Source organism: Kitasatospora sp. NPDC050463, assembly GCF_040655255.1.
Classification (GTDB): domain Bacteria; phylum Actinomycetota; class Actinomycetes; order Streptomycetales; family Streptomycetaceae; genus Kitasatospora.
Map to the genome: position 1 here is coordinate 1 of NZ_JBFAJO010000065.1, position 49,445 is coordinate 49,445.

Genomic DNA, 49,445 nt, shown 5'->3' on the forward strand with positions numbered 1-49,445 from the left:
TGGCACGCTGTTGAGTTCTCAAGGAACGGACACTTCCTTCGGACCGCCTTCCAGCGGGCCCTCCGGGCGCTTCGTTCTTTCGTGTTCCCAGCTTATCAGATGTTTTCCGCCCCGTTTCCGGCGCTTCGTTCATCCGACTTGCTTTCCTTCGGCCTTTCAGCGCTTCCGACTCTAGCAGATCGCTCTGCTGTGTCTTTCTGCACCTGCGGGCCTCGGAGGCTTTGTCGAATTATCGGTCCGGAGACCTCTTCGACGAGTTGAACTCTAGCCGAACCGCGCTTCACAAAGCGAATCCGACCGCAACCGACTTAAACCCGCACAACAATTCGAGCGGAGGCGCGCCGAAGCACGACTCAGCGAGAAGAGAAGTGGTGTTTCAAGAGGGTTGGCCGCCCCGGGACCGTCCGCGCGATTGCGTGTCCGGTGCTCCCTGCCGAGCGACCAGATAACACTACCCGCCCTCGGCGGCGGGGGCAAACGCCCAGGGCCGGCCCGGTTCAGGGTGGTGTTCCACGTCCGAGACCGCTCTTGGGCACACGGGGTCCGCCCGGTGGCCGGATGTGACAGATCGCCGTCATTGCGGTCGTCCAGGCGCTGCCGTGACGATGGATGCATGCCCACTCCACACCGTGTCGTCATCGCGGTCTTCCCCGATGTCGACCTGCTCGACGTCACCGGCCCGGCCGAGGTGTTCGCCCTGGCCAACCGGGAGTCCGACGGCCGGGCGGGCTACGAGGTCCGCCTGGCCGGCCCCGAGCCCGGCCCGGTCGTCACGTCGGCCGGGGTGCGCCTGGTGGCGGACCTCTCCTTCGCCGAGGTGGGTGCCGCGGTGGACACACTGCTGGTGCCCGGCGCGGTGGACCTGCGCCCGGACGGTCCGGTGGCCCGGGTCGACGACACCGTCGTGGAGTGGGTGAGGGCGACGGCCCCGCACGCACGACGGATCGCGTCGGTGTGCGTGGGAGCGCACCTGCTCGCGGCCGCCGGACTGCTGGACGGCCGGCGGGCGACCACCCACTGGTCGACCGCGGCCCAACTCGCGGCCGAGCACCCGCAGGTGAGAGTCGACGCCGACCCGATCTTCGTCCGCTCCGGCCGGGTGTGGACCGGCGCGGGGATCAGCACCTGCATGGATCTGGCGCTCGCCCTGGTCGCCGAGGACCACGGCGAGGACCTGGCCCTGGCCGTGGCCCGGCAACTGGTGATGTACCTGCGGCGGCAGGGCGGTCAGAGCCAGTTCAGCGTGCCGCTGAGCCGGCCCGCCCCGGCCCGCAGGGACATCGACGCGTTGCGCGTGTTCATCAACGAGCACCTCGACGAGGACCTGTCGGCGTCCGTACTGGCCGGGCGGATGCGCCTGAGCGAGCGCCATTTCGCCCGGGTCTTCCGCCAGGAGACCGGCACCAGCCCGGCCGCCTATGTGGAGGCCGCCCGGGTCGAGGCGGCGCGCCGCCTGTTGGAGACCACCGACCAGCCACTGGAGCAGATCGCGGCAGCCGCCGGGGTGGGCTCGGTGGAGACCCTGCACCGAGCCTTCCGCAAGCAGATCAACACCACCCCGGCCTCCTACCGCCGCCGCTTCCGCACGACGTCCTGACCGACCGACCCGGATCTCGGAGGTAAGAGCCGCCACCACCGCGGCCTCGCCATGCCCGTTTTCCGGGACCCGCCCCCTCGGATATCCGGCCCCGCGGATATCCGCCTCCTCACCTCGCTCCCTCCGATATCTCCGCCACCTGACCGAATCCGTCTCCCGCCCGAAAGGACACCTCTCACCCATGCCCGCCTCCACGACCCTGCGTGATGTCATCGGCCTCGACACCACGCCGCCCCGCCTCGGCGAGAGCACCCTGATCATGATCGACTTCCAGAACACCTACCGCCACGGCGTCATGGCCCTCGAAGGCGTCGAGCCCGCCCTGGCCGCCGGGGCCCGCCTGCTCGCGGCCGCCCGCTCGGCCGGCACGCGGGTCGTCCACGTCGTCAACGACGGCGGCGAGGGCACCCCCTACGACATCCGCGCCGAGATCGGAGCGATCAGCCCCGAGGTCGCGCCGATCGATGGCGAACCGGTGGTCGTCAAGCAGTCCCCCCGACGCCTTCCACCGCACCGACCTGGAGAAGACGCTGCGCGACCTGGGTGCCGGGCTCGATCTGGTACTGGCCGGGTTCATGACCCACATGTGCGTCACCTTCACCGCTCAGGGGGCCTTCCAGCTCGGCTACCGGCCCACCGTCGTCGCCGAGGCGACCGCCACCCGGTCCCTGACCGCGCCCGACGGCGGCCTCGTGCCGGCCGCCGACCTGCAGCGGGCGAGCCTGACCACCGTCACCGATCTCTTCGGCACCGTGGTCCCCACGGTCGACCGCCTCACCGTCTGACCCCTCAGGGGCCTCCCTCTCAAGGGCTTCTTCGACGCTCAAGGGCTTCTTCGACGACCCGGGCCCCGCCCGGCTCCGCTCGTCGACCGGTGACCGCGCGCACCGGAGGCCGACCCGGGACAGATGTCCCGGGTCGGCCGTGACAAACGTCGTGGGCACCGCCGGCCCCGGGCGGGCACGCTGAACCCGACGTTGGGGAAGCTGTACCGCTTGAGAGGAGCGCGAGATGTCGGAGTCGAAGCCCGATCCCGTGTCGGGAACGGGAACGGACGGGGTCGAGGCCGAGGCCGGGTCGACGCCGACAGTGGAAGCGGCGCCCGCGAAGGAGGAGGTCGAGCTCCCCCGGTTCTTCTGGCTCGGCATCGCCGGCCTGGGCATGGGAATGTTCCTCGCCATGCTGGACAGCCTGATCGTGGCCACCGCGCTGCCGACCATCGCGGGCGACCTGGGCGGACTGGACAAGCTCTCCTGGGTGATCACCGCCTATCTGCTGCCCACCGCGGTCGGCACCCCGATCTGGGGCAAGCTCGGCGACCTGCTCGGCCGCAAGCGGATCTTCATGGTGTCGATCGTGGTCTTCCTGATCGGCTCCGCTCTCTGCGGCACCGCCCAGGACATGACGCAGCTGATCATCTACCGGGCGGTCCAGGGCATCGGCGGCGGCGGTCTGATCGCCGGCGCGCTGGCGATCATCGGCGAGGTGGTGCCGTTCGAGAAGAGCGGCCGGATCCAGACCATGATGGCCATCCTGATGCCGTCCTCCTTCGTCGGCGGCCCGCTGATCGGTGGCCTGTTCACCGAGCACATCAGCTGGCACTGGGTCTTCTACGTCAACCTGCCGCTCGGCATCGCGGCGCTGGTCGTCATCGCCCTCTTCGTCCACACCTCGGCGCCCACCACGCGGGCCAGGATCGACGTCCCGGGCGCCCTGCTGCTGACCGCCACCATCGTCAGCCTCACCCTGCTCACCAGCTGGGCCGGCACCGAGTACGCGTGGTCCTCGCCGCAGATCATCGGCCTGGCCGTGCTCGCCGTGCTCTCGCTCATCGCGTTCGTCCGGGTCGAGGCCCGGGTGGCGGAGCCGATCCTGCCGCCGCGGATGTTCCGCAGCCGCAACTTCACCCTCGCCCTGGTGCTCACCTTCACCTCGGGCGGCGCCATGTTCGCCGGGACCAGCTTCCTCCCGCAGTACACCCAGTTCGCCCGGGGCGTCTCGCCGACCACCGGCGGCCTGCTGCTGGTGCCGATGATGACCGCGATGTTCCTCACCATGGTGATCGGCGGCAAGAAGACCGCCAAGACCCAGCGCTACCGCCCCTGGGCGCTCGCCAGCGGTCCGCTGATCAGCGCCGGCATGCTCTGCCTGCTGGTGCTGGAGTCCGACACCAACACCTTCCTCGGGTCGCTCGTCCCGATCGCGATCGGCGCGGGCGTCGGCTGCCTGACCCAGAACACCGTCATGATCACCATGAACAACGTCGAGTCCCGCGACCTCGGCGCCGGCATGGCGAGCAACACCCTCGGCCGGATCGTCGGCGGCTCCCTGGTGGTGGCACTGCTCGGCGCCGTCTTCGGCACCGTCATGAAGGACACCATCAGTGACCGGCTCGGCGACGCCGTGCAGGCCGGCGGCGGCAAGAAGCTCTCGCCGGAGCTGGTCCAGCAGCTGCCCGCACCCGTGCAGTCCGCGTTCGCCGACGGGGTGACGGACGGTCTGCACGCCATCGCCATCGGCGGTGTGGTGCTGGGTCTGCTCACCTTCGCCGCCGCCTGGTTCATCCGCGAGCCCAACCCGCAGGCCGTCGTGCCGGCGCCGGCCCCGGCTCCGGACGCGGGCGCCACGGACGCCGAGAACGCCCCGCTGCCGCAGTGACCGGGGCCCAGTGACACCGGTGGGCTGCGCGGCGGGAACCGCACAGCCCACCGGGTGAAGCAGAAGAGGGTGCGCCACCCCCGTGCGCACCCTCTTCTGCCGTTTCCGCGCGCACCCCCTTCCGCCGTTCCGCTCCGCCGTTTCCGCGGCCACGGCGCCCCGGCCGGACAGCCGCCGACCCCCTTGCCCGGCGGCCCCCTGCCGGGGGTGGCGGAAGGGGGCCCGTGGGGCCGCCCGCACGGCTCTGACCGGCCGCTCCAGGGGTGCTGGTTAGGGGGCGTTAGGGGTACCGGCGTTCCGCCTCCTCGCAAATACTGAGACAGCCTTTCCGGGGTCCACCGCGAGGAGTGTTTTCAGCATGGCAGCGAGTTTCGCGAACGGTCAGTGCCGCTCGTTCCGTGGAGACGGAAGGCTCGACCTCCTGGTACGGAACGTCGAAACGGGCGAGTTGCTGGTCTATCCGCACAGCGGCACGTTCGACGGCGAGAAGACTTTCGACGAACCCGTCAGCATCGGCCCCGACTTCGGCTGGCAGCGCTTCTTCTTCCTCCGCGCGCTGGACTGCACCGGCGACGGCCGCGCCGACATCTGCGCGTTCAGCGTCGAGGAACACGGGCTCAACCCGGGCGAGAACGGCGAGCACGGGTTCTTCCTGCTGCAGAACCTCGGCGGGCCCGGTGAGATCGGCCCCTGGTCCGAGCCGCTGCGGGTCTCCGGCAAGCGCGACGACGGCCGGCGCTGGGAGACCATCGGCTTCGCCGACGTCATGGGCACCGGAGCCGACGACTCGTTCAGCAAGGGCGAGAACGCCGACAACGTCGACGTCTTCCCCAACCGCGGCCTCGGCGCGATCAGGAACGACACCTACGACAAGGACCCGGTACGGCTCACCGAGATCGGCGTCGACGACTTCCCCGTCGCGATGGCCGACTTCACCGGCAACGGCCACCTCGACCTGATCGTCCGCCGCGCCAACGGCGACCTCGACCTCTACGAGTTCGCCGCCCGCCCCGGCACCCCGGAGGCCGCCACCGTCCCCGGCACCTGGTACACCGTCGCCCACGGGTGGCAGCAGATGGTGCTGATGACGCTCACCGACATCGACCTGGACGGGAAGCCCGACCTGCTCGCGCTGCGCCCCGACGGCACCCTCGCCGCCTACCAACACGCCGGTGCCTTCGATCCGGCCGACCCGCTGAGCCTGTTCCGCGAGCCGGTCGTCGTCGCCACCGAATTCGGAAAGTACGACGTCATCAGCTGAACCGGCCACTCCCGGCCTCCCGAAGTCCCCGAATTCCCGGACGGTCTCCGGTAATCCCCGCAGCGCCGCCCGGCGCCGTTCGGACCGCAATCCCGCACAGTCGGCGAACCGAACGCAGCCGGCGCGGTCCCGCGCAATCCCCGAAATTCACCCTGCCGCCGCCCGGCCCGTCGGAATCTGGATTGGCTCCAATGCCCTTCGCACTCCCTTCTCCCGATTCTTCCGGCGGCGCAGTGGCGATCGTCGGCCTGTCCTGCCGGCTCCCGCAGGCACCCGACCCGGAATCCTTCTGGCGCCTGCTGAGCGACGGCCGGGACGCCGTCACGCCCGTCCCCGAGGGGCGGTGGGACGCCCCCGAGACGCGTGAGCTGCGCGGCGGCTTCCTGGACTCCATCGCCGAGTTCGACGCCGGCTTCTTCGGCATCGCGCCGAACGAGGCCGCGATGATGGACCCGCAGCAGCGGCTCGTCCTGGAACTGAGCTGGGAGGCGCTGGAGCACGCCGGCATCCTCCCCGCCGACCTGCGCGGCAGCGGCGCCGGCGTCTTCGTTGGCGCCATGGCGTGCGACTACGCCGCCCTGCTGCAGGGCGGCGGCGCGACCGCGCTGACCCGGCACAGCCTGGCCGGCGTCAGCCGCGCCCTGCTCGCCAACCGGGTCTCCTACGCGCTCGGTCTGCACGGCCCCAGCCTCACCGTCGACTCGGCGCAGTCCGCCTCGCTCACCGCCGTCCACCTGGCCTGCGAGAGCCTGCGCCGGGGCGAGTCCGACCTCGCCCTGGTCGGCGGCGTGAACCTCAACCTGACGCCGGAGAGCACGATCGCCGCCGCCCGGTTCGGCGCGCTGTCACCGGACGGCAGGTGCTTCACCTTCGACGCCCGCGCCAACGGGTACGTCCGCGGCGAGGGCGGCGGCATGGTCGTCCTCAAGCCGCTCGACCGCGCGCTGGCCGACGGCGACCGGATCCACGCGGTGATCGCCGGCAGTGCCGTCAACAGCGACGGCGCCGCCGAGGGGCTGACCGTCCCCGACCAGCACGCCCAGGAGGAGGTCGTCCGGCTCGCCCACCGGCGCGCCGGCGTCGACCCGGCGGACATCCAGTTCGTCGAGCTGCACGGCACCGGCACCAAGGTCGGCGACCCGATCGAGGCCCGCGCGCTCGGCACCGCCATCGGCGCGGCCAAGGAGCCCGGCCAGCCGCTGCTGGTCGGCTCGGCGAAGACCAACGTCGGCCACCTGGAGGGCGCGGCCGGCATCGTCGGCCTGCTGAAGACCGTGCTGGCCATCAGCCACCGGCAGCTGCCCGCCTCGCTCAACTTCGAGACGCCCAGCCCGCTCATCCCCTTCGACGAGCTGAACCTGCGGGTCGCCACCGAGCTGGGCCCCTGGCCGCGGGCCGACGTCCCGCTGGTCGCCGGCGTCAGCTCGTTCGGCATGGGCGGCACCAACTGCCACGTCGTCCTCGCCGAGTACCCGCGGGAGACGCCGGCGGACGAGCCGCTCCGGCACGCCGCCGGACCGCTGATCGTCCCGCTGGCAGCGCACAGCGAGGCCGCCCTGCGCGGCCAGGCCGGCCGGCTGCGGGACCACCTCGCCGCCGCGCCCGGCACCGACCCGGTCGCCCTCGCGCACGCCCTGGCCACCACCCGCACCGCGTTCGCCCACCGGGCGGCCGTCGTCCTGGACGGCGCGGACGAACCGGCCGCCGCCCTCGCCGGCGCGCTGGCGCGGCTCGCCGGGGGCGAGCCCGCCGCCGAGCTGGTGACCGGCCGGGCCGGCTCCGGCCGGATCGCCTTCCTCTACTCCGGCCAGGGCAGCCAGCGCCCCGGCATGGGCCGCGAACTCTACGACGCCCACCCGGAGTTCGCCCGGGCGCTGGACGAGATCGCGGCCGCCTTCGCGCCCCGGCTCGACCGTCCGCTACTGGACGTGATGTTCGCCGCCGAGGGCTCCCCCGACGCCGAGCTGCTCGACCGCACCGACTACACCCAGCCCGCGCTGTTCGCCTTCGAGGTCGCGCTCACCCGGCTGCTGGCGCACTGGGGCGTGCGCCCCGACCGGCTGGTCGGCCACTCCATCGGCGAGCTCGCCGCCGCCCACGTCGCCGGGGTGCTCACCCTCGCCGACGCCTGCGCGCTGGTCGCCGCCCGCGGCCGGCTGATGCAGGCCCTGCCGGCCGGCGGGGCGATGGTCGCCGTCGAGGCGACCGAGGACGAAGTCCTGCTGCTGCTCGCCGACCGCGCGCACGCCGTCGGCATCGCCGCCCTCAACGCCCCGGACTCGGTGGTGCTCTCCGGCGACGAGGCGCAGGTCGCCGCCGTCGCCGAGGAGTTCCGTGCCCTCGGCCGCAAGACCCACCGGCTGCGGGTCTCGCACGCCTTCCACTCCCCGCTGATGGAGCCGATGCTGGCGGAGTTCCGGCAGGTCGCGGAGAGCCTGGAGTACCGCGAACCGACCGTGCCGGTCGTCTCCAACCTGACCGGCACCCTGGTCACCGGCCGGGAGCTGTGCTCGCCCGAGCACTGGGTCCGCCACGTCCGCGACGCCGTCCGCTTCGCCGACGGCATCCGCGCGCTGGCCGAGGACGGCGTCACCACCTTCGCCGAGATCGGCCCGGGCTCGGTCCTGACCGCGCTCGGCGGCCGCTGCCTGCCGCAGGACGACGCGGGCGCCGCCGCGGCGGCCGATGCCGGCGTCACGTTCGTCGCGGCGCTGCGCGACAACCGCCCCGAGGTCGCCACCCTCGCCCGCGCGCTCGCCACGCTCCACGTCCGGGGCGCCCGGACGGACTGGGACACCCTCTACCCCGGCGCCACGGCCGACCGGCTCCCGCTGCCCACCTACGCCTTCCAGCGGGAGTACCACTGGCTCCCGGCCGGACCGGCCGGGCACGGCGAGTCGGCGCCCGCACTGCCGTCCGCGCCGCTGCCGGCCGTGCCGACGGTCCCGGTGCTGGGCTCCGATGCGGCCCGGTCCTGGGCCGGGCGGCTGGCCGGCCGCGCGCCGCACGAGCAGGACCGGACGCTGCTGGAACTGATCCGCGACAGCATCGCGCTCATCCTCGGCCACACCTCCTCGGCCGGTGTCAACACCGGCGCCTCGTTCAAGGAGCTCGGCTTCGACTCGCTGAGCGGCGTCGAACTGCGCAACCGGCTCTCCACCGCGCTCGGCCTGGCCCTGCCGAGCTCGCTGGTCTACGACTACCCGTCCCCGGCCGGCCTGGCCGGCTTCCTGCGCGACGAACTGCTCGGTGGCGCCGAGGCGGCCGCCGTCGCCGTCCGCGCCCCGGCCGCGCCCGACGAGCCGATCGCGATCGTCTCGATGGCCTGCCGCTTCCCCGGCGGCGTCGGCTCGCCCGAGGACCTCTGGCACCTGGTCGCCACCGCCACCGACGCGGTCGGCGAGTTCCCCGCCGACCGCGGCTGGGACCTCGCCCGGCTGTACAACCCGGACCCGGAGCACAGCGGCACCACCTACACCCGGCACGGCGGTTTCCTGACCGGCGCCACCGAGTTCGACGCCGCCTTCTTCGGGATCTCGCCGCGTGAGGCGCTGGCCATGGACCCGCAGCAGCGCCTGCTGCTGGAGACCTCCTGGGAGGCGATGGAGCGGGCCGGTATCGACCCGGCCACCCTGCGCGGCAGCCGCACCGGCGTCTTCGCCGGCGCGATGGCGCCCGACTACGGCCCCCGCCTGCACGAGGCCGCCGGCGTCGCCGAGGGCTACGTCCTCACCGGCACCTCCGGCAGCGTGACCTCGGGCCGGGTGTCCTACACCTTCGGCTTCGAGGGCCCCGCCGTCACCGTCGACACCGCCTGCTCGTCCTCCCTGGTCGCCCTGCACCTCGCGGCGCAGGCGCTGCGCTCCGGGGACTGCGACCTGGCACTGGCCGGCGGTGTCACCGTGATGTCGACGCCCGGCATGTTCGTCGAGTTCTCCCGCCAGCGCGGCGTCTCGGTGGACGGCCGCTGCCGCGCCTTCTCCGACTCCGCCGACGGGACCGGCTGGGCCGAGGGCGCGGGCGTGCTGCTCGTCGAGCGGCTCTCCGACGCCCGCCGCAACGGGCACCAGGTGCTCGCGGTCCTCAGGGGCTCCGCCGTCAACCAGGACGGCGCCTCCAACGGCCTGACCGCCCCCAACGGCCCCTCGCAGCAGCGCGTCATCCGGCAGGCCCTCGCCAACGCCGGCCTCACGGCCGCCGACGTGGACGCGGTCGAGGCGCACGGCACCGGCACGGTCCTGGGCGACCCGATCGAGGCCCAGGCCCTGCTCGCCACCTACGGCCAGGACCGTGCCGAGGACCGACCGGTCTGGCTCGGCTCCCTGAAGTCCAACATCGGCCACAGCCAGGCCGCGGCCGGTGTCGGCGGCATCATCAAGATGGTCATGGCGATGCGCAACGGCATGCTGCCGCAGACCCTCCACGTGGACGCACCGTCGCCGCACGTCGACTGGGAGGCCGGCGCCGTCGAGCTGCTGCGCGAGGCGCGCGAGTGGCCCGAGGACGGACGTCCGCGCCGGGCGGCCGTCTCCTCCTTCGGGATCAGCGGCACCAACGCCCACGTGATCATCGAGCAGGGCGAACCCGTCGAGGAGACTTCGGCGGATTCAGCTGAACTCCCGCTGGTGCCTTGGCTGGTGTCCGCCAAGGACGCCGCCTCGCTGGCCGCGCAGGCTGAGCGGTTGGCGGACTGGGCGGAGCTGGACGACGTTTCGCCGACTGTGGTCGGTGCTGCGCTGGCCGGTGGCCGTGCGGTGCTGGAGCGGCGTGCGGTGGTCGTGGGTGCGGACCGGGAGGAACTGGTCGCGGGGCTGCGGGCGTTGGCAGCGGACGGCGGGATCTCGGGTCCCGGTGCGGGTGGGCGGCTCGCCTTCCTGTTCACCGGGCAGGGGAGCCAGCGGGTCGGCATGGGTGCCGACCTGGCGGCCGCGTTCCCGGTGTTCGCGAGCGCGTTGGACGAGATCTGCCAGATCCTGGACCCGTTGGTGGGCCGGCCGCTGCGCGAGGTGATGTTCGAGGACGCCGACGGCGTGCTGGGCGAGACGGGGCTGACACAGCCCGCGCTGTTCGCCTTCGAGGTCGCGCTGTACCGGCTGCTGGAGTCGCTCGGCGTCCGCGCGGACGTGCTGGCCGGGCACTCGGTCGGCGAGATCGCCGCCGCCCACGTCGCCGGGGTCTTCGACCTCGCCGAGGCCTGCACCCTGGTTACTCACCGGGCCCGGCTGATGCAGGCGCTGCCGGCCGGTGGGGCGATGCTCGCCATCGCCGCCACCGAGGACGAGGTGCTGCCGCTGCTCGCCGGACACGAGGCCGAGGCGGGGATCGCTGCCGTCAACGGGCCCGCCGCCGTGGTCGTTTCGGGCAGTGAGGCGGCGATCGCCGCCATCGAGACGCAGACCACCGCGCGCACCAAGCGCCTGCGCGTCTCGCACGCCTTCCACTCCCCGCTCATGGACCCGATGCTCGCCGACTTCCGTGCGACGCTGGCCGACATCGACTTCCACGAGCCGACTCTGCCGGTCGTCTCCAACGTCACCGGCCGCCTGGCCGAACCCGGCCAACTGACCAACGCTGACTACTGGGTGGACCACGTCCGCCACGCCGTCCGCTTCGCCGACGGCGTCACCGCCACCGAAGCGGCGGTGTTCCTGGAGATCGGCCCCGACACCACCCTCACCGGCCTCGCCCAGCAGACCCTCGACGGCGGCGACGAGACCTTCGTCCCCACCACTCGTAAGGACCGCTCCGAGACCCGCAGTGTCGTGGAAGCCCTGGGTCGGCTCCACACCGTGGGCATCGACGTCGACTGGGCGACCTACTTCGCCCCCGTCGCGCCCCGCCGGGTCGACCTGCCCACCTACGCCTTCCAGCACCAGCGCTTCTGGCTCGTTCCGAGCGTGCCCGCCGCCCGTCCGACCGACCTCACCGGCCTGTTCGGCGTCGACTGGATCCCCGCCTCCGGCCCGGCCCGGAGCCGCGCGGCGGCCGAGGACATGCTGCTGCCGTGGGTCCTCGACGAGGCCGAAGCGACCGGAGCGACCACCGGGGAGACCGAGGAAGGCACCGACCTCGCCGCCCGCGCGCGCACCGCGGTCGGGCGGGTCCTCACGGCCGTCCAGGCCTGGCTTGCCGAGGAACACCCCGAGACCACCCGCCTGGTCGTGGTGACCCGGAGAGCGACCGGTCCCACCGTCGACGCTGCCGCGTCCGCCGTCTGGGGGCTGGTCCGATCGGTTCAGACCGAGTACCCCGGCCGGTTCGTCCTGGTCGACCACGACGGTGAGCGACCCGACGGCGCGGCCGTCACCGCCGCCCTCGCGCACTCCGCCGACGAGCCCCAACTGGCCGTCCGCGAGGGCCGCGTCCTCGTTCCCCGGCTGGTCCGGCGCGACGAGCGGGCCCCCGCCGCGGCCGACACCCCGTGGCCGGCCGACGGCACCGTGCTGATCACCGGCGCCACCGGCGCGCTGGGCCGGCTCTTCGCCCGCCACCTCGCCACCGCTCACGGCGTGCGCCACCTCGTCCTGGCCGGCCGCCGCGGTCCGCAGGCCCCGGGCGCGGCCGAGCTGGTGGCGGAGCTGGCCGAACTCGGCGTCCGCGCCCAGCTGGTCGCCTGCGACGTGACCGACCGGGCGGCGCTCGCCGCGCTGGTCGGCTCGCTGGACACGCTGACCGGCGTCGTGCACGCCGCCGGTGTCCTCGACGACGGCACCCTGCCCGGGCTCTCCGAGGAGCGGCTGGACACCGTGTGGCGGCCGAAGGCGGACACCGCCTGGCTGCTGCACGAGCTGACCCGTGACCGCGACCTGAGCGCGTTCGTGCTGTTCTCCTCCGTAGCCGCCACCCTCGGGAGCGCCGGCCAGGCCAACTACGCCGCTGCCAACGCCTTCCTGGACGGGCTCGCCCGCCACCGCCACGCCCTCGGCCTCCCGGTGACCTCGCTGGCCTGGGGCCTCTGGGAGGACACCACCGGCTCCGACGGCATGGCCGGCCGGCTCGACACCACCGCACTGGCCCGCTGGACGCGCCTGGGCATCGCCCCGCTGCCGCAGCTCGCGGGCATCTCGCTCTTCGACGCCGCGCTGTCCGGCGGGGCCGCGCTGACCGTCCCGGCCCGGCTCGACCTGGCCCGGCTCGACGCCTCCGCCCCCGCCCTGCTGCGCTCGCTGCTGGGCACCCCGGCCGAGCAGACCCTCCCGACCGGTGCCCGGCCCGCCGAGAGCACGCTCGCGCAGCGGCTGCGCGGCCTGGCCACGGACGAGCAGGAGCGCGCCCTGCTGGACCTGGTGCGCAGCCAGGCCGCCCTGGTCCTCGGCCATGTGACCCCCGGCGTGATCAGCGCGGACGGCGCTTTCAAGGCCGCCGGCTTCGACTCGCTGACGGCGGTCGAGCTCCGGAACAAGCTGAAGGCCGCCACCGGGCTCCAGCTGCCCAGCTCACTGCTGTACGACTACCCCTCGCCGGCCGCCCTCGCGGACTTCCTCCGCACCGAGCTCCTCGGCGACAGCACCGCCGGACCGGTCGCGCACGCCGTCGCGATCGCCGCCGACGAACCGATCGCGATCGTCGGCATGGGCTGCCGCTACCCCGGCGGCGTCGGCTCGCCCGAAGACCTCTGGCACCTCGTGGCGACCGGCACCGACGCCATCAGCGGCTTCCCCACCGACCGCGGCTGGGACCTGGAGAAGCTCTACCACCCCGACCCGGACCACCGCGGCACCGTCTACACCCGACACGGCGGCTTCCTGCACGAGGCCGGGCAGTTCGACGCGGCCTTCTTCGGGATCTCGCCGCGTGAGGCGCTGGCCATGGACCCGCAGCAGCGCCTGCTGCTGGAGACCTCCTGGGAGGCCATCGAGTACGCCCATCTCGACCCCGCCGACCTGCGCGGCAGCCGAACCGGCGTGTTCACCGGCATCGCGCCGCAGGAGTACGGCCCGCGCCGGCACGAGGCCCCGGAGAACGTCGAGGGCTACCTGCTGACGGGCGGGCTGGCCAGCGTCGCCTCGGGTCGCGTCTCGTACACCTTCGGCTTCGAGGGCCCGGCCGTCACGGTCGACACGGCCTGCTCCTCGTCGCTGGTCGCCCTCCACCTGGCCGTCCAGGCCCTGCGTTCGGGCGAGTGCGACCTGGCGCTCGCCGGTGGCGCGATGGTGATGGCCACGCCGGGGACGTTCGTCGAGTTCTCCCGCCAGCGCGGCCTCTCCACCGACGGCCGCTGCCGGGCCTTCTCCGCCGACGCCGACGGCACCGGCTGGGCCGAGGGCGTCGGCGTCCTGGTCGTCGAGCGGCTGTCCGACGCCCGCCGCAACGGCCACCGGGTGCTCGCGGTCGTCCGCGGCTCGGCGATCAACCAGGACGGCGCCTCCAACGGCCTGACCGCCCCCAACGGACCGTCCCAGCAGCGCGTCATCCGCCAGGCCCTCGCCAACGCCGGCCTCACGGCCGCCGAGGTCGACGCCGTCGAGGCGCACGGCACCGGCACCGCGCTCGGCGACCCGATCGAAGCTCAGGCCCTCCTCGCCACGTACGGCCAGAAGCGTTCCCAGGACAAGCCGCTCTGGCTCGGCTCGATGAAGTCCAACATCGGGCACGCCCAGGCCGCGGCCGGGGTCGGCGGCATCATCAAGATGGTCATGGCGATGCGCAACGGCGTGCTGCCGCAGACCCTCCACGTGGGCGAGCCCTCGCCGCACGTCGACTGGGAGGCCGGCGCCGTCGAGCTGCTGCGCGAGGCGCGCGAGTGGCCCGAGGAAGGACACCCGCGCCGGGCGGCCGTCTCCTCCTTCGGCGTCAGCGGCACCAACGCACACGTCATCATCGAGCAGGGCGAACCCGTCGAGGAGGCTTCGGCCAAGGCGCCTGAACTCCCGCTGCTGCCCTGGCTGATGTCGGCGAAGGGCCCCGAGGCGCTGCGGGCCCAGGCCACCCGCCTGGACACCTGGGTGGCCGAGCAGCCGGAGCTCGACGATCCGGCGCTCGCCTGGTCCTTGGCAACCGGCCGGAGCACGCTGGAGCAGCGTGCGGTGATCCTGGGCGCGAGCCGGGACGAACTGGTCGCCGGGCTGCGGACGTTGGCGGCGGGCGAGGCCGCTCCGGGGCTGGTGACCGGCTCCGGTGCGGGTGGGCGGCTTGCCTTCCTGTTCACCGGGCAGGGGAGCCAGCGGGTCGGCATGGGTGCCGACCTCGCGGCCGCGTTCCCGGTGTTCGCGACGGCGTTGGACGAGATCTGTGCGGTGCTGGACCCGTTGGTGGGCCGGTCGCTGCGTGAGGTGATGTTCGAGGACGCCGAGGGTGTGCTGGGCAAGACGGGGCTGACGCAGCCGACGTTGTTCGCCTTCGAGGTGGCGTTGTACCGGCTGCTGGAGTCCCTGGGTGTCCGCGCGGACGTCCTGGCCGGGCACTCCGTCGGTGAGATCGCCGCCGCGCACGTCGCCGGGGTCTTCGACCTGGCCGACGCCTGCACGCTCGTCGCTCACCGCGCCCGGCTGATGCAGGCCCTGCCCGCCGGCGGGGCGATGCTGGCCATCGCCGCTACCGAGGCCGACGTCCTGCCGCTGCTCGCCGGGCACGAGGCGGAGGCGGGGATCGCCGCCGTCAACGGGCCCTCCGCCGTGGTGGTTTCGGGTTCCGAGGCGGCGATCGCCGCGATCGAGGCGCAGACCACTGCGCGCACCAAGCGGCTGCGGGTGTCGCACGCCTTCCACTCCCCGCTCATGGACCCGATGCTGGCCGACTTCCGTGCGGCACTGGCCGACATCGTCTTCCACGAGCCGACCATTCAGGTCGTCTCCAACGTCACCGGCCGCCTGGCCGATCCTGGTCAACTGACCAGCGTTGACTACTGGGTGGACCACGTCCGCCAGGCGGTGCGGTTCGCCGACGGCGTCACCGCCACTCAGGGCTCCGTGTTCCTGGAGATCGGCCCCGACGGCACGCTGACCGGACTCGCCCAGCAGACCCTCGACGGCGGCGAGACGTTCGTCCCCACCACCCGCAAGGACCGCGACGAGACCCGCACCCTCCTCGAAGCCCTCGCCCGACTCCACACCACCGGTCTGCCCGTCGACTGGTCGCCGCTGCTCACCCCCGCGCGCCGCCTCGACCTGCCCACCTACGCCTTCCAGCATCAGCACTTCTGGCTCGACTCGGTCAGCCCCGCCGGCGGCGACGTCACGTCCGCCGGTCTGGGCGTCGTGGACCACCCGCTGCTCAGCGCCCTGGTCCCCGCCCCGGACTCCGAGGGCCTCACCCTCACCGGCCGCCTCTCGCTCAAGACCCACCCCTGGCTCGCCGACCACACCGTCAACGACGTGGTCGTCCTCCCCGGCACGGCGTTCCTCGAACTCGCCCTCCGGGCGGCCGCCGAGACCGAGGACTGCACGGCCGTCACCGAGCTGACCCTGGAGGCGCCGCTCGCCATCGCACCGGACCGGCCGGTCCAGCTGCAGGTGGTCGTGGCCGACCCGGACGCGACCGGGCGCCGCGCCGTCACCGTTCACTCCCGCCCGCAGGACGCCGACACCTGGCAACGGCACGCGCAGGGCGTCCTCGCCCCCACCACCGACGCGCCCACCACCGACCTGGCCGCCTGGCCGCCGACCGGGGCGCTCCCGATCGACGTCGAACGGCTCTACGAGGACCTGACCGCCACCGGCCTGGACTACGGCCCCGTCTTCCAGGGCCTCACCGCAGCCTGGCGACTCGACGGCGACGTCTACGCCGAGATCGACCTCCCCGAGGACGCCCACGCCGACGCCCGGCGGTTCGGCCTGCACCCCGCACTGCTCGACGCCGCCCTGCACTCGATCACCCTCGGCGACCTGCTCCCCGCACCCGCCCCCGGCCGCCCCCATCTGCCCTTCGCCTGGTCCGGTGTGGCGCTGCACGCGGCAGGCGCGACCTCGCTGCGGGTCCGCACGGTGGCGACCGGAGCCGGTGAGCTGGCGCTCAGTGTCTCCGACCGGTCCGGCGCGCCGGTACTGGCCGTGGAGTCGCTGGCGGTCCGGCCGGCCTCCCCCGTCCGCCCCGCCGGTGCCACCCCCTACGAGGTGGCGTGGCCCGCCCTCGCGGCGGCCACCGCCCCGGCCGCCGCCACCGGCTCCGCCGTGGTCCTCGACGACCCGGCCGCGCTGGGCGAGGCCGTCGCCGACGCGGTGCCCGAGCTGGTCCTCGTCCGCATCGCCGCCGGCGACGCCCACGAGCCCGTCCACCGGGCGCTGGAGCTGCTCCAGGAGTGGCTGGCGGACGAGCGGCTCGGCCACGCCCGGCTGGCCCTCGTGACCGGCGGCGCGGTCGCCGCCGTGGACGGGGACGTACCGGACCTCTCGACCGCCCCGGTCTGGGGCCTGGTCCGCTCCGTGCAGTCCGAGCACGCGGGCCGGTTCGTCCTGGTCGACACCGACGGCCACCCCGACTCCGAGGCCGCCCTGGTGCGGGCCTGTGCCTCCGGGGAGCCGCAGCTGGCGCTCCGGGCCGGCACGGTGCACGTGCCGCGTCTGGTCCCCGCCACCGCGCCCGCCGACGGCGGCGGCGAGGCCCCGTTCGGCGACCCCGCCGGCACGGTGCTGCTCACCGGTGGCACCGGCGAGCTGGGCGCCCTGTTCGCCCGCCGCCTCGTCGCCGAGTACGGCGTCCGGCACCTGCTGCTGGCCGGTCGCCGAGGCGCCGCCGCACCGGGCGCCGACGCCCTGGCGGCCGAACTCGCCGCGCTCGGCGCCGAGGTGACGCTCGCCGCCTGCGACGTCTCCGACCGCTCCGAGGTCGCCGCCCTGCTCGCCGGCGTCCCCGCCGACCGGCCGCTGACGGCCGTCGTCCACCTCGCCGGGATCGTCGACGACGGCGCCGTCACCTCGCTGAGCCGCGAGCGGATCGACCGCGTCTTCGCTCCCAAGGCCGACGCCGCCCTGCACCTGCACGAGCTGACCCGGGACCTCGGCCTGGCCGCCTTCGTGCTGCACTCGTCCGTCGCGGGCACCATCGGCAGCGCCGGCCAGGCCAACTACGCCGCCGCCAACGTCTACCTGGACGCCCTCGCCCTGCGCCGCCGCGCCGAGGGCCTGCCCGCCGTGGCGCTCGCCTGGGGCCTCTGGGAGCTCGACGCCGGCATGGCGGGCGCCCTCGGCGACGCCGACCGGGCACGGCTCGGCCGGACCGGCATCGCCCCGATGCCCGCCGCCGAAGGCCTCGCGCTCTTCGACGCCGCGCTGGGGCTCGACACCGCCGTCCCGGTCCTCGCCCGGCTGGACACCGCCGCGCTGCGCCGCCAGGACGACATCCCGGCCGTCTTCCGCGGCCTGGTCCGTGCGCCGGTCCGGCGCGCGACCGCTGCCGACACCGCCCGCGCCGCCGGCCTCGCCCTCGCCGACCGCGGCGCGCTGATCGGCCTCATCCGCACCAACGCGGCCCTCGTCCTCGGCCACCAGGACGCCACCACCGTCGACACCGGGGCCGCGTTCAAGGAGCTGGGCTTCGACTCGCTCAGCGCCGTCGAGCTGCGCAACCGCCTCAACGCCGCCACCGGCCTGCGCCTGTCCGCCACCCTGCTGTTCAACTTCCCCACGGTCGAGGGCCTCGCCGACCACCTCTACGAGCAGCTCACCGGCACCGCGAGGGCACGCACCACCACCGTCGCCCGGACGGCGCCGCTCGACGAGCCGATCGCGATCGTCGGCATGGCCTGCCGCTACCCCGGCGACATCGCCTCGCCCGAGGACCTCTGGAGCCTGTTGACCCGGGGCGGCGAGGCGATCACCGGCTTCCCGGTCAACCGTGGCTGGGACCTCGACCACCTGTACCACCCCGACCCCGACCACCCCGGCACCAGTTACACCCGCGAGGGCGGCTTCCTGCACGACGCGGACCGCTTCGACCCGGCGTTCTTCGGCATCTCGCCGCGCGAGGCGACCGCGATGGACCCGCAGCAGCGCCTGTTGCTGGAGACCTCCTGGGAGGCCGTCGAGCGGGCAGGCATCGACCCGACCGGTCTGCGCGGCAGCCGGACCGGCGTCTTCGCCGGCGTGATGTACCACGACTACGGCGGCCGGCTCCCGCAGGCGCCCGAGGGCTTCGAGGGTTTCGTCATCAACGGCAGCGCGGGCAGCATCGCCTCGGGCCGGGTGTCCTACACCTTCGGCTTCGAGGGCCCGGCGGTGACGGTGGACACGGCCTGCTCGTCCTCGCTGGTCGCCCTGCACCTCGCGGCCCAGGCGCTGCGCTCGGGCGAGTGCGACCTCGCGCTGGCGGGTGGCGTCACCGTGATGGCGACCCCGGGTGTCTTCGTCGAGTTCTCGCGCCAGCGCGGCCTGGCCGCCGACGGGCGCTGCAAGGCCTTCTCGGCCTCGGCGGACGGCACCGGCTGGGCCGAGGGCGCGGGCATGCTGCTCGTCGAGCGGCTCTCCGACGCCCGCCGCAACGGCCACCGGGTGCTCGCGGTGGTGCGCGGTTCGGCGATCAACCAGGACGGCGCCTCCAACGGTCTGACCGCCCCCAACGGCCCCGCGCAGGAGCGGGTGATCCGGCAGGCGCTGGTCAACGCGGGCCTGGCGGCGGCCGAGGTGGACGCGGTGGAGGCGCACGGCACCGGCACGGTGCTGGGTGACCCGATCGAGGCCCAGGCCCTGCTCGCCACCTACGGCCAGGACCGTGCCGAGGAGCAGCCGTTGTGGCTCGGCTCCCTGAAGTCCAACATCGGCCACTCGCAGGCGGCTGCCGGGGTCGGCGGCATCATCAAGATGATCATGGCGATGCGGCACGGCGTGCTGCCGCAGACCCTGCACGTGGACGAGTCCTCACCCCACGTGGACTGGACGGCCGGCGCCGTCGAACTGCTGCGCGAGGCGCGCGAGTGGCCTGAGGACGGACGCCCGCGCCGGGCCGGCGTCTCGTCGTTCGGCGTCAGCGGCACCAACGCCCACGTCATCCTGGAACAGGGCGAGCCGGAGACCTCGCCGGTGAGCACAGGCGAACTTCCGCTGGTGCCCTGGCTCGTGTCCGCAGCCGACGACGAGGCGCTGCGGGCGCAGGCCTCGCGGCTCGCCGACTGGGCGGAGCAGGACGGGACTTCGGCGGCTGTGGTCGGTGCGGCGCTCGCGGGTGGCCGTGCGGTGCTGGAGCGGCGTGCGGTGGTCGTGGGCGCGGACCGGGAGGAACTGGTCGCCGGGCTGCGGGCGTTGGCCGTGGACGGTGGGATCTCGGGTTCCGGTGCGGGTGGGCGGCTCGCCTTCCTGTTCACCGGGCAGGGGAGCCAGCGGGTCGGGATGGGTCGTGAACTGGCTTCCGCGTTCCCGGTGTTCGCGAGCGCGGTGGACGAGATCTGTGCGGTGCTGGACCCGTTGGTGGGCCGGTCGCTGCGGGAGGTGATGTTCGAAGACGCCGACGGCGTGCTGGGCGAGACGGGGCTGACGCAGCCCGCGCTGTTCGCCTTCGAGGTCGCGCTCTACCGGCTGCTGGAGTCCCTCGGCGTTCGCGCGGACGTCCTGGCCGGGCACTCCGTCGGTGAGATCGCCGCCGCATACGTCGCCGGAGTGTTCGACCTGGCCGACGCCTGCACCCTGGTCGCCCACCGGGCACGCCTGATGCAGGCGCTGCCCGCCGGTGGGGCGATGCTCGCCATCGCCGCGACCGAGACCGACGTCCTGCCGCTGCTCGCCGGACACGAGGCCGAGGCGGGGATCGCCGCCGTCAACGGGCCCGCCGCCGTGGTCGTTTCGGGCAGTGAGGCGGCGATCGCCGCCATCGAGGCACAGGCATCCGCGCGGACCAAGCGCCTGCGGGTCTCGCACGCCTTCCACTCGCCGCTCATGGACCCGATGCTGGCCGACTTCCGGGACGCCATCGGCACGGTGACCTTCCACGAGCCGACTCTGCCGGTCGTCTCCAACGTCACCGGCCGCCTCGCCGAACCCGGCCAACTGACCACCCTCGACTACTGGGTGGACCACGTCCGCCAGGCGGTCCGCTTCGCCGACGGCATCACCGCCACCGAAGCGGCGGTATTCCTGGAGATCGGCCCCGACGGCACGCTGACCGGACTCGCCCAGCAGACCCTCGACGGCGGCGACGAGACCTTCGTCCCCACCGCCCGCAAGGACCGCTCCGAGAACCGCACCCTCCTCGAAGCCCTCGCCCGACTCCACACCATCGGCATCGACGTCGACTGGGCGACATACTTCACCCCCGCCGCCGCCACCGGCCACGTCGACCTCCCCACCTACGCCTTCCAGCGCAGCCGCTACTGGCTCGACCAGAGCCTGCCCGCCGGTGACGTGACGTTCGCCGGTCTGGGCGCCGTCGATCACCCTCTGCTCAGCGCCCTCGTCCCCGCCCCGGACTCCGACGGCCTCACGCTCACCGGCCGCCTCTCGCTGGCCGCCCAGCCCTGGCTCGCCGACCACACCGTCAACGACGCCGTGGTCGTCCCCGGCGCCGCTCTCGCCGAACTCGCCCTGCGGGCCGGCGAGGAGGTCGGCAGCCCCGTGCTGGACGAGCTCACTCTCAGCACGCCGATGGTTCTGCCGGCCAGTGGCAGCCTCCAGCTCCAGGTGGTCGTCGCCGCTGCCGAACCGTCCGGCCGCCGACCGGTGGCCGTCCACTCCCGGACCGAGGAGGCCCCGGACTGGGCCCGCAACGCCCAGGGCTTCCTCGCCCCCGCCACCGACGCGCCCGCGTACGACCTCGCCGCCTGGCCGCCGCCGGGCGCCGAGCCGCTCGCCGTGGACGAGCTCTACCCGGACCTCGCCGCGACCGGTGTCGGCTACGGCCCGGCCTTCCAGGGCCTCACCGCCGCCTGGCGACTCGACGGCGACGTCTACGCCGAGATCTCCCTCCCCGAGGACGCCCACGCCGACGCCCGACGGTTCGGCCTGCACCCCGCGCTGCTCGACGCCGCCCTGCACGCCGTCGCCCTGGACGGCCTGCTCCCGCGCGCCGAGCCCGGCCGGCCCTACCTGCCGTTCGCCTGGGAGCGGCTGTCCCTGCACGCCACCGGCGCGACCGTGCTGCGGGTCAAGGTCACCCCGACCGGCTCGACCGGCGTCGTCGCCGTGGCCATGGCGGACGCCGCCGGAGCGCCTGTCGCCGAGATCGGCTCGCTCACCCTGCGCGCGCAGTCGGCAGCGCGGTCCACCGCCGCCCAGCGCTCGTTGTTCCAGCTGGACTGGGTGCCTGCCGGGCCGGCCGCCCGGGAGTCCTTCACCCAGGTCCTCCTGGAGCTGCCCGCGTCCGGCGCGTCCGTCCCCGAGGCGGTCCGCACGGCGGTGGACACCGTCCTGACATCCGTGCAGGACTGGCTGGCGGCCGAGCGGTCCGACGGCCGTCTGGTGGTCGTGACACGGGGTGCGGTATCGGTGGATCCGGCGGAGCCGGTGCGGGATCTCGCCCACGCCGCCGTCTGGGGTCTGGTGCGGGCCGCGCAGGCCGAGCAGCCGGACCGGTTCGTGCTGGTGGACGTGGACGACGCGCCGCTGTCGCGTGCCGCGCTCGCCGGGGCCGTGGCCTCCGGGGAGCCGCAGTCGGCGATCCGGGTCGGTGAGGTCCGGGTGCCGAGGCTCACCCGCGCCATCGTCCCGGAGAGCAGCGGCGAGCCGGCCTTCGGGCCCGACTCCATCGTCCTGATCACGGGCGGTACGGGCGCGCTGGGCGCACTGGTCGCCCGCCACCTGGTCACCGCCCACGGGGTCGGCACGCTCGTCCTGCTCAGCCGGCGCGGAGCCGACGCCCCCGGCGCGGCCGCCCTGGTCGAGGAGCTGACCGCGCTCGGCGCCCGGGTCACCGTCGCCGCCTGCGACCTCGCCGACCGGGCCGCCCTGACCGGGGCGATCGAAGGGCTCCCGCTGACCGCGGTCATCCACACCGCCGGAGTCCTGGACGACGGCGTGGTCACGGCCCTCACCCCCGAACGCTTCGACGCCGTCCTGCGCCCCAAGGCCGACGCCGCATGGCACCTGCACGAGCTCACCCGTGACCTCGGGCTGACGGCGTTCGTCCTCTTCTCGTCCGTCTCCGGCACGCTCGGCAGCCCCGGGCAGGCCAACTACGCCGCCGCCAACACCTTCCTGGACGCCCTCGCCCAGCACCGCGCCGCGCAGGGCCTGCCCGCCACCTCCCTCTCCTGGGGCCTCTGGGGCGGCCCCGGCATGGGCGGCGAACTGAGCGAGACCGAGCTGCGCCGTCTGGAACGGGCCGGCATCACTCCGCTGCCGGTCGAGGACGGCCTGGCACTGCTCGACGCCACCGCGGCAGGTGACCGGGCGGCACTCGTCCCGGCCGCGCTGAGCCTGCCCGCCCTCCAGGACCAGGCCCGCGCCGGCACGCTCGCGGCCGTCCTGCGCAGCCTCGTCCGGACCCCGGCCCGCCGGGCGGGCGCCGCCACGGCCGCCACTACGACGGCCGGCGCCACCGCCGACCCCCGGGAGCTGCTGCGGTTGGTCCGGGACCAGATCGCCTCGGTGCTCGGCTTCGCCGACGGCAGCGCCGTCGACCCGTCCCGCCGGTTCCAGGACCTCGGCTTCGACTCCCTCACCGCCGTCGAGCTGCGCAACCGCCTCAACTCCGCCACCGGGCTCCGCCTCCCGGCGACGCTCGTCTTCGACTACCCGTCCGCCCAGGCCGTCACCGACTACCTGGCCGGCGAGCAGGACACCCGTGGCCGCCGGGCCGTCGCCGCCACCACGGCGGCGGACGAGCCGATCGCGATCGTCGGCATGGCCTGCCGCTACCCCGGCGGAGTCACCTCGCCGGAGCAGCTGTGGCAGCTGATCGCCACCGGCGCGGACGCGATCGGCGAGTTCCCGACCGACCGCGGCTGGGACCTGGAGCGGCTCTACGACCCCAACCCGGAGACGGCCGGCACCTCGTACGCCCGGCACGGCGGGTTCCTCTACGACGCGGGCGAGTTCGACCCCGGGTTCTTCGGCATCTCGCCGCGCGAGGCGCTCGCGACCGACCCGCAGCAGCGCCTGCTGCTGGAGACCTCGTGGGAGGCCGTCGAGCGGGCCGGCATCGACCCGACCGCGCTGCGCGGCAGCCGGACCGGTGTCTTCGCCGGTGTGATGTACCACGACTACGCCACCCAACTCGGCTCCACACCTGCTGAGTTGGAGGGACTGATCGGGATCGGCACCTCCGGCAGCGTCGCCTCGGGCCGGGTGTCCTACACCTTCGGCTTCGAGGGCCCGGCAGTGACGGTGGACACGGCGTGCTCGTCGTCACTGGTCGCCCTGCACCTCGCGGCCCAGGCGCTGCGCTCCGGCGAGTGCGACCTGGCGCTGGCCGGCGGCGCGACCGTCATGGCCACCCCGGGCACGTTCGTGGAGTTCTCCCGCCAGCGCGGCCTGTCACCGGACGGGCGCTGCCGGGCGTTCGCCGCCGGGGCGGACGGCACCGGCTGGGGCGAGGGCGTCGGCATGCTCCTCGTCGAGCGCCTCTCCGACGCGCGCCGCAACGGCCACCAGGTGCTCGCCGTACTGAAGGGTTCGGCCGTCAACCAGGACGGCGCGTCCAACGGCCTGACCGCCCCCAACGGACCCTCGCAGCAGCGGGTGATCCGCCAGGCGCTCGCGAACGCCGGGCTGACGGCTGCGGACGTGGACGCGGTAGAGGCCCACGGCACCGGCACCGCGCTCGGGGACCCGATCGAGGCCCAGGCGCTGCTCGCCACCTACGGCCAGGAGCGTTCCCAGGACAAGCCGTTGTGGCTCGGCTCGGTGAAGTCCAACATCGGTCACACCCAGGCGGCCGCCGGTGTCGCAGGCGTCATCAAGATGGTGATGGCGATGCGCAACGGTGTACTGCCGCAGAGTCTCCACATCGACGCTCCGTCCCCGCACGTCGACTGGTCCGACGGCACCGTGCAGTTGCTGGCCGAGGCCCGGGACTGGGCCGGCGGCGGCGCGCCGCGCCGCGCCGCCGTCTCCTCCTTCGGCATCAGCGGCACCAACGCGCACGTCATCATCGAGCAGGGCGAACCGGATACCGCTGCGGTGCACGCGGGCGAACTCCCGCTGGTGCCCTGGCTGGTGTCCGCCAAGGACGCCGCCTCGCTGGCCGCGCAGGCCGAGCGGCTCGCGGACTGGGCGGAGCAGGACGGGACTTCGCCGACCGTGGTCGGTGCGGCGCTGGCCGGTGGCCGTGCGGTGCTGGAGCGGCGTGCGGTGGTCGTGGGTGCGGACCGGGACGAACTGGTCGCCGGGCTGCGGTCGTTGGCCGTGGACGGTGGGATCTCGGGTTCCGGTGCGGGTGGGCGGCTCGCCTTCCTGTTCACCGGGCAGGGGAGCCAGCGGGTCGGGATGGGTCGTGAACTGGCTTCCGCGTTCCCGGTGTTCGCCAACGCATTGGACGAGATCTGTGCGGTGCTGGACCCGCTGGTGGGCCGATCGCTGCGCGAGGTGATGTTCGAAGACGCCGACGGTGTGCTGAACGAGACCGGGCTGACGCAGCCCGCGCTGTTCGCCTTCGAGGTCGCGCTCTACCGTCTGCTGGAGTCCCTCGGCGTTCGCGCGGACGTGCTGGCCGGGCACTCGGTCGGTGAGATCGCCGCCGCACACGTCGCCGGAGTGTTCGACCTCGCCGACGCCTGCACCCTGGTCGCCCACCGCGCCCGCCTGATGCAGGCCCTCCCGGCCGGCGGGGCGATGCTCGCCATCGCCGCCCCCGAGGCCGACGTCCTGCCGCTGCTCGCCGGACACGAGACGGAGGCGGGGATCGCCGCCGTCAACGGGCCCGCCGCCGTGGTCGTCTCCGGCTCCGAGGCGGCGATCGCCGCCATCGAGACGCAGACCACCGCGCGCACCAAGCGCCTGCGCGTCTCGCACGCCTTCCACTCACCGCTCATGGACCCGATGCTCGCCGACTTCCGTGCGGCACTGGCCGACATCGTCTTCCACGAGCCGACCCTGCCGGTCGTCTCCAACGTCACCGGCCGACTCGCCGAGCCTGGTCAACTGACCACCCCCGACTACTGGGTGGACCACGTCCGCCAGGCCGTCCGCTTCGCCGACGGCGTCACCGCCACCGAAGCGGCGGTGTTCCTGGAGATCGGCCCCGACATCACCCTCGCCGGACTCGCCCAGCAGACCCTCGACGGCGGCGACGAGACCTTCGTCCCCACCGCCCGCAAGGACCGCGACGAGACGCGCACCCTCCTCGAAGCCCTCGCCCGACTCCACACCGTCGGCATCGACGTCGACTGGGCGACCTACTTCGCCCCCGCCGCGCCCGGCCGGGTCGACCTGCCCACCTACGCATTCCAGCGCAGCCGCTACTGGTTGGAGTCCGGTACCCACACCCAGCGCGGCACTCTCGACCATCCGGTCCTGCTCTCCGCCACCGAGGTCGCGGGCGGCGAGTCCGTCCTCTTCACCGGCCGCCTCTCCCGCTCCGCCCAGCCCTGGCTCACCGACCACGCCGTCAACGGCACCGTCATCCTCCCCGGCGCCGCCCTCGCCGAACTCGCCATCCGCGCCGGCGACGAACTCGGCCTCCCCCACCTGCGCGAACTCACCCTTCAGACACCCCTTCTGCTGCCCGCGACCGGCAGCGTCGAGATCCAGCTACTGGTCACGTCGGCCGACGAATCCGGCCTACGCCCCGTGGCCGTCCACTCCCGCACGAACGACGCCGACACCTGGACCGAACACGCCCGGGGCCTTCTCGCCCGGACCACGGCCGCACCGGCCTTCGACCTGTCCATCTGGCCGCCGCGCGGCGCCCAGCCGGTCGCGGTCGACGGACTGTACGACGACCTGGCCGCGATGGGCCTGGAGTACGGGCCGGTGTTCCAGGGCCTCACCGCGGCCTGGCGACTCGACGGCGACGTCTACGCCGAGCTCGCCCTTCCCGACGACGCGCACGCCGACGCCCGACGCTTCGCCCTCCACCCCGCTCTGCTCGACGCGGCCCTGCACACCGTCGCCCTGGGTGACTTCCTGCCAGCCGGACAGCCCCATCTGCCCTTCACCTGGGCGGACATCGCCGTCCTGGCCCAGGGAGCGACCACCCTGCGCGTGCGCATCACCCCCGCCGGGACCGGTGCGGTCGCACTCGCCCTCGCCGACGGCACGGGCACGCCCGTCGCCGAGGTCGGCGAGCTGGTGCTGCGGCCGATCACCGGTGACCAGCTGACTGCGGCCGGCGCAGCCCAGTTGCTCCACCGACTGGAGTGGACGGCGGTAACGAGTGGTACGGCCGAGATCCCGGCGTACGAGCTCGTCACCGTCCCGACCACCGACGGCCTCGCCGTCCCGGACGCCATCCGCCACACCGCCGAACACGTCCTCGCCGCGATCCAGAACTCCGACACCCCACTGGTGGTCGTCACCCGCCACGGCGTCGCCACGACAGCCGACGAGCCGATCGACCTCGCCCACGCCGCCGTCTGGGGCCTGGCCCGCGCCGCCCAAGCCGAACAACCCGGACGCATCACCCTCATCGACACCGACACCGACACGGACGACGCGGTCGACAAGGCCCTGACCACCGGCGAGACCCAGATCGCCGTCCGCGGCGGCCAACTCCTCACGCCCCGCCTCACCCGCGCCACCGTCACCCCCCGAGACGGCGAACCCGCCTTCGGGCCGGACTCCACCGTCCTCATCACCGGCGGCACCGGCGGCCTCGGCGCACTCACCGCCCGCCACCTCGTCACCCACCACGGTGTGCGTGAGCTGCTGCTGGTCAGCCGACGAGGTGCCGAGGCCCCCGGCGCGTCCGAGCTGGTCGAGCAGCTCACCGCCCTGGGCGCCCGGGTGAGCGTCACCGCCTGCGACATCACCGACCGCGCCGCCCTGGCCGAGCTGGTCGCTGCCAACCCGCCGACCGCGATCGTCCACACCGCCGGCATCCTCGACGACGGCCTCCTCCCCTCCCAGACCCCCGAGCGCCTCGACGCCGTCCTGCGGCCGAAGGCCGACGCCGCCTGGCACCTGCACGAACTCACCGCGCACCTCGACCTCACCGCGTTCGTCCTCTACTCCTCCCTCGCCGGCACCCTCGGCAACGCCGGCCAGTCCACCTACGCCGCCGCCAACGCAGCCCTCGACGCCCTCGCCCACCACCGCACCACCCACGGACAACGAGCCACCTCCCTCGCCTGGGGCCCCTGGACCGGCGGCGGCATGGCCGCCGACCTCACCGAAACCGACCTCCGACGCATGGAACAAGCAGGCGTCAAACCCCTCACCCCCACCGAAGGCCTCACCCTCCTCGACACGACCGTCCGTTCGGACGACGCCGCGCTGGTCCCCGCGCGTCTCACCCGGGGCAAGCCCCGCCGGGCCGCCAAGGCCGCCGGAAAGGCCGGCGTGTACAGCCCGGCCGAACTGGCCGAGCTGGTACGCACCCAGGCCGCCGCCGTCCTCGGGTTCGCCGACGGGTCGGCGATCGCCCCGGACCGCCAGTTCCAGGACCTCGGGTTCGACTCGCTCACCGCCGTCGAGTTCCGCAACCGCCTCGGCACGGCGACCGGGCTCCGGCTGCCCTCCACGCTGATCTTCGACTACCCCACTGCCCAAGCCGTCGCCGACCACCTCGCCACCGAACTCGGCAGCGCGCGGACCTCCGAAGCCACCGTCACCGCCGCCACCGTGCCCCACGACGACGAGCCGATCGCGATCGTCGGCATGGCCTGCCGCTACCCCGGCGGCGTCGCCTCGCCCGAGGACCTCTGGCAGCTGGTCGCACATGGCCGGGACGCCGTCGCGGACTTCCCGACCGACCGCGGCTGGGACATCGACGGCCTCTACGACCCGGTACCCGGCGCGCCCGGCAAGACCTACGCCCGTCAGGGCGGGTTCCTCTACGACGCGGCCGAGTTCGACCCCGGGTTCTTCGGGATCTCGCCGCGTGAGGCGCTCGCCATGGACCCGCAGCAGCGCCTGCTGCTGGAGACCTCCTGGGAGGCGATGGAACGCGCCGGGGTCGACCCGGCTACGCTGCGCGGCAGCCGGACCGGCGTCTTCGCCGGCCTGATGTACCACGACTACGGTCTCGGCACCGCACCGGCCGCGACCAGCGGCGGCAGCCTGGTGACCGGTCGGGTGTCCTACACCTTCGGTTTCGAGGGCCCCGCCGTCACCGTCGACACCGCGTGCTCGTCCTCGCTCGTCGCGCTGCACTGGGCGGCGCAGGCACTGCGCTCCGGCGAGTGCGACCTGGCGCTGGCCGGCGGTGTCACCGTGATGGCCACCCCGGGCATGTTCGTCGAGTTCTCCCGCCAGCGCGGCCTCGCGGCCGACGGCCGGTGCAAGGCCTTCTCCGCCGATGCCGACGGCACCGGCTGGGCCGAGGGCGCGGGCATGCTGCTCGTCGAGCGCCTCTCCGACGCCCGCCGCAACGGCCACCAGGTCCTCGCGATCGTCAAGGGCAGCGCACTGAACCAGGACGGCGCCTCCAACGGTCTCACCGCCCCCAACGGCCCGTCCCAGCAGCGCGTCATCCGGCAGGCCCTCGCCAACGCCGGCCTCACGGCCGCCGAGGTCGACGCCGTCGAGGCGCACGGCACCGGCACGACACTGGGTGACCCGATCGAGGCCCAGGCCCTCCTCGCCACCTACGGCCAGGAGCGGTCGCAGGAGAACCCGCTCTGGCTCGGTTCCCTGAAGTCCAACATCGGGCACAGCCAGGCCGCGGCCGGTGTCGGCGGCATCATCAAGATGGTCATGGCGATGCGCAACGGCATCCTGCCCCGCACCCTGCACGCCGAACAGCCCTCCCCGCACATCGACTGGACGGCGGGCGCGGTCGAACTGCTCACCCAGGCCCGACAGTGGGGCAACCAGGGCGCGCCACGCCGCGCGGCCGTCTCCTCCTTCGGGATCAGCGGCACCAATGCCCACGTCATCATCGAGCAGGGCGAAGCCACCGCCCCGCCCTCCGGCGACCCGGCGGAACTCCCCGTCGTCCCGCTGCTCCTCTCCGGCAAGAACGCCTCTGCCCTCCAGGCTCAGGCAGCTCGACTCGCCGACTGGGTCACCGCCGAGACGCCGGTCGTTGCCCTGGGCGCGGCCCTCGTGAAGCGCTCGAACCTGGAGCGGCGTGCGGTGGTCGTGGGCACCGGCCGGGACGAACTGGTCGCCGGGCTGCGGGCGTTGGCCGTGGACGGTGGGATCTCGGGTTCCGGTGCGGGTGGGCGGCTTGCCTTCCTGTTCACCGGGCAGGGGAGCCAGCGGGTCGGCATGGGTGCCGATCTGGCGGCCGCGTTCCCGGTGTTCGCGAGCGCGTTGGACGAGATCTGTGCGGTGCTGGACCCGTTGGTGGGTCGGTCGCTGCGTGAGGTGATGTTCGAGGACGCCGACGGCGTGCTGGGCGAGACCGGGCTGACGCAGCCCGCGCTGTTCGCCTTCGAGGTCGCGCTCTACCGGCTGCTGGAGTCCCTGGGGGTCCGCGCGGACGTGCTGGCCGGGCACTCGGTCGGTGAGATCGCCGCCGCACACGTCGCCGGGGTATTCGACCTCGCCGACGCCTGCACCCTCGTCGCCCACCGCGCCCGCCTGATGCAGGCCCTCCCGGCCGGCGGGGCGATGCTCGCCATCGCCGCCCCCGAGGCCGACGTCCTGCCGCTGCTCGCCGGACACGAGACGGAGGCGGGGATCGCCGCCGTCAACGGGCCCGCCGCCGTGGTCGTTTCGGGCTCCGAGGCGGCGATCGCCGCCATCGAGACGCAGACGTCAGCCCGCACCAAGCGCCTGCGCGTCTCCCACGCCTTCCACTCCCCGCTCATGGACCCGATGCTCACCGACTTCCGTGCGGCACTGGCCGACATCGTCTTCCACGAGCCGACCATTCAGGTCGTCTCCAACGTCACCGGCCGCCTCGCCGAGCCTGGTCAACTGACCAGCGTTGACTACTGGGTGGACCACGTCCGTCAGGCGGTCCGCTTCGCCGACGGCGTCACCGCCACCGGGGCGGCGGTGTTCGTGGAGATCGGCCCGGATGGCACGCTGACCAGCCTGGCCCAACAGGTCCTCGACGGCGGCGAGACGTTCGTCCCGACCGCCCGCAAGGACCGCTCCGAGACCCGCAGTGTCGTGGAAGCCCTGGGCTGGCTCCACACGGTGGGCATCGCGGTGGACTGGGTGGCCTACTTCGCCCCCGCCGCGCCCGACCGGGTCGACCTCCCCACCTACGCCTTCCAGCGCAGCCGTTACTGGCTGGAGTCCGGCACCGACACCCGGCGCGGCACCCTCGATCACCCGGTCCTGCTCTCCGCCACCGAGATCGCGGGCGGCGAGTCGGTGGTCTTCACCGGCCGCCTCTCCCGCTCCGCTCAGCCCTGGCTCACCGACCACGCCGTCAACGGCACCGTCATCCTCCCCGGCGCCGCCCTCGCCGAACTCGCCATCCGCGCCGGCGACGAACTCGGCCTCCCCCACCTGGACGAACTGACCCTGCAAGCCCCCCTCGTCCTGCCCGCCACCGGCAGCGTCGAGCTTCAGCTGGTGGCCGCGGCGGAGCAGTCGGGCCGCCGCCCGCTCACCCTCCACTCCCGCACCAACGACGCCTCCGCCTGGACCCAGCACGCGGAAGGCATCCTCGCCGAAACCACGGATACGCCGGGGTTCGATCTGACGCAGTGGCCGCCGACGGGAGCCAAGCCCGTCGACGTCACCAACCTCTACGAGGACCTCGCCGGACTCGGCCTGGAGTACGGCCCGGTGTTCCAGGGCCTCACCGCCGCCTGGCGGGTCGACAGTGATGTCTACGCCGAGATCACGTTGCCCGAGGAATGCCGTGCGGACGCGGTCCGGTTCGGCCTGCACCCCGCGCTGCTGGACGCGGCCCTGCACGCCATCGCCCTGGGCGACTTCCTGCCCGCCGGACAGCCCCACCTGCCGTTCGCCTTCAGCGGGCTGACCCTGCACGCGAGCGGCGCGACCGCCCTGCGGATCAAGGTCGGCTCTGCGGCTCCCGGCGGCGCGCTGGCCCTCGCCCTGGCGGACGGCGACGGCCGACCGGTGGCGGAGATCGGCGCACTCACCTTGCGTCCGGTCTCGGCCGACCAGCTGAGCGCCGCCCGCGACATGCTCCACCACTTGGAGTGGACAGCAGTCACGGCCGGCACCGCGACGGCGGAGATCCCGGCGTTCGAGCTGGTCACCGTCCCGGCCACCGACGGCCTCGCCATCCCGGACGCCATCCGCCACACCACCGAACACGTCCTCGCCGCGATCCAGAACTCCGACACCCCACTGGTGGTCGTCACCCGCCACGGCGTCGCCACAACGGCCGACGAGCCGATCGACCTCGCCCACGCCGCCGCCTGGGGCCTGATCCGCGCCGCCCAAGCCGAACAACCCGGCCGCATCACCCTCATCGACACCGACACCGACACGAACGACGCGGTGACCAAGGCCCTGACCACCGGCGAGACCCAGATCGCCGTCCGCGGCGAAACCCTGCTGACCGCCCACCTCACCCGCGCCACCGTCACCCCCCGAGACGGTGAACCCGCCTTCGGACCGGACTCCACCGTCCTCATCACCGGTGGCACCGGTGGCCTCGGCGCACTCACCGCACGGCACCTCGTCACCGACCACGGCGTTCGTGAGCTGCTGCTGGTCAGCCGACGAGGCACCGACGCCCCCGGCGCGACCGAACTGGCCGCCGACCTCACCACCCTCGGCGCCCACGTCACCATCACCGCCTGCGACGTCACCGACCGCGCCGCCCTGACCGAGCTGATCACCACCAACCCGCCCACCGCCATCGTCCACACCGCCGGCATCCTCGACGACGGCCTCCTCACCTCCCAAACCCCCGAGCGCCTCGACGCCGTCCTACGACCCAAGGCCGACGCCGCCTGGCACCTCCACGAACTCACCGCGCACCTCGACCTCACCGCGTTCGTCCTCTACTCCTCCCTCGCCGGCACCCTCGGCAACGCCGGCCAGACCACCTACGCCGCCGCCAACGCCGCCCTCGACGCCCTCGCCCACCACCGCACCACCCACGGACAACGAGCCACCTCCCTCGCCTGGGGCCCCTGGACCGGCGGCGGCATGGCCGCCGACCTCACCGAAACCGACCTCCGACGCATGGAACAAGCAGGCGTCAAACCCCTCACCCCCACCGAAGGCCTCACCCTCCTCGACACCGCCACCGCCGCCACCCAACCCGTCCTCGCCCCGGTGCACCTCGTCCGGGGCCGCCGGCAGACCCGCCGGAGCAGTGCCACCGCGACGCGGACCGTCCGGACGACGACCGTGAGCACCGACCCCGGTGAATTGCAGCAGCTCGTCCGCTCCCAGGCCGCGATCGTCCTCGGGTTCGCGAACGCGAGCGCGGTCGAGCCGAATCAGCGGTTCCAGGACCTCGGGTTCGACTCGCTCACCGCCGTCGAACTGCGCAACCGCCTCACGGAGGCTACGGGGATGCCCCTGCCCTCCACGCTGGTGTTCGACTACCCGACCGCCCAGGCGGTCGCCGACCACCTCCTCGCCGAGCTCACCGGCGCCCGGCCTGCGGACACCGCCGTCGCACCGGTCAAGGTGCTCGACGACGAGCCGATCGCGATCGTCGGCATGGCCTGCCGCTACCCCGGCGGCGTCGCCTCGCCCGAGGACCTCTGGCGCCTCGTCGCCGGCGGCACGGACGCCGTCACCGGGTTCCCGACGGACCGCGGCTGGGACCTGGAGCGGCTCTACAACCCCGACCCGGACCACCGTGGCACCGTCTACACCCGGCACGGCGGATTCCTGCACGACGCGGGCGAGTTCGACGCCGCCTTCTTCGGCATCCCGCCGCGCGAGGCGACCGCGATGGACCCGCAGCAGCGCCTGCTGCTCGAATCCTCCTGGGAGGCGATGGAGCGGGCGGGCATCGACCCGACCGGTCTGCGCGGCAGCCGGACCGGCGTCTTCGCCGGCGTGATGTACCACGACTACGGGACGCAGAACGGCACGCCCGCCGAGCTCGAAGGAATGCTCGGCCTCGGCAGCTCCGGCAGTGTCGCCTCGGGTCGGGTGTCCTACACCTTCGGTTTCGAGGGCCCGGCGGTCACCGTCGACACGGCCTGCTCCTCCTCACTGGTCGCCCTGCACCTCGCGGCCCAGGCACTGCGCTCCGGCGAGTGCGACCTGGCGCTGGCCGGCGGTGTCACCGTCATGGCCACCCCGGGCACGTTCGTGGAGTTCTCCCGCCAGCGCGGCCTCTCCACCGACGGCCGGTGCAAGGCGTTCTCCTCGGACGCCGACGGCACCGGCTGGGCCGAGGGTGTCGGAATGCTTCTCGTCGAGCGGCTCTCCGACGCGCGCCGCAACGGCCACCAGGTGCTCGCCGTACTCAAGGGCTCGGCCGTCAACCAGGACGGCGCGTCCAACGGCCTGACCGCCCCGAACGGGCCCTCACAGCAGCGGGTGATCCGCCAGGCCCTGGCCAATGCGGGCCTCACCACGTCGGACGTGGACGCGGTGGAGGCACACGGAACCGGCACCGCGCTCGGTGACCCGATCGAGGCCCAGGCCCTCCTCGCCACCTACGGCCAGGACCGGCCGGCCGACAAGCCACTCTGGCTCGGCTCGCTGAAGTCCAACATCGGCCACTCCCAGGCCGCGGCCGGCGTCGGCGGCGTCATCAAGATGGTGATGGCGATGCGCAACGGCACGTTGCCGCCCACCCTGCACGCCGAACAGCCGTCCCGGCACATCGACTGGACAGCAGGAACCGTCCGGCTCCTCACCCAGGCGCAGGACTGGGACCGGGCCGACCAGCCGCGTCGGGCGGCCGTCTCCTCCTTCGGGATCAGCGGCACCAACGCCCACGTCATTCTGGAGCAGGGCGAGCCCGTCGAGCAGGCTTCGGCGGAGGCGGCGGAACTTCCGCTGGTGCCTTGGCTGGTGTCCGCCAAGGACGCCGCCTCGCTGGCCGCGCAGGCCGAGCGGCTGGCGGACTGGGCGGAGCTGGACGACGTTTCGCCGACCGCCGTCGGTGTGGCGCTCGTGGGTGAGCGTGCGGTGCTGGAGCACCGTGCGGTGGTCGTAGGTGCGGACCGGGACGAACTGGTCGCGGGGCTACGGGCGTTGGCCGTGGACGGTGAGATCTCGGGTTCCGGTGCTGGTGGGCGGCTTGCCTTCCTGTTCGCCGGTCAGGGGAGCCAGCGGGTCGGGATGGGTGCCGATCTGGCGGCCGCGTTCCCGGTGTTCGCGAGGGCGTTGGACGAGATCTGCCAGGTGCTGGACCCGTTGGTGGGTCGGTCGCTGCGTGAGGTGATGTTCGAGGACGCCGACGGCGTGCTGGGCGAGACGGGGCTGACGCAGCCGGCGCTGTTCGCCTTCGAGGTCGCGCTGTACCGGCTGCTGGAGTCGCTGGGTGTCCGCGCGGACGTGCTGGCCGGGCACTCGGTCGGTGAGATCGCCGCCGCACACGTCGCCGGAGTGTTCGACCTCGCCGACGCCTGCACCCTCGTCGCCCACCGGGCACGGCTGATGCAGGCCCTGCCCGCCGGCGGGGCGATGCTCGCCATCGCCGCCACCGAGACCGACGTCCTCGCATTGCTCGCCGGACACGAGGCCGAGGCGGGTATCGCCGCCGTCAACGGCCCCGCCGCCGTGGTCGTTTCGGGCAGTGAGGCGGCGATCGCCGCCATCGAGGCGCAGACCACCGCGCGCACCAAGCGCCTGCGCGTCTCCCACGCCTTCCACTCCCCGCTCATGGACCCGATGCTCGCCGACTTCCGTGCGACGCTGAGCGACATCGACTTCCACGAGCCGACTCTGCCGGTCGTCTCCAACGTCACCGGCCACCTCGCCGAACCCGGCCAACTCACCACCCCCGACTACTGGGTGAACCACGTCCGCCACGCCGTCCGCTTCGCCGACGGCATCACCGCCACCGAAGCGGCGGTATTCCTGGAGATCGGCCCCGACACCACCCTCACCGGCCTCGCCCAGCAGACCCTCGACGGCGGCGACGAGACGTTCGTCCCCACCACCCGCAAGGACCGCGACGAGACCCGCACCCTCCTCGAAGCCCTCGCCCGACTCCACACCGTCGGCATCGACGTCGACTGGGCGACCTACTTCACCCCCGCCGCGCCCGGCCGGGTCGACCTCCCCACCTACGCCTTCCAGCGCAGCCGCTACTGGCTCGCGACCACCGCCGACAGGGGCGACGTGACCGCCGCCGGGCTGGACGCGATCGACCACCCGCTGCTCAGCGCGGCCACGGAGGTCGCGGGCGGCGAGTCGGTGGTCTTCACCGGCCGCCTCTCGCTGGCCGCCCAGCCCTGGCTCGCCGACCACGTCGTCAACGGCACCGTCATCCTCCCCGGCGCCGCCCTCGCCGAACTCGCCATCCGCGCCGGCGACGAACTCGGGCTTCCGGTCCTGGACGAACTCACCCTCCAGGCACCACTGGTGCTGCCGACAAGCGGCACCACCCAGCTCCAGGTAGTGGTGGAGCCGGAGCGGCGGCGGGTGGCAGTGCACTCCCGTGCTCAGGACGCCGTCGGCTGGATCGAGCATGCCCAGGGTGTGCTCGCCCCGGCCGCCGCCGAGCCGGCCTTCGACCTGGCGGCCTGGCCGCCCCCGGGTGCCAAGCCGGTGGAACTCGACCACCTCTACGACGACCTCGCCGACCTGGGTCTCGGTTACGGGCCGGCCTTCCAGGGGCTGACTGCCGCGTGGCGGGTGGACGGTGAGATCTATGCCGAGATCACGTTGCCCGAGGAGGCCCACGCGGACGCGGTCCGGTTCGGCCTGCACCCCGCGCTGCTCGACGCGGCCCTCCACGCCATCGCCCTGGGTGACTTCCTGCCCGCCGAACAGCCACACCTGCCCTTCGCTTTCAGCGAGTTGACGCTTCACGCCACGGGTGCGACCGCGCTCCGCGTGCGGGTCGGCCCGGGCGGGGCCGGCGGCGCGGTCGCGCTCGCCCTCGCCGACGCGGGCGGTGTTCCGGTCGCCACGCTCGGCGGGCTCGCACTCCGGCCGCTCACCGCGGTCGAGGCCGCACCGACCGATTCGATGCACCGACTGGAGTGGGTGTCGGTCCCGGCCGGCACCGCGACGGCGCCTGCGTTCGATCTCGTCACCGTCCCGGCCACCGACGGCCTCACGGTCCCCGACGCGATCCGCCACACCACCGAACACGTCCTCGCCGCGATCCAGAACTCCGACACCCCACTCGTGATCGTCACCCGCCACGGCGTCGCCACAACAGCCGACGAGCCGATCGACCTCGCCCACGCCGCCGTCTGGGGCCTGATCCGCGCCGCCCAAGCCGAACAACCCGGCCGCATCACCCTCATCGACACCGACACCGACACGGACGACGCGGTCGACAAGGCCCTGACCACCGGCGAGACCCAGATCGCCGTCCGCGGCGAAACCCTGCTGACCGCCCGCCTCACCCGCGCCACCGTCACCCCCCGAGACGGTGAACCCGCCTTCGGACCGGACTCCACCGTCCTCATCACCGGTGGCACCGGTGGCCTCGGCGCACTCACCGCCCGCCACCTCGTCACCCACCACGGCGTCCGCGAGCTGCTGCTGGTAAGCCGACGAGGCCCCCAGGCACCGGGTGCCGACACCCTCGCCGCCGACCTCACCACCCTCGGCGCCCGGGTGAGCGTCACCGCCTGCGACATCACCGACCGCGACGCCCTGGCCGAGCTGATCACCACCAACCCGCCCACCGCCATCGTCCACACCGCCGGCATCCTCGACGACGGCCTCCTCCCCTCCCAAACCCCCGAGCGCCTCGACGCCGTCCTGCGGCCCAAGACCGACGCCGCCTGGCACCTCCACGAGCTGACCGCGCACCTCGACCTCACCGCGTTCGTCCTCTACTCCTCCCTCGCGGGCACGTTGGGTAACGCCGGTCAGGCCACCTACGCCGCCGCCAACGCCGCCCTCGACGCCCTCGCCCACCACCGCACCACCCACGGCCTGCGAGCCACCTCCCTCGCCTGGGGCCTATGGGCAGGCGGCGGCATGGCCGGCGACCTCACCGAAGCCGACCTACGACGCCTCGCCGCCGCCGGCATCGCCCCCCTCACCCCCACCGACGGCCTCACCCTCTTCGACACCGCCACCGCCACCACCCAACCCACCCTCGTCCCCGCCAAGTTCATCAAGGTCCGCACCCAGCGCACCGGGCGGACGGCCGCCGCCACGGCTCCCGCCGCCGGGCTGGCCGACCGGCTCGCCGCGCTGGACCCGGCCCGGCGGCGGCCGGTCCTGGTGGACTTCGTCCGGGAGCAGGTCGCGGCCGTGCTCGGCTTCGCCGACGCCACCGCGATCGACCCGGGCCGCCAACTCCAGGAACTGGGCTTCGACTCGCTCACCGCGGTCGAGTTCCGCAACCGGCTGAACGGAGCCGCCGGCCTGCGCCTGCCGGCCACGCTGATCTTCGACTACCCGACGCCCGACGCCCTGACCGACCACCTCATGGAGCGGTTCTTCCCGGAGGAGTTCGCCGACTCGTCGGCGGGTGCCCACGGTGCTCCGGCGCAGAGCGACGCCGAGGTGCGGACGCTCCTCACCTCCCTGCCGATCGCCCGTCTCCGCGAGGCGGGCCTGATCGAGGCGCTGTTCAAGCTGGCGTCCGGTCCGGGCGACGACCCGCAGGCGGAGGCCGAGGAGAAGGCCGGGGCGATCGACGCCATGGACGTCGACAACCTCATCCAGCTGGCGCTGGAAGGCGGAACCTCATGACCTCTCACCCAGTCCCCACGCCCACCCTGACCGACTCAAGGAAACCGATCATGAATCTCGCTGCGACCTGGCAGACACTCGCGAAGACCGCTGCGACGTCCGAGGGGAAGTCCGGCGCGCACGTCGCCGGCGGCCCGGACGGCGTCACGGTCTCCGGCACCGGCGAGGCGGCCGACCTGGTCGCCAAGGAGGTCGTCCTCTGCGCCGACTTCACCGTCACCGGTCGCCCGGAGGCCGGCTTCCCCGACCTGGTGGCACGGCTCGACCTCGACCCCGCCTTCTGGCACATCGTCCCGCCGAGCATCGAGCCCGGCGCCGACATAGACGGCGCCGCGTACGTCCGCTCCTGGCTGACGCCGGTCCGGGAGAGCGGGCTGCGGGTGAAGGCCGTGATGGGCTACTGCGTGGGCGCCGTCTACGCCGCCGAGCTGGCCGACGCGGTCGCCGAGTACCAGGGCGACGAACCCCAGCTGATCGTGTTCGACCCCGAGCAGACCAGCATGGACACCATCCGCTACCAGTTCGGCAACGTCCTCGGCATCCTGTCCTCGATCCTGAACGACGAGGACGTCACCGAGACCCAGGAGGCCGTCAACCGCCTCTACGACACCGAGGGCATGACGGTCGGCCGCTACGCCTCCGAGCTCTACGAGACCTTCCGGGCCATCGGCCAGCGCGCGTTCCAGCGGGCCGGCCTGGACGTCGAGTACGGCGTGGAGATGTGGGGCGCGTTCAGCTCCTTCCTCTCCTACCTGAGCTACGCCGACCAGCTGGACCCCAGCGTGGGCTGGCGGCGGGCCACCGCGTTCAGTTCGTCCAGCGCGGGCAACGGTCTGAACCGGCTGCGCGGCGTGGCCGGCGAGCACGCGGCCGAGGGCGTGGTCGCCCGCGAGCTCGCGTTCACCGAGGGCCATGACGAACTGCTCCGGTCGAACGAGGTCGTCCGCACGGTCGCCGAGCTGCTGGGGAAGTGATCATGAACCGGATGCCGGGGCAGCGGGCCACCGACAAGGAGCAGGCCCTGTGGCTGCTGGAGGAGTTCGCCCCCGGCACCGGGGTGAACAACCTGAGCGTGGCGTTCAGCGTGGAGGGGAGGCTGCGGCGGCCGCTGCTGCTCGCGGCGGTCACCCGTGCGGTGCGGCGCCACGAGGTGCTGCGGACGGTGTTCAGGATCGAGCCGGAGAGCATGGTCCGGGAGGTCCTTCCGGCCGACCGCGTCGAGCTGAGCCTGGAGGAACTGCCGGACGCCGGGCCCGGCGAGGGCCGCGCCGAGCTGACCAGGTTCCTCGGCCGCCCGTTCGCGACCGACGGCAGCCTGCTGGTGCGGGTCGCCGTGCAGACCGAGCACGACGCCTCCGGGCGCAGCCGGGAGGTGTACTGCGTCGCCGTCCACCATGCGGTCTTCGACGGGCTCTCCTCCGTGCTGCTGCTGGGCGAACTCATCTCCGCCTACAACGCCCTGGCGGCCGGCGGCGGCGACGCCGAGCCCGAGGTCGCGCCCGCCTGGCAGGAGCCGGCGCCCAGTGAGGCCAGCGCCGCGTTCTGGCGCGAGAAGCTGGCAGGGTTCCGGGCCGGCGACCTCGACCTGTGGTGCGAGCGGCCGGAGGCGGCCGGGGCGTCGCTGGCCGGACAGGTCGTCAACCGGGAGCTGTCCCCGGCCGCGCGCGACGCGGTGCGTCGGATGCAGAAGGCGCTGCGGGCCCCGGAGTCGGTCGTCCTGCTGGCCGCGTACGGGGTGCTGCTGGCCGCGCACGGAGCCGGACCGGACCTCACCATCGGCTCGCCGGTGAGCGTGCGGTCCCCGGAGACCGCGGCGGCGATCGGCTACCACATCAACGTGCTCACCCTGCGGATGCCGGTCGACCCGGCGGCGGGCTTCCGGTCGTACGTGAAGCTGGCCCGGCGCACCTTCATGGAGTCGGCCTCGTACGCCGACTACCCGGTGGACGAGATGCTGGGGCTGGTGGAGCGCGAGGGCTGGCGCAACAACCTCTTCCGGCACACCTTCAACTACGTGCCCGCCGAGATGAACGCCGGCTTCGAGCTGGACGGGCTGCCGGCGGTGCACGAGGTGATCGAGAACGGCTTCAGCAAGTTCGACCTGGAGTTCTTCGTCACCTCGGCACCGGAGTCGCTGCGGATCCGGGCCGCGTTCTGCGTGGACGTGCTCGACCCGGCCGACGTGCGGCTGCTGCTCGACCGCTACGAGGAACTGCTGGTCACGCTCGCCGCGGCACCGGACCGGCCGCTGGCCGAGGTACCGGTCTGGTCCGACCGGGACCGGTCGGTGATCGGTGCGGCCAACGCCACCGAGCGCGAGCTGTCCCGGCCCACCGTGCTGGAGCTGATCGCCGAACGGGTGTCGGGCGCGCCGGCCGAGGACGGCGCCGTGCCGGGCGCCGCCGTCCTCGACGGGGACCGGGCCTTCGGTCCGCGCCGGCTGTGGGCCGCCGCCGAGGCCACCCGGGACGGGCTGCTGGCCGCCGGCGTCGGCCGGGGCGACGTGGTGGCGCTGCTCGCGCCGCGCGGCGCCGAGCTGGCCGCGGCCGCGCTCGGTGTCTGGCTCGCCGGTGCCGCGTACCTGCCGCTCGATCCGGACCACCCCGAGCAGCGGCTGCGCCACCAGCTCGACGATTCGGGCGCGGTGGCCGTGCTGCTCGGCGAGGGCGTCACCGCCCCCGGCGGGCCGACCGCCCTGGCGCTGGTGGACGTCGGCTCGGTGGAGCCGGTCGACGGGCCGGTCGAGCCGACCGGCGGCGCGACCGGGGCCGACCTCGCCTACCTGATCTACACCAGCGGCTCCACCGGGGTGCCCAAGGGCACCCTGCTGGACCACCGCAACCTCGCCAACCTGATCACGCACTTCGCCGACGACCTGCGGGTCGGCCCGGCCGACACGGTGCTCTGGCTGACCACGTTCAGCTTCGACATCTCCGCCCTGGAGCTGTTCCTGCCGCTGGTCACCGGCGCCCGGCTGGCCGTCGCGCCCGCCGGGGCCCGGACCGACGGCGCCGAGCTGGCCGAGGCGCTGCGCCGCTACGAGGCCACCGTGGTCCAGGCCACGCCGACCACCTGGCGCCTGGTCATCGACCAGGTCGCCGATCGGCTGGCCGGCTGCCGGGTGCTCTGCGGCGGCGAGCCGCTGCCCGCCGTGCTGGCCGGCAAGCTGGCCGCCACCGGCTGCGAGCTCATCAACGTGTACGGGCCGACCGAGACCACCATCTGGTCGACCGCCGGGCGGATCGAGGCGGGCGCCGTCCGGGTGGATGTCGGCACGCCGATCGCCAACACCCGGGTGTTCGTGGCCGCGCCGGACGGGCGGGTGCTGCCGCTGGGCACCCGTGGCGAGCTGTGCGTCGCCGGTCAGGGCGTGGCGGTCGGCTACCACGACCGGCCCGAACTGACCGCCCAGCGGTTCGGCGAGCAGCCGGAGTTCGGCCGGTTCTACCGGACCGGCGACGCGGCGGCCTGGAGCCACGACGGCCGGCTGGAGATCCTGGGCCGGCTGGACCGTCAGATCAAGCTGCGCGGCAACCGGATCGAGCTGGGCGAGGTGGAGGGCGTGCTGCTGACCCACCCCGACGTGGCCGCCGCCGCCGTGGTGGTGGCCGACGGCCCGGACGGCGAGGCCGCACTGTGGGCCTTCGTGGTGGTCCCGGACCGCCCCGAGGCCGTGGGCGACCTGTGGGAGCACGCCCACGCCTCGCTCCCCCCTGCCGCGACACCCCAGGAGTTCGTGGCCGTGGACGCCTTCCCGATGACCGGCAACGACAAGGTGGACTACCCGGCGCTGCGTCGGCGGGCCGAGGAGTTGCTGGCCGACCGGGCCGCCGCGACGGCCGGGCCGGACGGGGGCGGCCGCAGCGGGCCGGCCGACGGCGGGTCGGCAGGCAGCGGCGACGAGCTGCTGGACGTGGTGCTGCCGCTCTGGAACACGGTGCTGGGCCGCACCGGTCTCGGCGTGGAGAGCCACTTCTTCGCCGACGGCGGGCACTCGCTGCTGGGCATCCGGCTGCTCCAGGAGCTCCACAAGGAGACCGGGGTCCGGATGAAACTGCAGGACCTCTTCGAGAGCCCGACCCCGCCGGCCCTCGCCCGGGCCCTGCGGGCGGCCGCCGCGGCGGCGGCCCCGTAACCGGCGTCCGCGCCGCCCCCGGCGAAGCGGCCCGCACCCACCCGGTGCGGGCCGCTTCGCCGTTCCGGTGCGCCCCGCGCGGCTGCGGACGCCGACGACCCCGGCCGCGGAGGCGGCCGGGGTCGTCCGGGGTGCGCAGTGCGGCCGGCTACAGCCAGCCGCGCTCCTCCGCGATGCGGGCCGCCTCCGCACGGGTCCGGGCGGAGGTCTTCGCCATCGCCGAGGAGACGTGGTTGCGCACGGTGCCGTCGGAGAGGCCGAGCGCACGGGCGATGTCGGTGACGGTGCCGCCGCCGAGGGCCTCGGCCAGCACCTCCCGCTCACGGGTGGTGAGCGGGCTGGTGCCCGACAGCATCGCCTCGGAGGCCAGCGCGTGGTCCAGCACCCGCAGCCCGGCCGCGGCCCGCCGGACGGCCTCCACCAGTTGCTCGGGCGGGGCGTCCTTGACCACGAAGCCCACCGCACCGGCCGCGACCGCCCGGGTGAGGTACCCCGGGCGGCCGAAGGTGGTGCAGATGACGACCTTGCAGGCCGGCAGCGAGCGGGCCAGGTCGGCGGTGACGGCGAGGCCGTCCTTGCCCGGCATCTGGACGTCCATCAGGACGACGTCGGGCCGGGTGCGCAGGGCGACCGCCTCGACCTCGGCGCCGGAGCCGACCTCGCCGACGACCTCCAGGTCGGGCTCCAGCCGGAGCATGGACGCGAGCGCGCCGCGGATCAGCGCCTGATCGTCGGCCAGCAGGACCCTGATCACGGTTGCTTCGCTCCCCCGGTCGTCGGCCGCTCGCCGGCCGCTCCGGGCGTCAGCCTACTGCCTCCGTCAGCAGGTGATCGGCGAGTTCCTCGGGCGTCGGGTAGTCGTAGACGGCGTCGGCCTCCAGCGGGATGCCGGTGATGCCGACGAGGCGGTTGCGCAGTTCGACGGCGGCCATCGAGGAGAGACCGAGCTCGAAGAACTCGGCGTCCTGCTCGATCGCCTCCGCGTCGGGGAACTGCAGGACGGCGGCGGCGTGCCGGCGGACCAGCCCGACCAGCAGGCCGCGGTGCTCCTCGGCCGGGCACTCGGCCAGCAGCCGGCGGAAGGCCTCGGCGTCGTCCAGCGGGTCGCCGGCCGGTTCCTCCTCCTCCCGGGCGGCCGCGGCCTCGCCGGCCGGGCCGGCGGCGAGCAGTGCGGGCCCGCGGGTGGCGGTGTGGGCGTCCTGGGCGCGCAGCCGGGCCAGGGCCGGCAGCAGCTCGCCGAGCGGGGCGTCCGCGCCCAGGCCGAGCACGGCGAGCAGCCCGGTCAGGTCCTCGCGTGCGACGGCGTCCCAGAGGCCGGCGCCGGGCAGCGCGGCCGCGGCGGCCTTGGGGGCCGGCGGCCAGTAGCGGCGGCGCTGGAAGGGGTAGGTGGGCAGCGGGACGGTCGGTCCGGCGCCGATCACGGTGCCCCAGTCGACGGCGAGGCCGCGGACGTGCGCCCGGGCCAGGGCCTCGATCAGGCCGGCGGCCTCGGCCCGGTCGCGGCGCAGCAGCGGGACGGCGGCGCCGTTCCAGTCGGTCAGGCCCTCCTGGGCCATCGCCGCGAGCACGGCGTCGGGGCCGAGTTCGAGCAGCAGGGTGACGCCCTGCTCCTGGAGCGTGCGGACGCCGTCGTGGAAGCGGACCGGCTCGCGCAGCTGCTCGGCCCAGTAGTCGGGTGAGGTGAGCTCGGCCGTGGTGGCCAGGCGGCCGGTGACGTTGGAGACGACGGGGATCCGCGGCTCCTGGTAGACGACCTCCTTGGCGACGGCGCGGAACTCCTCGACGGCCGGGTCCATCAGCGGCGAGTGGAAGGCATGACTGACCGTCAGTCGCCGTGTCTTGTGGCCGCGTTCGGCGAGTTCGGCGGCGATCGACAGGACGTCGTCCGCGACGCCGGAGAGCACCACGGCGGTGGGTCCGTTGACGGCGGCGACGGCGACGGTGTCGGCGTGGCCGGCGAGCAGCGGCAGCACCTCGGCCTCGGTGGCCCGGACGGCGACCATCGCGCCGCCGGCCGGGAGGGCCTGCATCAGGCGGCCGCGGGCGGCGACCAGTTTGACCGCGTCGGGCAGCGTGAGGACGCCCGCGACGTGGGCGGCGACGAGTTCGCCGATCGAGTGTCCGGCGAGGATGTCGGGGTGGACGCCCCAGGCCTCCAGGGTGCGGTGCAGGGCGGTCTCGACCGCGAACAGCGCGGCCTGGGTGTACTGGGTCTGCCCGAGCAGCCCGGCGGCGGCCTCGGCGTCCCCGGCGCCGGGTGCGGTGCCGTCGAGGACCTGGCGCAGCGGCAGGTCGAGGTACCGGTCGAACTCGTCGCAGACGGCGTCGAAGGCGGCGGCGTAGACCGGGTGGGCGGCGTACAGCTCGCGGCCCATGGCGAGCCGCTGGCTGCCCTGGCCGGTGAAGAGGTAGCCGGTCCGCACCCGGCCTGCGGTGCCGGTGACGACGTGTTCGGTCGGGGTGTGGGCGAGCACCGCGTCGAGGGCGGCCGCGAGGTCGTCGCGGGTGGTGCCGAGGACGGCCAGCCGGCGCTTGTGCACGGTGCGGGTGGTGGCGAGCGAGCGGGCCAGCTCGGTGGCGCTCTGGTCGGGGTGGGCGGCCAGGTGGGCGCGCAGGAGGCGGGCCTGGTCCTGGAGGGCGTCGGCGGTCTTCGCGGAGAGCAGCCACGGGAGGGCGGCCGGCTCGGCGGCCGGGGCCGCCGGGGTCCCGGCGGGCGCCTGCTCCAGGATGACGTGGGCGTTGGTGCCGCTGATGCCGAAGGAGGAGACGCCGGCCCGACGGGGGCGGCCGGTCTCGGGCCAGGGCCGGGCCTCGGCGAGCAGCCGGGTGGCGCCCTCGGTCCAGTCGACGTGCTTGGTGGGCTCGTCGACGTGCAGGGTCCGCGGCAGTTCTCCGTGCCGGATGGCCTGCACCATCTTGATCACTCCGGCGACGCCGGCGGCGGCCTGGGTGTGGCCGATGTTGGACTTGATGGAGCCGAGCCAGAGCGGCTGCTCCTCGGGGCGGTCCTGACCGTAGGTGGCGAGGATGGCCTGGGCCTCGATCGGGTCGCCGAGGGTGGTGCCGGTGCCGTGGCCCTCGACCGCGTCGACGTCGGCGGGGCCGAGCCGGGCGGACGTCAGGGCCTGGCGGATGACGCGCTGCTGGGCGGGCCCGTTGGGCGCGGTGAGCCCGTAGCTGGCCCCGTCCTGGTTGATCGCCGAGCCCTTGACGACGGCGAGGACCTGGTGGCCGTTGCGGCGGGCGTCGGAGAGCCGTTCGACGAGCAGCATGCCGACGCCCTCGGCCCAGCCGGTGCCGTCGGCGGCGGAGGCGAAGGACTTGCACCGGCCGTCGGCGGCGAGGCCGCGCTGGCGGCTGAAGTCGACGAAGACGGACGGGGTGGAGAGCACGGTGACGCCGCCGGCGAGCGCGAGGTCGCACTCGCCGGAACGCAGCGCCTGGACGGCCCAGTGCAGGGCGACCAGCGAGGAGGAGCACGCGGTGTCGACGGTGACCGAGGGCCCCTCGAAGCCGAAGGTGTAGGAGAGCCGGCCGGAGGCGACGCCGGCGGAGACCCCGGTGCCGACGAAGCCGTCGAGGTCGTCGTCCAGGTGCTGCAGGTGCATGCCGTAGTCGTGGTACATCAGGCCGACGAAGACGCCGGTCTGGGTGCCGCGGACGGCGGCGGGGTCGATCCCGGCGTTCTCCAGCACCTCCCAGGTGCTCTCCAGCAGCAGGCGCTGCTGGGGGTCCATGGCGACGGCCTCGCGGGGCGAGATGCCGAAGAAGGAGGGGTCGAAGCCGGTCGCCTGGTCGACGAAGCCGCCTTCTCTGGTGTAGGTGGTGCCGGGGTGCTCGGGGTCGGGGTGGTACAGCTCGGCGAGGTTCCAGTTGCGATCGGTCGGGAACCCGCCCATCGCGTCGCGGCCCTCGGCGACCAGCTGCCAGAGCTGGTCGGGGTCGGTGACGCCGCCGGGGAGGCGGCAGCTCATGCCGACGATGACGATCGGGTCCTGGTCGGCGCCGGCCACGGTGCGGGCGGGGCCGGCACCGGTCGGGGCGTCGAGCAGCTGGGCGCGGAGGAAGCCGGCCAGCACGAGCGGGGTCGGGTGGTCGAAGATCAGCGTGGCGGGCAGCCGCAGGCCGGTGGCGGCGTTCATCCGGTTGCGGAACTCGACGGCGGTCAGCGAGTCGAAGCCGGTCTCCTTGAACGGGCGGTCGGCCTCGACGGTGCTCTGGTCACGGTGGCCGAGGACGAGGGCGACCTGGGTCAGCACCAGGTCGAGCAGCACGCGGGCGTGCTCGCCCTCGGGCATCCGGGCCAGGCGCTCGCGCAGCTCGGCGGCGACGGCCGGGTCGACGCCGGCGGCGCGGCGGCGGCCGGGCGGGACGAGCCCGTGCAGCAACGGGGGCAGCGCGCCGAACCGGGCGGCGGCCCGCAGTGGCGTGAAGTCCAGGCCGACCGGTACCAGGGCGGCGTGGCCGTGGGCGCAGGCGGCGTCCAGCAGGGCGAGCCCGTCGGTGGTGGTGATCGGGGTGATGCCGGTGCGGGCCAGGCGGGCCCGGTCGGCCTCGGTGAGGGTGCCGGTGAGGCCGCTGTCCTGTTCCCAGAGGCCCCAGGCGAGGGCCAGGGCCGGCAGGCCGAGGGCGTGGCGGCGGCGGGCGAGGGCGTCGACGACGGCGTTGGCCGCCGCGTAGTTGGCCTGGCCGGGGCCGCCGAGGACGCCGGCGGCGGAGGAGAACAGGACGAACGCGGTGAGCGGGAGGTCCCGGGTGAGCTCGTGCAGGGCGAGCACGGCGTCGGCCTTGGGGCGCAGCACGGTGTCGAGGCGCTCGGGGGTGAGCGCGGCGAGGGTGCCGTCGTCGAGGGCCCCGGCGGCGTGCACGACGCCGGTGAGCGGGCGCTCGGCGGGGAGGTCCGCGAGGACGGCGGAGAGCGCCTGCCGGTCGGCGGCGTCGCAGGCGGCGACGGTGACGGTGGCGCCGAGCCCGGTGAGTTCGGCGGCGAGTTCGGCGGCTCCGGCGGCGCCTTCGCCCTGACGGCTGGTCAGCAGCAGGTGGCGGACGCCGTGTTCGGCGACGAGGTGGCGGGCGACGATCCGGCCGAGGGTGCCGGTGCCGCCGGTGACCAGGACGGTGCCGTCGGCGTTCCAGCGGGAGCCGGGCGCCGCGTCCTCGGTGCGCGGGGCCGGGCGGGCCAGCCGGGGGGCGAGGACGGTGCCCTCGCGCAGGGCCAGCTGGGGTTCGCCGGTGGCGAGTGCGGCCGGCAGGGCCCGCCAGGAGGCGTCGGTGCCGTCGAGGTCGGCGAGCACGAAGCGGCCGGGATGCTCCGACTGGGCGGAGCGGATCAGGCCCCAGACGGCGGCGCCGGGCAGGTCGTCGCCGAGCGACTCGCCGGCGGGCACGGCGCCCTGGGTGAGGACGACCAGCGGCGCTTCGCCGTTGCGGTCGTCGGCGAGCCAGTCCTGGGCGGCGGCCAGCACCTCGGCGGTGACGGCGCGGATCGCGGCGGCCTCGTCGAGGCCGGCGGCGGTGCCGGTCCGGGGCAGGACGGCCAGTCGCGGCAGCGGGCCGTCGGCGGGCCGGTCCTCGCCGCGGGCGCCGATCCGGGCGCCGGCGGCCTCCAGGACCTCCCGCAGCGGCGGCTCGCCGTCGGCGTCGCCGAGCAGCAGGCAGGGTGCGCCGTCCAGGGCGGTGGCCGGGCCCTGCGGGGCGGGCACCCAGTCGAGCGTGAACAGGCTGTCGCGCAGCGGGTCGCCGGCGGCACCCAGGTCCTCGGCGGCGAGCGGGCGCACGGCGAGCGTGTCGACGGAGGCGACCGGCGTGCCGGCGGCGTCGGCGACCTCGATCCGGACGCCGTTCGGGCCGGCCTCGGCGAGCCGGACCCGCAGGGCGGCGGCGCCGGTGGCGGCCAGCCGCACGTTGGTCCAGGCGAAGGGCAGCAGCGGGCCGCCGGAGCGGCCGGGCTGTTCGGTGAAGAACCCGCCGAGGGCGAGCGGCTGGAGCGCCGCGTCGAGCAGCGCGGGGTGCAGGCCGAAGCCGTCCTGGCCGTCGGCGGCCGCCTCGGGGAGGGCGACCTCGGCGAACAGCTCGCGCCCGCGCCGCCAGACGGCCTTGACGCCGCGGAAGGCGGGGCCGTACCGGACGCCGACGGCGTCCATCAGCTCGTAGACGGAGTCGGCCGCGAGGGCGTCCGCCCCGGCCGGCGGCCAGCTCTGCTCGGCGAAGGCCGCCGGGATCGGGTCGTGGGCGAGGACGCCGGTGGCATGCCTGGTCCACGGCTCGTCGGGGGCGGCGTCCTCGGCGCGGGAGTGCACGGTGAGGGCGCGCCGGCCGTCGGGGTCGGGGGCGGCGACGGCGAGCTGCACCTGGACACCGCCACGCTCCGGCAGGGTGAGCGGGGCCTGGATGGTCAGCTCCTCCAGCAGGTCGCAGCCGGCCTCGTCGCCGGCCCGCAGGGCGAGGTCGACGAAGGCGGTGCCGGGCAGGATGACGCTGCCGTTGACGGCGTGGTCGGCCAGCCAGGGGTGGGTCCTGAGCGAGAGCCGGCCGGTGAGCAGCACGCCGTCGGCGTCAGCCAGGGCGACGGCAGCACCGAGCAGCGGGTGACCGGCGGCAGTGACGCCGAGGTGGCCGGGGTCGCCGTCGGTCCGGACGGACTTGGGCCAGTAGGTCTCGTGCTGGAAGGCGTAGGTGGGCAGTTCGACCGGACGCGGGGCGGCGGGGGCCAGCAGCGGGTGCCAGTCGAGTTCGCCGCCGCTCACCCAGTACTCGGCGGCGGAGACGAGCAGGCGGGCGAGCCCGCCGTCGTCGCGGCGCAGGGTGCCGGTGACCGCGGCGTCGTGGGCGCCGGCGTCGGCGAGGGTGTCGCGGATGCCGTGCTGGACCACCGGGTGGGCGCTGATCTCGACGAAGCGGTCGTGGCCGGCCTCGGCGAGGGCGGCGACGGCGGGCGCGAAGCCGACGGTCTCGCGCAGGTTGGTGTACCAGTAGCCGGCGTCCAGCGCCGCGGTGTCCAGCCAGTCGGTCACGACGGTGGAGAAGAACGGCACCTCACCGCTCACCGGGCTCACCGGCGCCAGCAACTCCGCGAGCTCCGCCTCGATCGCCTCCACGTGCACCGAATGCGACGCGTAGTCCACCTCGATCCGCCGCGCCCGCACG

General features: G+C 74.2%; 8 protein-coding genes and 1 pseudogene. 7 read left to right on the forward strand and 2 right to left on the reverse strand.

Translation table 11 applies throughout. The annotated features are described in order from the left end of the window. The first annotated feature begins 613 nt into the window (after positions 1–613). The 7 genes and pseudogenes from AB0J08_RS31420 (at position 614) to AB0J08_RS31450 (ending at position 42,299) form a co-directional block, all read left to right on the forward strand. On the forward strand, positions 614–1,597 hold the full coding sequence (locus AB0J08_RS31420; RefSeq protein ID WP_360641246.1) for a DJ-1/PfpI family protein: 984 nt from the start codon (positions 614–616) through the stop codon (positions 1,595–1,597). A 181-nt stretch (positions 1,598–1,778) separates the two neighbouring features. Beyond that, a pseudogene (locus AB0J08_RS31425) lies at positions 1,779–2,382 on the forward strand (isochorismatase family protein). A 226-nt stretch (positions 2,383–2,608) separates the two neighbouring features. After that, positions 2,609–4,255, forward strand: a complete 1,647-nt coding sequence (locus AB0J08_RS31430; protein ID WP_360641247.1) for an MDR family MFS transporter — start codon at positions 2,609–2,611, stop codon at positions 4,253–4,255. Positions 4,256–4,613: 358 nt separating this feature from the next. After that, positions 4,614–5,516: a hypothetical protein gene (locus AB0J08_RS31435; RefSeq protein WP_360641248.1), complete on the forward strand. Its 903-nt coding sequence runs from the start codon at positions 4,614–4,616 to the stop codon at positions 5,514–5,516. A 191-nt stretch (positions 5,517–5,707) separates the two neighbouring features. Continuing rightward, positions 5,708–38,164 carry an SDR family NAD(P)-dependent oxidoreductase gene (locus AB0J08_RS31440; protein WP_360641249.1) on the forward strand — a complete coding sequence of 10,819 codons (32,457 nt, stop codon included), beginning with the start codon at positions 5,708–5,710 and terminating at the stop codon, positions 38,162–38,164. A 50-nt stretch (positions 38,165–38,214) separates the two neighbouring features. After that, positions 38,215–39,138 carry a hypothetical protein gene (locus AB0J08_RS31445; RefSeq protein ID WP_360641250.1) on the forward strand — a complete coding sequence of 308 codons (924 nt, stop codon included), beginning with the start codon at positions 38,215–38,217 and terminating at the stop codon, positions 39,136–39,138. A 2-nt stretch (positions 39,139–39,140) separates the two neighbouring features. Then, on the forward strand, positions 39,141–42,299 hold the full coding sequence (locus AB0J08_RS31450) for an amino acid adenylation domain-containing protein (RefSeq protein ID WP_360641251.1): 3,159 nt from the start codon (positions 39,141–39,143) through the stop codon (positions 42,297–42,299). 148 nt (positions 42,300–42,447) lie between these two features. On the opposite strand, the gene AB0J08_RS31455 is transcribed toward AB0J08_RS31450, so the two are convergent. Both AB0J08_RS31455 and AB0J08_RS31460 read right to left on the reverse strand, forming a co-directional pair. Beyond that, complete coding sequence (locus tag AB0J08_RS31455; protein WP_360641252.1) at positions 42,448–43,053, reverse strand: response regulator transcription factor; 606 nt, start codon at positions 43,051–43,053, stop codon at positions 42,448–42,450. A 49-nt stretch (positions 43,054–43,102) separates the two neighbouring features. After that, a complete protein-coding gene (locus tag AB0J08_RS31460) occupies positions 43,103–49,444 on the reverse strand; it encodes an SDR family NAD(P)-dependent oxidoreductase (RefSeq protein ID WP_360641253.1) in 6,342 nt (2,113 codons plus the stop codon). Between the last annotated feature and the right edge of the window lies 1 nt (position 49,445).

Excerpts from the sequence above, each read along its gene's own strand:
- AB0J08_RS31445 (WP_360641250.1), top strand. The coding sequence starts at position 38,215 with ATGAATCTCGCTGCGACCTGGCAGACACTCGCGAAGACCGCTGCGACG.
- AB0J08_RS31440 (WP_360641249.1), top strand. The coding sequence starts at position 5,708 with ATGCCCTTCGCACTCCCTTCTCCCGATTCTTCCGGCGGCGCAGTGGCG.
- AB0J08_RS31450 (WP_360641251.1), top strand. The coding sequence starts at position 39,141 with ATGAACCGGATGCCGGGGCAGCGGGCCACCGACAAGGAGCAGGCCCTG.
- AB0J08_RS31420 (WP_360641246.1), top strand. The coding sequence starts at position 614 with ATGCCCACTCCACACCGTGTCGTCATCGCGGTCTTCCCCGATGTCGAC.
- AB0J08_RS31430 (WP_360641247.1), top strand. The coding sequence starts at position 2,609 with ATGTCGGAGTCGAAGCCCGATCCCGTGTCGGGAACGGGAACGGACGGG.
- AB0J08_RS31435 (WP_360641248.1), top strand. The coding sequence starts at position 4,614 with ATGGCAGCGAGTTTCGCGAACGGTCAGTGCCGCTCGTTCCGTGGAGAC.